A 57,671-nucleotide genomic window follows, 5' to 3' on the forward strand; every position below is an offset into this window, starting at 1 on the left:
ATGTATGATTCTTCACGGAGTAGAATGTATGATTCTTCACGGAGTAGAATGTATGATTCTTAGCGGAGTAGAATGTATGATTCTTCGCGGAGTAGAATGTATGATTCTTCACGGAGTAGAGTGTATGATTCTTCACGGAGTAGAATGTATGTTTCTTTACGAAGTAGAATGTATGGAAACAACGAAATGCGCCTGGAATTGATTCAGGTTACATCACTTCTTAATATTACTTTCAATATATTCGGATGCCTTGAGAAAATCGTCAAATTTCATACCATTAACTATTAGCGTTGTGACAAAAGAATTACTAAAAAATCGTAATGATTGCGATCGACTATACAGTATTCTTGTGATTCCATCGAACCGTATCCGTCATCTATGTAAACAGTTCCGCCACATATAGGGCAATTAGCATCCTTGAGAAATATGCTTTTATTAACCCGCTAATTTTCATTCTGAGAGCCCATGATATCATCTTCCTTTCCTAATTTATCTTTTATCCCTTGCGATACCTTCTTTATTTGTCCAGCAATACCCCTAATGCCATTCTGCTAATTCTTCGAACCAAGTGGATGGATCACCTGAAGGATAGGAGCGCTTGTGATAATCTCGGACTCCGTCAACTGAAACATTTCCACAACTGCAGGTATTGTGATCATGTTTTGTTGTAGAATCTATTATGTCATTACATGTTAAGCAGCGTATAGCATTGCGTATGATCTGGAGCTGCATGTGAGCATATCCCTTTCCATTAATAAATCAAACCATTTCACCTTCTAATCTCAAATATTCCTCTCGAAGCTCGAGCAGATCAAAAAGACTTAACTTTTCAATTTCATGCAGTTCCATTGGAGAATAAATTTCACTAACGATGCCTTTTGCATGCAGCTCACGGGAAACCAGATGTCTCCATTTTTCGAACATTGAAGCAACAATCTCTTGATCCCTACGGTCTGGACCGCCAATGATCATTCGATCCAGTGCATATCTCCCTAGAATGTCATCCAAAATGGTTCTCACTATTTTAAAAGCCAAATCGTCGGACGACTTACTGTTTTCCATCGTTTAGATCAACTCCTTTAATCAGATTACAAAATTAATAATTCCATATTAAAGCACTGCCCAATCATAAAGCATTAAGGAGTTTATTACGATATATATTAAAATTCTCATCATCGAAGCAGACAAAATAAACCTTCTCGATCCTTACTCGCTCGACATTCACAGAGTTTAAATAATCAAACACAGCCTCAAGTGCAGTTTCAGCTGCGAGTTGTTTGGGGAAACGGTAAATTCCCGTGCTAATATTCGGAAAAGCAATGCTCTTGGCTCTATATTCCGAAGCAAAGCTTAGAGAATTTCTGTAGCAGTTCTTGAGTTTTTCAATTTCGTTTTTGTTACCACCGTTCCATACAGGACCTACCGTATGTATAACATGAGAAGCGGGAAGGTTGCCTGCCGTAGTAATGACTGCCTCACCGACAGCGCAGCCTCCTTGTCGTTCTCTTATCTTTACGCATTCTTCGAGAATGCTTTTACCGCCTGCTTTATGAATTGCACCATCCACGCCACCGCCACCAAGTAAGCTTGTGTTCGCGGCATTAACAATCACGTCGGCCGTTACTTTCGTAATGTCTCCTTGAATCAACGTAATGATTGTTTGATTGACCTTAATACAGTCCTCCATATTACTCCTCCAACGGCAAATTTTATTACTACGAAGAAAGTTCCTCATCAGCCGCAATAACCCCGTAGCGTTCTAACGCCTTTGTTGATGATTCCAACATACGTCTTTTCAAATAATCGCCTTCAATCACCCGAACCCGCTTCCCCAGAAAACGGATCTTGGAAAGTAAATACTCCATTTCGTCCCCAAGCAGAGAAACATGGACTCGATAGGTATCGTTCTCCATATCGTACTCCCCACTTTTTTCGAAGCTGGAAAAGGCGTACAGGATACGAGACAACTCTGCGTTATAAACACGGACAATTTCAATGATCACTTCACTTTTACGTGATTCAAGAGTTTTGCCGATCCTCTTAAGAATGCTTTCCGCTGCCGACGGATCAATAAGTTCTGGCGTGATAGAATAGATCTTCTTCAGCCTAGTGCTCATGAAGGCGTGATGACGGACGTGATACCAGAGCAAATACCACTCTCTTTTGACCATGGAGTATTCCAGCTTGTACGGAAAGCCCGAATGATCTGTGTTCACAAGGCCACCCTTAATCTCATAGGTAATACGGATGCCCGTCTTATTCATGATGTGACGACGCAAAGGCCGCAGGAGCGGGTGATACACCTGCCTTTCCATCGTACGGGCTTTTTCAATCAAATGGTCGGATATATCCATCACCTGATCGGATTCGAGAGCTGAACGCAGCATGTCCAAAGTGTCCGCAGTGAAAGCATCTGCCGCCGCGGGATGCTCCAGCTTGCTCTTCAGCCATGCCCGTTCGTGTGAAGTGACCATGAAGGTACCGGAATCCTCCAACCTGGAGATGATCTGGTGATTAAATATTTTCTCAAACAGATTCATAGTAAGACTGAATCTCCTTCCATTCGGCAATCATTTCACGGCGGAGTCGAACAGGCTCCAGAATCTCGCAGCTGGAACCGAAACTCCGCAGCCACGGCTTGATTTCGGTAGTACCGTTGACAGTTATCTCGTACATAAATGAATGTTCGTCTTCATACACAATCTGTCCCCACTGTCCCTGCAGCATAACCCGCTCTTTGACGAAGTTAGGTTCAGAACTTTCCGGATTGTAAAATCTGGCGCGCACAGTCACCGGACGCCCGGTATCGATCAGCCAACTGTAGCGTATTTTCTCGGCAAGCTCGCTTTTCTTTTCCTCATACCAGGTCTCGTCCACGGTTTCATCTTCTTCGATTTGTGTGATTCCTTCCATTCGGTATTTCCGAATCCCCTCCCGACCATAGGAAAGGAGATACCATCTTCCATATTGATGATCATAGACAATCTTAAGCGGTAGCGTCTTTTCAGCTTTGCCCTCCGTATCCCGTTCAAACAGGGGATTAGTGTTTTTGGAGGCGTAGCTTTTTTCAGACTTTGGCGAGAAGTATAGAAAACGGACTTTGCGGCGGTGACGGATGGCATGTAAGAGCGTGAACAGATGTGCCTCATCCAGGATCCGCGAGTAGTAATGATATTTATATAAAAATGGCTCTACAGCATATTGCTCGACTTGATTGCGCAAAAGATGCTTCTTGAGCCCATCACGCAAAAGGTAACCTTGAACAGAAGGGACCTGAGTGTTCGCCATCACATCTACAAAATCGTACAAATCGAGAAGCTCTTCGTCCGATAAGCTGCGAATCAAGTTGTCTTGAATGCGATAACGGAAGGGGCGAGGCCCAGTCTCCCTCTTGATGACTCCGACCTCCTCCAAGTACTTGAGGTCCGACCGAATGGTTTTCTCGTCTGGCAAAGGTAGATCGGAAGGCAGACTGCTGCAGCATATGTCCAAGAGCTCCATCGCAGTCAAAGCCTGCTCATTCATCGCGGCTAAAAGCAGTGAGATTCTTTGGCTTTCGGATTCCTTGACGGATTTGGCACGAAACAGAAACAAGAGCAGCGGGTCAGCGGAGTCATAGTAGCTGAACCGAATGGTTTCAGAAAATTCTTTGCTCTGTTCCTGTGATAAGTTCTGGTGCATGGAGCTGACGACCTCTTTGAGCCGCCTGATCGTTTTATCAAAAGTGTGGACGGAAATGCCCAATCTTTCTGCGAATTGTTGCCTGCTGAAAGCACCACTTGTTAGCACCAACATACGCAGGAATTGAATTTCTTTATCAAAGCTTTCCTTGGCCAAAGGTATCCCCCGTTCAAATGAAACATCTTCTTCCATTGTAGCAGGGGAGGGAATTGGATGAAATGGAAAACTTTATGCCCAGTCGTAATACTTTCGCCATGTTCGTTGCTCCAAAAATAAGCGAATATAGATACAGAAGCCGATACGACAATGCGGCGGCTAAAAAAGATCATCGAGGCGCATGGAAGGGTTACTTCGACTTTTAATCGGCTTGTCGTTGGTTCGAGTCCAACTTTCTCCAATGGAGGAATAGCTCAGTTGGTAGAGCAGCATGTACCTTTCCGACCAACTTCCTCGATGATCATTAATAAAGGAATAGCGAAGCGAGGCGCCAGAAAGGGTTCCTTCGACTTATATGGGATAAGTATTGATGGTGTCTGTCTTGGCACTAACGGCCTTTTCAATCATTTCCTCGCTTCGTTAAGAAATAACTTAAGCAGCCGGTGAGGCGCTGGGATGGGTTACTTCGAGCTTAATCGACCAATGTTTAACCGTGCAATACGGCAGGTTCGACTCCTGCAGCAAACCTATCCCGCCTTTTCCTCACCATTGCTGCAAAGCGTATGCATACGTTTTCTTCGAAAACTTTGAGGAGGTCAATCCAGTATGAGTATGGCAAAAAAACTTTTCGGTTCGCTTAGACCGAATACATTTAATAAAGATCACTACCCAGCATTCGTAAGATCCCTCGAGGAGCAGTATTTACAGACGCTGCTGACCAATACCATGAGTAATACATTTTACGCAGATCAAAATGAACTGCTTTCCGATGCAGAACAGCTTCATCAAGAGATGGCGAACAGTAACCCGAATTTTATGGCTAAGGCAATTATATTTGCTCGGAACGAGGGCTTTATGAGACTGCAGCCGTTGTTTGGCTTGGCGGTTCTCTCGATTTATCGACCGGATTTGTTTGCAAAGATCTTCCTGCTCGTGGTTCGGATTCCTTCCGATTTATCCGACTTCCTAATGATATTGAAAGGTATGGGGCGTGGAGAGGGCGGCCGTGCTGTCAAGCGGCAGGTAAACCGTTTCTTGGCTGGAGTGTCCGAATATTGGGCTATAAAATATAACGGCCATGGACGCGGCTACAGTCTGGGTGATGCCATTGCAACCGCACATCCGAAGCCGGAAGACTTGAGGCAGCAAGCATTGTTCCGATATTTGCGTGGACTGGAGGCAAACCTTGCCTTGCTGCCTCAAGTCGAGGCTCTGGAAAATCTGAAGCTCGCCTCAACCGAGGAAGAGCTGATTGCGTGGATTGAACGTGGCAAGCTTCCTTATGAAACGGTTACGGGTGCAATCAAGCCGTCCAAAGCCGTTTGGGAAGCGCTGCTATACCAGATGCCCACATTTGCGCTGCTCCGGCATATGAATGCTTTGCAGCGGGCCGGGGTTTTGGAGGATAAACGTAACCTGGACTATGTCGTGAATCGCATAACCGATGAACAGGCACTGAAGAAGGCTAAAATCCTGCCATTCCGATTAGCGACGGCTTTCCGCCAGGTGGATCATCCGGAGCTTCGGGATGCTTTGCGAGAAGCAGCCGAGCTTACGTTCAACAACCTGCCTGAATTCGGAGAAAGGACGGCAATTTTCCTTGATATCTCCGGCTCGATGAACGGCCAGTACTTAGAGATCGGTTCGGTGTTTGCATTGGCACTGTATAAAAAGACTCAGGGCAGTTCGTTGTTCTGGCTGTTTGATACGGAGGTTGTGGATGCTCGGCCTTCCCGCAAAGACAGTATCTTAACCCAGGCGGCGCAAATCCATGCTCGTGGAGGAACCGATACAGGTGCGCCTGTTCGGAAGCTGATTCAAGAGCGGCGGAAGGTAGATCAAATCATCATCATCACGGATGAGCAGCAAAACAGCGGCAGTCCGTTTTATGAGCAGCTGAAACTATACCGTTCGAAAGTAAACCGGGACGTGAAGGCATTTATTGTGGATATTGCTCCGTACCGGCATGCAATGGTACCGGATCAAGATCCTCAGACCTTTTACATTTATGGTTGGAGTGATACTGTGCTTTCCTATATCGCGCAGTCAGTTAAAGGCTATTCTTCGCTGGTGGAGCGGGTAGAAGCGATTGAAGTAGGGTAGTTAAACGATGCGCTCTTTTTATTAGGTAAAAAATCAATTAAGGGGTAAAAACATGGCGAGAATTATTATGGATAAATATAATTATTACGCTTATATTGGGGTCTTTGACAAGAAAGATTACGGACATCTTTCGCTTATTATGGATACAAATACTGCCATAAATTTGGAGAAGTATTATTATAAACCCAAATCCTTAAATAACAATAGTTTAGAAGCCACTAGGGATTTTTTGTTGACTAATTTTACCTCAGACACCATATATGGATTTGCTTTGCAAGAAGCATGTTGGGATTACAATCTTGCTAGTATCAATGACTTACAGTTTCAGAAGATGTCGTTAGCGTTAGAGAATCAATATACCTGGAATAAAGAGAAAATAATTTCTCATGCACAATCGCCAGGCATAGCATTTAATGGCTCACCGTACAGAGAGAAGGTGACTTCTTTTACTTCAATTTTGGATCATCTGCAAAGTAATCCATTATTGGCCGGAAGTTATGCCAGTGTATTAAAAATAATGTTACTCCAAAAAAGGGCTAAATCTAACAAACTGAAGTTAATCGATGAGTATGTTCATTTTGTTAACTACGAACTAATGGCTGATTTAGCATTGGAAACACAAGTAGCGTTCTATTACCTTCTTGGTAACCCTAATATGCAAGAAATCGGTGATAGGATATTCAAATTTGACTCTAAAAAAGTTCCTGTACTTCTTAATGCATGGAACACAGCATGGGATTTTTTTTATTTGCGGTTATTACAGCGTAGTTTTTTTGAGAATAGCTTCTTAAATTCTATATCTCCAAAATTAGTAACTGCTGATAAAGGGATAATAGGTCTTGCAAGTTTATGTTCACTCGAAGGTGTGATAAGTACTATAGATGCTCCACTCCCTCTCATTAGTTTTAATTATGAGAACATAAGACCTGAATATATGGCGGAGGCAGAGCGAATAAATAAAGATTTATACTTTGGAAGTATACAGAGGGAATTAAGAAGAAGAGCAATTCCTAATTTAGATCTTCATGTAAAAACATTAATTAATAAGCTAGAGCAGGAATTGTTAAGTGTTTCGGAATTATAAGATTTTCCTAAAACTTACCGGCTAAGTTTTAGACTAGTCATGCTTTATTCAGCAATGGTTCGTGAATACAAGTATATTAGCAAAAATTATAATTAAGGAGATTAAAAAATGTGTGAAAAAGTGATAACTTGTTTTCACTGTGGAAATAAAACATCCATGAAACAAGTGGCCAACCATAAGATCAATGATAGAGAGGAAATTTGGGATTATTCTTATGATTTGTATAGCCCGATACATATTATAGGATTTTATAAGGAATGGAAGATGTTCCTATGTCCGGTTTGTAATGAGATAACTATTGAGAAGTCTTCTTCTAACACCGAAGAAACAGAACCGAATGGTAACCCGATTGTTTATGAAGAAATAATCTATCCACAATTTACTTCAAACAACAGCTTCATTCCTGCACCTGTAAATGATGCCTTTGAGGCAGCCTTAAAAGTAAGACATTTAGATGGTGCAGTCTGTATAATAGCTCTGCGTAGAACACTTGAAAAAATGTGTAAACATAAAGGTGCAGTCGGTAAGGATTTATTTTTAAAGTTAAAAGATCTACAGTCAAAAAATATTCTCCCTCCGATTATGGATGATATTTCTTACATCTTAAGAAAAGAAGGGAATTCAGCTGCACATGCTGACGATGTTGAGTTTAGTAAAGAAACAGTTGCTTTATTGATTGAATTCACAGAAGTAATCTTAGATTATGTTTATTCATTACCTGCCAAAATTGAAAAAGCACAAATTAGAATAAACAATACAAAAATGAATGGAATCGCTTTGAAAAGTGAAAAAGAGGAAAGCAGTACAAGTAACAAATAGAACAAACTGGCTGTGGGCTCTGATCCATGGCCCATTTTCGAAATTATAATCCTGAGAGGGGAGCCCACCATGTCAGAAGTTAAACAGCAAGTACTAAAGGAGCTAAGAAAAATAGAAAAGGAAGAGAACGTTCGAATCCTGTATGCTTGCGAATCGGGCAGCCGCGCATGGGGGTTCCCGTCCAAGGACAGCGACTACGACGTTAGATTTCTCTATGTTAGACCGATGGACTGGTATTTATCGATCTTCGAGAAGCGGGATGTCATCGAACGTCCGATCAGCGACATGCTGGACATCAATGGCTGGGATCTGCGAAAAGCATTGAACTTGTTCCGCAAATCCAATCCTCCACTGCTCGAGTGGCTTCAGTCTCCGATCGTCTATATGGAGAATCATTCGATAGCGGAGCAAATCCGAGGGATTTCTCATTTCACGTTTTCCCCAAAGTCCTGTATGTTTCACTATTTGCACATGGCAAAGGGGAACTACCGGGAGTATCTGCAAGGGGATCAGGTGAAAATCAAAAAGTATTTTACGTTCTCCGCCCGATTTTGGCATGCGAGTGGATCGAGAAGCACAATACCATGCCACCTATAGAATTTGATCGGCTGGTTGATGATGTTGTACCAAGGGGTATCGAGCTTAAAGCGATTATCGAGGGTTTGCTTGTCCGCAAAAAGGCGGGCGATGAAATGGATTACGAACCAAGAATCAACCCCATCAACGAGTATTTGGAAGCAAAAATCGAGTATTACGAACGGATGGCAGCGGGGATGCAAACCTCCAATGGAGGTCAGGATCAGAGGCTTGACGATTTGTTCCGATCGGTGTTGAAGGAAGTTTTGGGAGAGGTGAAGTGAACGATGGTTATTTTCTTCGATAGAGCTAAACGGCCACTTTGGGAGGGCAGGGCCTCCATTTATTCTTATATTCAGGGACAGGGGGAATCCGTGGACGGATCGCTGCCAGATGACGAAGAATTTTGGTCCGGCAGTAAAATCAGATGGGTAGCGGGCGGTATGGATGGAGCTTTCGGACATCATGCCGGACCTGCTAAGATGACGGATGAGGCACGAGAACTGGTTCACCTGCTAGCGAAGCAATCCAGAAAGCCTAAGAATTCAACAAGAAAGGAACTATATGCTAAGCTTGTGAAGACAGATATGGGCGGCATGATTGATGCCGTTTTAGATGAGGTACGCAAGCAGCCCGGAATACAGCCGGGTGCCTTATTCCTTGAGGCAAAATGGTTCGCGGAAAATGCGGCTCATCGAAATGTCGTCAAATTCGGAATTGCAACGCTGGGCCTTTTTCAGAACGAGCAAGTAAAGGAACTGCTTCTAACGCTGGGGAGACACGAGGAATTTACACTATATGCCGCGGTTGCGATTCATAATGGAATGGAAAATAGCAACCAAGTTCTATTTGAATTGGCTCAACGTGTTCATGGCTGGGGGAAAATACATATCGTCGAGAGACTTGAGCCGGCTACTCAGGAGATAAAAGATTGGCTGCTGCGGCAAGGGTGCCACAACAGCGTCATGAACGAATATTTAGCCTGTATTTGCGCGAGAAATGGTGGTTTGCAAGAGGCGCTCTCGGCTGATCGGGTAGATAGCGCATTGTTTGATGGGGCGACCGATATCATTAGGGTGGGGTAATTTTGTTAGATACAATTGATCCTAAGGTTATTAATATTGCTAGAGAATACTTTAAAGATATTCTTTATGTTGATGACGCAATCAAAAAACCGACTGATCTAAAAAATGTTATTGAATTAGCAAACAATGAATCTGCCGCGGCATCTGAGACGGTAAATTCCGTACAAGAACAACCAGTTACTAGAAGACCTGTAACATACTCTGTAGATACGCAAGTAAATCAAACTACCAGTGAACAACAAATGGAATCTAATCAAAGTGTACTGGAAGCTAACGAAATACTTGAAGATTATTTTGATGCTTTCGAAATTATTTATAATCTTAATAGTAATGGTAATAAGGTTAGTCCTTTTTTCTTTGAGGGTGACCATCAAGTTGAAACGGTTGTATCTTTAATTGAACAATCACATTTGACAATTTTAGATTGGGAACTTGACCAAACTGGTGGAGAAACGACATTAAACATTCTTGAATCTGTTTTTAGAAATACAGGTAGATTAAAGCTGCTAGTAGTCTATACAAAAAATCCGCTTCAAGCTTCAAAAATGATTCGAGATAAATTTACTTCAAAGATTGTCGATTATACTCAAATAAAAGTTGAAGAAAGTACAATAGACATATTTGATCTCCATGATGCTTTTGTTTTAGTTTGTAAAAAAAGAGAGCTGCCCAGTAATAGGCTGAAGGATACATTTATTGAACTACTAATTAGAAAGTTTGGTATGTTCCCATTTGCTTTTTTTGATTCAATAAATAAGATAGTTGGAGAAACGGCAACTGTACTTAAGCAATTTTCGCACCCATTCGAAAATACCATATTACTTCAACTTCAATCATCAGGGGTTAGTGCAACTGATTATGCTAAAGTCATTTCAAAGATGATAACTAACCATATTAATAAGGTGATTGATGTGGATTCGGTGATTTTCGATGAGATAACGGAACAATGGAAGAAAAATATTGGAATTATGTTAGCTTTGGATGATGAAAAATTGTTAGAGCTACTAAGCAGAAAACTAAATATTTTAGAACAAGCGCAAAATAATAGAACAAACGGAAAGAAGAACAGAAAATTTATTTCAAGTATAAAACAGATATCAGTGGAAAAATGGCGGGAAATATTTACTTTGATGTGTAGATTGAATCTAATTGACGCTGCTTCTTTAGATCCGGCAATTAATATCATTATTGAGCAAGTAATTATAATTTCGTCCGAAAGGGAGTTTGCAAAAAACACTGAATTAGTTAATTTATGTGGTGACAATCAAACGTTAAAAGAACAATGTATCGCATTGTACAGGACCAATGTAAAAAGAGATGTTACTGCATGGTTAAGACCTATATTACCGAGTATATTGTTAGCTTTAATAGCTGATCGTGGGACGACACATTTTTCTAAAACGATAGTCGATCTAGTTCATCTAATGAAAGTGATTGAATATAAAGAAAGACGTCTTGATAATATAGATACCATCATTGAGAATAACAATATTGTGAATTACTTTAATTCTGGGGATGTTTTAATAAATGGGGATAAGCTTCTTCTCTGCATATCACCTAGTTGTGATGTGTTTCGCCCTGAAAAAGTAGACAATATGCTTAAATTTGTAACCGGCAAGAGAATAGATAGCGATTCAGCTTTCTTACAACTAAAAACTTATGAGCACTTGACAATTCTGCCTAACCATGAAAATCCGGAAAAATTAATGTGTGCCCTTTGGAACTTTAGCGTAACTGAGGTACATAATATTGAGGAATTAGGTAATTATACAAGACCATACAGGTTAGAGCCTGGATATATTCAACAAATCATGAATAAGTATATTGCGTATCAATCAAGGACTGGAGTAGATGAACTCTTTGTTAAAGATACATCCAGTTTGAGAAACTTTTATGTTTTTAATTAGGAGGCTATATGGATAAATTCTCCCAAGAGAAAAGAAGGTCGATAATGGGGAGTATAAAATCTAAAAATACGACGCCGGAGCTTATTGTTCGGCGTCTTCTTCATAAATTAGGATATAGATTTCGCTTGCATAAAAAGGATCTTCCAGGCTCACCTGATATTGTTTTACCAAAACATAAAAAAGTTATTTTTGTAAACGGGTGTTTTTGGCATGGACATGAGAATTGTAAGAAATCACAATTACCAGAAACAAATCGAGAGTTTTGGCAAGATAAAATCAGCAAAAATATAAAACGTGATGCGGAGAATATAGCAAAACTTACTGAGTTGGAATGGGGAGTTCTTATTATTTGGGATTGCCAAACAAAAAAAAAGGATTTGGAAAATCTAGAAAAAATCCTTGATAATTTTATTAGAAGTAATAATCAAAGTTGTTGACGGTTATAAAATTTGTTCAAGGTGGTAACTTGAAAATGAGTATAAACACAATAATTGGCTCAGAGTTGTTTGAAACTTACAGCAAAATTTCTAACGCTGTTAAGACAATTCAAAAAGAAGATAAAACATTAGACGAAAAGAAAATTTTAATGACGGAATTGCGAAAACAAAATGAAGCTGTTCTTAAAAATTATAACGATGTGGCTGCAGAGTTTGCTCGTTCATTTATAAATAAGAATCAATTAAATGATGACCATATTATCGAAGCAAGAATCGGTAGTCCCACACCTTATGGTAACCAACCGAAGGATTATCTTTGGTCGGGAATCTCCATACACCCAGATAAATCCTTTAGTTTTCAATATTCATGGGTATTTCAAAAAGATCTTCTTGAAGTTACCTTTTGTTTTGGCTCAGGAGGTTCCTCAACAGGAAGAATTGATGCTTCTATTAAAGAAAAAAAGGAAGCACAAATGAGAGCACTCGAACAACGGTTCATTAACATACTTATGGAGGACAGACATAAGCCGATAGTCTTACGCTTATTAAAAGAAGAGGGGTTTGTTATAACCTCAGAATGGTTAAATTCGGGAGAAAAAATACAGGATATTGAGAGCTACATATCCTATATTCGGATGAAAACCGGTTCAAAGACTGGAATAACTAAGTTCTTTAAACCGGATGAGCTTCTGAATGAAGGGTTCGATCTGGAAGCTAAGTTATATCACTATTTTCGTTTGTTTCTTCCAATCTGGGAACAGCTACACTTAAAGGATAAAAAAACAAACATTGATGGTGAATCGACTGGTGTGGAAATATTTAACTACAAGCAAGACGACGATCAAATTTTTGGAGTTTTACAAAAAATGAAAAGATATATTAATCATCAAGGCTTCCAGTATCCCGACAAACTAATTGAGAACTTCTACCTTTCCTTAAAAACAAAGCCTTTCGTTATCTTGGCCGGTATTTCCGGCACCGGAAAAACGAAGCTCATCCAAAAATTCGCAGAAGCCCTTGGGGCAACAGAAGCGAATGGGCAGTTTATGCTTATTCCGGTTAGACCGGATTGGAATGACCCGTCCGATCTAATAGGTTACAAGGATCTGGGTGGAACATTCCGCCGCGGAAAATTAACTTACGTACTAGAAGCGGCATCTGAGCCGGAGAACCTGCAGAAACCCTACTTTGTTTGTTTAGATGAGATGAACCTAGCGAGAGTAGAGCACTATTTTAGCGATTTGCTCAGTATCTTAGAAACACAGCGTTGGCAAGATGGGCACATTGTGACCGATAAAATTGTTACTGAAGATCAAGTAGGTAGTAATTTTGGTATCCCTGAAAATGTGTTCTTCATAGGTACGGTGAACATGGATGAAACCACGCATCCTTTTAGCAAAAAGGTATTGGACCGAGCCAATACCATCGAATTCAATTATATCCAACTCGACAGTTTTCATGGATTAGAAGATATTGTAGGTATTACGGAAGAAGAATCAGAGGCTGTATACCCAGCGGCGAGTTTTTTGACCAGCGACTACTTACAGTTAAAGGACGCATACGCAAACAATAAAGATGTTGTCCAAAGAACTGTAGGTCAATTGGTAAGAATCAACACGATTCTTGAAAATATCCACGCGCACGTTGGTTTCCGTGTCAGGGATTCAATTTGTTTCTACTTGATATACAACGAACGGTTCTCTTTGATGACTACCGATGAGGCAATGGATATACAGATCATGCAGAAGATTCTACCCCGAATTCAGGGCAACAACTCAGCAGTGAAAAAGGTAATCATCGAGCTCTTATTGATCTGTATTATGGGTTCCACCGTTCAAAGCAAAGAATATTTGGATGGAGAAAGAGATGTTGAACAGCTGTGGATTAAGCATGTAACCGAGAATAATGTCAAATATCCTCAATCCAGTAGGAAGCTTATCTACATGCTACGGAGGCTTGATGATGACGGATTCACTTCATTTTGGGTCTCTTAAAAAGAGCGTGATTCTCCTGCACATTGAAACGAATCTGTTTGATCTCTACTTAGAGGGGAAACCGTACCATCCAACGGTAGATATGCTCCGGCTACATCGGACAGAAGAGAGAGTGTGGGAGCAGGCGAATCTTCACGTATCTATTCACTCCGATCAATTACAGGTTCTATCTATTGCTGTCTTTAATCCCAATCGTGGAGAGCTAGAGCCTTGGCAGAACGAACAAGCTTGCTTTCCGATCTTTTACGAGACGCAAACCTACAATTTATTGGTTGAGAAGAAAGCGGATATAGACTTATCTTTTTACCATGAAAATTATTCGTTGCGCGAGGCGGTATTGCCGAAGGGAAAGCGGGTTCTGTCAGGGAACTTGAATTTTCAGAATGAGATCGGATTTTCAGAGCTGGAATTGCGATCAAGTGCTTCATCTTTATTTAGGATTAGGTTGGAAGTTTTCCCTGTGAAGATGGATTACAAGAGGGATTATCAGGTCATTCTTCAAGATGTGAATCACCAGATTCATAACCTGACCTTCGATTTCCTGCGCAAAACATATCAGTTAACGGGCCTGAAAGAGACGAAGCACCAAAGTTTAACGGAATATTTTACGATATTACGCTATCTTTTTGACCAACTTATAAAAGCTGTCCAACGGATAGAAGGCTCCCCTCACACGCAAATGCATCAGAGTCAGCGCATTGTCCCGGCCGAGAGGGCAAAGAAAATCAATACCAAAACCTTACAATGCTTGAGTAAAAATCCGCAACAATTGGTCAAAGATCCCGCGAACGGAATGGTTCGAGTCAGAGGCGAAAAATATGTTCCAACACATGTGTTGGATACTCGAAGAGTCGTTAATTATGATACACAAGAAAATCGATTCGTTCGATGGGTGTTCCTCCGTATTGAGCAGAAGCTGAAAGACTTGTGGCAGTTACTAAAGGACCAGAAAAGACTAGAGGACCCTTTGTTGGCTCAGACGATGACCCGTATGCAGAAGGAAGTTCGAAGGGTGCTTCAGTTTGATTTTTTACAAGTGGGAACTATGAAGCAAATGTCGGTTTCCCTAGTGATGCAGATGGCTCCAGGGTATCGAGAAGTATACAAGTACTACCTCATGCTGCTCAAAGGCCTCATCCTCCAGGATGACTTATTCCGGTTGTCTTTGAAGGATTTAGCCACTCTTTATGAATACTGGTGCTTCCTCAAGATACATCAGTTGCTAAGTAACAAGTATGAGTTGGTCAGGCAAGACATCATAAAGTTAGATTATAGCGGGGTTTTCGTTAAGCTTAAGAAATCTGCCGCGTCGACGGTGACTTACCGCAACCCGAAAAACGGAGAAATATTTAAGCTGTTTTACAATCAAGCGCTTCGGGGACCGACGCTTACGCAGAAACCGGATAACGTACTTACTCTTCGAAAAATGGAGACGTCTACGGAGTATAAGTACGTGTTTGATGCGAAATATCGATTAAATCCTGCGGAGCCGGGGACGCCTTATTATGCGACCTATGACGGGCTTCCAGGGCCTGAAGAGGACGATGTCAACACGATGCATCGTTACCGAGACGCTATCGTTCATGCGGAGAAAGATTCGGAGCAGTTCGAGCGGACGATGTTTGGGGCGTATGTATTGTTCCCTTACCCAGATGAAAAGAAATATAAAGAGCATAGATTATACAAAAGCATAAAGGCTGTTAATGTCGGGGCATTTCCTTTTCTGCCGGGATCTACGAAGTTGTTGGAAGAGTTCTTGGATGAGATCATTCTGGATAGTCCGGAGAATGCATATGAGCGCGCTGTCCGGCCAAGAGGGTCGAAGGAGTATTACGATAACAAGTACACCGGTAAGAATGTATTGGTTGGCTGCATGAGTCGCGAGGAACAGTTGGAGATTGCGCTACGGAATAAATTTTACCATACACCACTTGAAAATATCACAAATCACAAGCTGCTGACACAATTGGAGTATGTGGCGCTCTATCAGTCAAAGAAGTTCTTCGGTAAGTCTAACGAAATTGTCGGCGTGAAGTACTATGGAAAAATAAAGGACTGGAAGATTGTGAAACGCGGTGAAATCACGGTAATTTCCTCAAAGCACAATCCCCCAGATAAGCTTTATGTGGTGTTCGAAATTGAGGAATGGGAAACTAGGAAAGAAATCATTCTGCCCGGTGGTCATGGGGTCCGGAGCATTGCTTTTACGTCTAAGTATATATTCGACCGCGCACAGGAAATAGCCGAATTGAAGCTGGAGAACGAGGAAGAGCTGCTTCTATGGCGTGAGGCACGCCGAAGAGGTCGCGTGGAAGTGAAGTTAGATCACGAGCATCTTGACTATGCAAAGAAGGTAATGAGCGTAAGCTTAAAGGGCCAATAACGGGAAATGGACACCAAGTGTTTATGTTGACGACTTGTTGACGAACCACGTCAACAAGCAATAAAACTCAAACAAAACGAACAATATCCCATGGATAAAACCCTTATAAATCAAGGGTTTTATCCAACTAACACAGAATCCAAACAACTCTCACATGTTCCCGCATACGGTGCATTGGAGTTGGTGGCTCTGCTTGTAAGAAAATGAAACAAATGATGAAAAGCTTTATTAATATTGGGTTTTGAAATTAGTGATAAGGCCAAGATTTTTGAAATATATCACCTGCTGCTACAATGGAAAAAGGATCTATTTTTCCATAGGGTACCTCACGCCCAATCAATACGAGCGTACATTCCAATACACGGCGTAATTCTCTCGATTTGTTGTGTCAAATTTATTGACAGAGTCCAGAACAACTACGAAATTTGGGTTGTTCTTTTTTATTTGAAAGAACCCGAACTATTGGATGGTATTCGTTCGGGTTTTTAAGCTTCCTTGCTTTTTCTAAAACCTAAAGAACCCACTGCTCAACCCTGACGAAGCGAACTTTATCGCCACCCAGTGACTATTATGCTAAAGGGAGCATTACTTTTTGAACAAACACTACACGATCCGACAAAAATGATAGAAAAATAGAGAATTTTAGATTTTTCCACTTTGCATAAAAGCTAGAATCTGTTAGGATATAAAGAAATACGATAGATTTAGTGTGAATTAAAAGGAGGCACCTTTTCGTGACAAAAACGACGCATATGGATCAACCTGATTCCATACATGAAATGACGCATTTGGATCAACTCGAGGCTGAAGCGATTTATATTATAAGAGAAGTAGCGGCGGAATGTGAGAATCCCGTGATGCTGTATTCGATCGGGAAGGATAGCTCCGTGATGCTGCATTTGGCGCTGAAAGCTTTTTATCCCGAGAAACCGCCATTTCCGTTCATGCATATTGATACAACATGGAAGTTTAAAGAAATGATCGAATTCCGCGATCGCAAAGCGAAAGAATTCGGGATTGAAATGATTGTACACTCGAATCAGGAGGGTATTAATCAAGGGATCAACCCAATGGATCATGGCGCCGCGTATACTGATATTATGAAAACCCAAGCGTTAAAACAGGGATTGGACAAATACGGATTTACGGCTGCGTTTGGCGGCGGAAGACGTGATGAAGAGAAGTCGCGTGCGAAAGAACGGATTTTCTCGTTCCGGAATAAGAATCATGCGTGGGATCCGAAAAACCAACGGCCGGAAATGTGGAAGCTTTTCAACACAAGAATTAATAAGGGAGAAAGCATTCGCGTTTTCCCCATATCCAATTGGACGGAAAAAGATATTTGGCAATACATTCGAAGAGAAAATATTGATATTGTGCCTCTCTATTTTGCAAAAGAAAGACCCGTCGTCAATCGCGATGGACATATGGTCATGGTGGATGATGATCGGTTGAAGCTCGAGCCTCATGAACAAGTTGAAATGAAAAAGATGCGGTTTCGCACATTAGGCTGCTATCCTCTTACTGGCGGCGTCGAGTCGGAGGCGGATACGCTGGATGCCATTATCGAAGAAACGCTTGGTGCGGTTTCATCTGAACGGACAAGCCGGGTGATTGACCAAGAAGCGGCTGGAAGTATGGAAAGACGGAAACGGGAGGGCTATTTCTAAAATGAAAAAAAGTCTGCTTAAATTTATTACATGTGGAAGCGTAGATGACGGAAAGTCTACATTAATTGGACATATGCTTTATGATGCGAAGCTCTTGTTCGCCGATCAAGAAAGAGCATTAGAGCTGGACAGCCGGCTTGGCAGCCGCGGCGGCAAAATTGACTATTCCCTACTTCTTGATGGGTTGCTGGCTGAACGTGAACAAGGGATCACGATTGATGTGGCCTATCGGTATTTTACGACGGACCACCGTTCCTTCATTGTAGCCGACACACCGGGACATGAAGAATATACACGGAACATGGCGGTTGGCGCCTCCTTTGCTGATCTCGCCGTTATTCTTGTGGATGCAACCAAAGGGGTCATTACCCAAACCAAGCGGCATGCCCGGATTTGCGCACTCATGGGAATTAAACATCTGGTACTAGCTGTGAACAAAATGGATTTAGTAGGCTTTGATCAAAAGATATTTGATGCGATCAAAGAAGATTTCTTCCAAAATACCAAGGAATTCCACCTTCAAAGCATACAGGTGATCCCTGTTTCTGCTACAGAAGGGGATAACATTACCAAAAAATCGCAGCACACCTCTTGGTATGAGGGCCCTGCTTTGTTAACCTATTTAGAAAATGTGGATGTTCATAATACGGATGAAGCAAAACCATTTATGATGCCCATTCAGCGTGTCTGTCGACCGGACCATACGTTTCGCGGGTTCCAAGGCCAGATTGAGGCTGGAAGTATTGCGGTGGGCGATGAGCTGACAACCCTGCCTAGTCACGAGAAAGCGAAGGTCAAACGGATCTTAGTGACAGACCAAGACAGGGATTCGGCTCACGCCGGACAGCCTGTAACGATTCAATTGGATCGTGAGGTCGATGTTTCGCGGGGCTGTGTATTCACCAAAGACAGTCAATTGAAAGAGGCGGATAGCTTTAGCGCCACGATTCTTTGGATGGATGATTCCGTGCTGACTCCCAGTAAAAATTATTTGGTCAAAGTAGGAACGAAGATCTTGCCCGGTACTGTGACGGCCATTAAGCACAAAATCGATATTAATACCGGAAACACGGTTCCAACAGATCGAATTACCAAAAATGAATTGGCCAAATGCGAATTTTCTTTATCGGACAACATCGTTTTTGATTCCTTTGAGCAATATAAAAGCATTGGCGGATTTATTCTAATCGATCGCGTAACCAATATGACCTCCGCTTGCGGAGTCATTGACCAAGCTCTTCAAAGCTCCGACGGATTGGTAAAGCTAGATACAGAAATCACCAGAGATGTTCGTGCTGAGCAAAAGGGACAGAAGCCATTAACCCTCTGGTTCACCGGTTCGGCTTCGGATCAATCAACCCTTGTGAAGGAAGTCGAGAAACGGTTGGTATCTAATGGCTACCATACCATGCTACTCGAGAATGGCCAGGGAGAATCGACGCTGCGAATGGCAGAAGTTGCGAAATTGATGAACGATGCGGGTCTTATTGCATTGGTATCGAATGATTCACTGCACGACAACGACCGTGAAACCGCGCGGGACATCATTGGAAAAGAATATATTGAGGTTTATGTAAAAGGACTTTCTGCAGGCGATACGCCTGGGAACCCGGAAATCGAAATCGATACAAGCGGGTATTCCATTGATGAAGCCGCGAATGATGTAGTGAAACGAGTTCTAAAAAATTTAATCAATCAATAGCTTAAACATATCGAAACAACAAATATTCTTTGAAAAATAGTATCCCTACATCATTGTGAATCATGATGTAGGGATATTTTTTGGAAAATCGAAACTGTCGCCGCGGCGCCGGAAAAATACTGCTCTAACAAGCAAGAATCATGTCACACCCCGCCACCCTCCCTCGTCTTATAGATATCTTAAGACGAGGGAGGCTTTTTACTATGAACCATTACGACACAGCGATCATCGGCGGGGGAGTCTCAGGGCTGCTGGCGGCCATCGAGGTGGCTCAAGCCGGGAAGCGGGTTATTGTATTGGAGAAATCATCGCATGTTGGTGGGCGGGGCATAACGGTTCGCAAGCAAGGGGCGCTGCTGAATCTGGGCGGGCACGCGGTCTATCGGGATGGGGCTGCCTATAAAGCGCTGCATAGGCTCGGCATCAAGCTGGAGGGCGGTCGACCCGGGAATGGAGGGAGCGTTATCTGGAAGAACAGGCTCATTCCGCTGCCGGGCGATCCGTTGAAGCTGCTGACGTCCCCATTGTTCTCCTTCGCTGGTAAAATGGAGCTGGGGCGCCTGATGACGCGCATCGGGAAAGTCGATACAACGGGCCTCGGTAACGTCAGTCTGCGAGTCTGGGCCGAGCGGCACATCCAGGATCCGATGGTGCGTCATATGTTCTATACGCTGTGCCGGACGGCGACGTACAGCCGCGATTTGGATTACCAGACGGCAGCCACCGTGCTGCATCAGGTGAGGGTATCCCTGAGCAGCGGCGTGCTGTATTTGGACGGCGGCTGGCAGCACATTGTCGACCAGCTGGAGCAGCTGGCCATTAGCCGCGGGGTGACGATTCGGACCGGCGCTGGCGTCCAGGCCATCAGCCATGCCGATGGAGCCGTTGAGGGCGTGAGGCTTGGAAGCGGGGAGCCGCTTCAGGTAAGCAGCGTGATCAGCACGCTGGCTCCTGCAGATAACGTGCGCCTCGTTTCCGGTGCGGAGCATACAGCGCTTCAGCGCTGGAAGGAGGATGCCCGCCCGATTACGGCGGCGTGTCTCGATCTGGCGCTGAAACGGCTGCCCGTTTCAGGGAGGGATTTCGTGCTGGGACTCGACCAGCCCGTTTATTTTTCCAATCATTCTAGGGCGGCTAAGCTGAGTGAGGACGGGATGGTGGTCGTCCACCTTATGAAATATAATGATGTACACGAGCAGTACGATCCCAAAACCGCGGAGCAGCTGCTCATGTCGACGATGAATCTGATTCATCCCGGCTGGCAGCAGGAGGTCGTGGCGAAGCAGTTTTTGCCGAACCTAACGGTCGTGCACGATTACCCGCATAAGGCCCGCAGGGACGATAAGCCCGGGCCGGTCGTGCCGGAAATTCGGCGGCTGTACGTCGCAGGCGATTGGGCGAGTCACGGCGAAATGCTCCTGGATGCTGCAGCGGCAAGTGCGGAGCGTGCAGCTATGCAGCTGATCCGGGATGCTGCTAAGGTGCAGGATGCTGTCACCGTGTGAGCCAAGCGCAGCAGGGGAGCGCGCTATTGTCAGTGGCAGTGGATATGACTGGGGTATAGTCCTACAGAAGTAATAACCACAAAGAGAAGTGGGGATTGACATGGAGAAAGTGCGGTTCACGGAAGATATATACGCCTCCTACAAAAATTTGTTATTTGCACTTGCCTACCGGATGATGGGGAGTGTCGTGGAGGCGGAGGACATTGTTCATGAAGCCTTTTTATCCCTTCAGGGAGCGGAGCCTGAGCGCATCACGCATCTGAAATCCTACCTGTGCAAAATCGTCACGAACCGCTGCATCGACCGGCTGCGTTCCGCACAGAAGCAGCGGGAGGTGTATATCGGGCCATGGCTGCCCGAGCCGCTTGTAACGGACCGGGCTGGCGGCGGTAGCGATCCTTACCAGGCGTATGCGCAGCACGAATCGCTCTCTACCGCGTATTTGCTGCTTCTCCAGCAGCTATCCTGGGTGGAGCGCGCGGTGTTCCTCCTGCGGGAAGTGCTGCAGTACGACTATGAGGAGATTGCCGCCATCGTCGGAAAAAGCAGCACCAACTGCCGCCAAATTTTCCACCGCGCAAAGCGGAGCATCCACACGGATGCCGGGCGGCAGACGGCGGCTTCTTCTGCTTCGCCGGATCATCAGCGGCTGGTAGAGCAGTTCGTATCGGCGCTTACGAGCGGCGATATGGGCAAGCTGATGAATATTTTAACACAGGATGCGACCCTATTCTCCGATGGAGGAGGCAAGGTCACGGCCGCTGTACGTCCGATTCTGGGTGCGGCGCGCATTACAAGCTTCCTGGAGGGAGTTAGGATGAAGATCGCCTCCGACTTTTCCTGCAAATTCGTGTTCGTCGGCGGGGAGCCCGGTCTGGTCACTTACTCAGGCGGAGCTGCCGGTAGCGTCCTTTCCTTCCGAATCGAACAGGGACGGATCGCAGGCATATATATTGTGGTGAACCCCGATAAGCTGACGCTTGTTCGTTAGCTATGCATATAGTGACCTGGCTACGGTTTATGGTAAAATAAAGAAACCGGCACACAAACACAGCGGTAGCTTGGAACTGTTAAGTTCATAGCTGCCGCTGTGATCCATTTTGGGAATGTGCAGGATGGAAGAGAAAGCTTAGGTCAATGCCTCTGCAACTTGTGGGTCTGCTAGCTTCGCCGTAAACCAGTTGGGATACAGCGGCTCAGGTCGTGTCAGTTGCTCTAAAGCTGCAAGCTCACCCGGTGTAAGCTCCAACTCGGCAGCCTTCAAATTATCGTGGAGCTGAGCTAATTTACTCGCTCCCAGCAGCACACTGCTCACATGCTTCTGTCCCATGAGCCAGGCGATGGACACTTGTGCAGCGGTTGCCCCGTGTTGTTGCGCAATGTCCTTTACCGTATCCAGAATCACAAATCCTTTTTCCTTATCATGCGGCAAAAAGTCAAACCCGCTCAACCGATTATTCGGATCATTCAGGTTATGGCGCGTATATTTGCCGCTTAAGAAACCGCCGGCGAGAGGGCCCCATACGGTCATTCCGACACCACTGCTTGTCATGAACGGTACGGTATCGTGCTCGACATCCCGGCCAATCAAAGAATAGTACATTTGTCCGTTAATAAAGGCTGCCCATCCCCGCTCGCGCTGCATCTGAACCGCTTGAGCAGCAAGCCATGCCGGCCAGTTGGAATAGCCGATATACCTGATTTTTCCTTGCCGTACAAGATCATTCAACGCTTCCAGCGTTTCTTCCAGCGGAGTAAACGGATCGCTCTTATGGACGATATACAAATCGATATAATCGGTGTTCAAGCGCGCCAGGCTGGCTTCACAGGCATCGAATAGATGCTTGCGGGATAGTCCGGTCTGGACAAGAGCCGATCCTACCCGCATACCGGCTTTAGTCGCGATAATGGTTTCATTCCGTTTGGAGCCCAACAATCGACCTAGCATGACTTCACTGTGTCCGTCAGCATAAGCGTCTGCCGTGTCAAAAAAGTTTATGCCCGCGTCCAAGGCATGATCGACCAGATTTTGCGCGAGCTCATGATCCACTTTATAGACGCTTGGAATGTTTCCGGATCCGAAAGTCATGGCCCCAAACCCCAGCCTCGATACGATTAATCCGGAATTGCCTAATTTTGAGTACTTCATTTGTGTTCAGCCTCCCTGCAGGATTGGTTTCCTTATTCTTGATTTAAGTATACTGGGCATGAGGAGGCTTTTCTTGAACGGGATGATCATCGAATTGTACAAAATACTCATTTCATTAAGCAAGCGGAGCCGATTTCAGAGCTAGAGCGAAAGCATGACCCCCGGGCGGTGCCCGAAACTTTGTTGATGAAAAGGGAGGCGGTTCGACTTGCCCAACGTTCCAATCATGACAGGAGGCGCTTTTGAAAAGGGGGAGCTAAAGATTTCGGGGTGGGAAGACGTTTCTCCTCAAGAAGCCTTCGAGCCGGCTTTGTCCGAACATCTGCTAGTCATCCATCTGACCCCGAAGCCGGTACGCGTGTTCGAACGGGCGGACGGGTACAGTGGAGACGGGGTGGCTCAGCGTGGACATATCAACTTGTTCTCTGCAGGCGATATGTCTTTTTGCAGGTGGGAAGAACATATTTCGTTTATTCGACTGGATTTGCCGCCGTCGTTAACCGACCAGGTGGCTGCTGAGATGGAGCTGCCGCAAGGGGGCAGCATCGATTTCGGCAGGCATATTCGTTTGCAAGACGAACGGGTCGTACACTTGGCTCAGTGGCTTTTGGCAGAGCGGAACAACGGGGAGCCAGGCGGGAAGCTGTATGCCGATTCACTCATACGGATGCTGTCGGTTCATCTGCTGCAGCGTTATGGTGCGGTAGTTACCGGACTGCAGCTCCCAGCACAGCAGCAGTTAGTCCGAAAGCAATTGAATGGGGCATTGGAATATATTCATGCGCATCTTTTTGAGGATATTTCCTTGAATGATCTGGCGGCAGCAGCTTATGTGAGTTCTTCGCATCTGGTGCGTCTGTTCAAGGAAGCCACCGGGCTGCCCCCGCATCAATATGTCATCCATGAACGAATACAAAGAGCACGGCAGCTGCTGCTTGGCGGCAGTACCGTGAAAGAAGCAGCTGCGGCGCTCGGCTTTAGTGACCAGAGCCACTTACACCGTCATTTCAAAAGAATCATCGGCATGACGCCGCGTGAATTTGTGCGTCAATCCCGTTGAACCTTAAGGAAGATGCCTGACGACCTTACAATCCTTAGGATCATCATGTATCCATACACCACCCTCCCCAAAATCCTCACGTTCAACACAAAAACCCGTAAGACGGTTGCTTTTTTCAAAGTGTCCATCTTGCGGGTTACATTTCATATACCAGGGAATTATTTTTTATGATTCAAACGGTTGATAGAGTAATCTAAAAATTCTTCAATTTGTTCTATACTAATTCCGGAATCGATAGCTTTTTTGATGAGATGATGCCAATCATTCTCGGTTTTTTCGTCGATATTCGAATTCTTCTGCAAAAAGACATCAACTGATATATGAAAAACGGACGCGATTTTCTCAAGAAATTCGATAGAAGGATTGTGTTGAATGTCTCTTTCAATACGACTTAGATAAGACTTGGCGACCCCGGCGCTTTCGGCTAACTCGGATAGAGATAAGCCTTTTTCTATTCGAAGCTGGCGTATGCGTTTTCCAATCATGGTTAGACACCTTTTTCCACTGAATTTCTGATCGTGTACTTACTAGGGGGGAACATAGGCACCCCGGAATCTGATTTCAACGATTCATGACAGGTGCAACTACAGACTCACTTCGGGTGCAATTTCCGGTAGTCATTACTCCTGTTAAATTTATTATAAGGGGTGTTTGTGTGTTAACACAATACTTCTCCTTGTAATTGTTCCATATTTTAACTTGTAAATAGGTGCCTTAATTGGCGTTTTTTTATTTTATTCCAAAATTCAGGAGGTAATTTTTATGGAAGGAGTATTGTTGGAGGCATGTCGAAAGGCCAAAAGGCGCATATTCTAGGCACACTGAACTACTATAAATTCGGAAACCCGACGTGTCATTCAAAAAACGTGCTAATGAGATTATATAGTTAATCTATTTGCAAAACAAGCAGAGCCTGCTCCTTAAGAATCAAATGTACCGGTTCAGTCCATCAAGATAAAAAATCAATTATATCCGCTAATGGAGAGAGTTATTCGGATAATGCAGCATGATAATCGACCGCCATTATTCGTTGTGTAATAGACCTGAAGTCATGATTTAGAGGCAGTGATTAAAGAGTTTCCTGAATCATTGAACGTTTTATCCTATGGAAGCAATTGGGTTATATGGACTATTTCAAATATCAAAGAGGCTGCCATATAATTGAAACAGAATCGTTCCCTAAAAGGAACAATGTAAAATAAGCTCGAATTTTTTCTCTTCATGGCGATAAGATAGGGCATTCCTGAGCCATTATCTTAACATTTTTATCACTAAATGGGAAATCAATCCTGAGGTTTGAACCGCATGCTGGTAGAACTCGCTCAAGAGGGAAAAGGGAGATGAGAAATGCAGCGATTTATTGCAAAACGCAAGTAACGCAAGTGACGCAAGTAAATAGATACAGGGAGAAGATCCGGAGGGAGAGGTTAAGTTTGATTGCCCACTTGTCTGTAGCAATCGGAATTATCTACGTTATTCTCACAATAATTTCAATCTGTTTGACATCTATACTTGTTCTTAAAGTAAGAAAGAAACGGATGGAAGAAAAAGCGAATGAGTGCCAAAACAAGCTTCAAGATTACTTTATATACTTGCAAACACATATCGATAGCGAGGAAAAATTAAAGCTGCCGCATTATCGGCTAAATCAACATGAACGGCATGCTGTGCAAAAAAAACTGATCGAGTTGATCGAATGTCTTAAGGGAACGCATCGCCGGAAATTAATTAAGCTGTGCGAAGACATGCAATTGGTTAGAGATGATTTAATACGTCTGCAAAGTCCGCTGCCATGGATAAGAATCGATGCCATCTATAATTTGGGGGGGATGAGGTCAGAGCAGGCCATCTTGGAGCTTATGAAAATGCTGGAGCGTAGCAAGTATAATCCAAGCGTTTTTATCACTGCCCGTTCCATTGCCAAATGTGCTGACAAATTAGAACACTTGAGGGAAATGGCGCAGCTTCTCGTGAGATATCGAAAAAGCTTCCACGAGCTGGTTGTTGATATCATTAAGGAATCGGAGATGGATTGTACCCCGTTGATAGTGGAGTTCCTTGATAATGAAGACCATGATTTAGTCAGCATAGCGCTGGTAGGACTTCCCCCTTACGTTATTCCAAGTCTGGCTCCTATACTATATCGTTTGACGGAATCCGGAAATAAGGAAATACGAATCAAAGCGGGGAAGCTATTATACAACGATAACTGTTATGCCATTGACCAGGAACATGAAATGAGAGGAGATGACAATCATCTGTCGGAGATAGACAGGCTGTTCCTTAACAATCGCCAACAGCATTTGAGCCCAAGATTATCTCGGAACGAGCACTACACCAAGGCCGTGTAACCTTAATTGAAGGGAGAAGTCATGAGAGATATCTTATTAGGTTATGGGATATTTGTTATCTACTACGTAGTATTCATTAATAGTCTTTATTTAACAATTTTGTTGTTCTCATTCAAGAAAATGTACTCGATTGTAAAAAACAGTGCTTATTCAAGGTTTAAGACATTATCCGGCTCAGAATATGTTCCGCCAATATCCATTCTTGTTCCGGCGTATAACGAAGAATTGACCATTATCGAGAATGTTCGTTCATTGCTTGCCCTCAATTACCCCAAGTATGAGGTTATCGTCATTAATGACGGATCGAAGGATGCCACAGTAGATATTCTGATTCATGAATTTGGGCTCAAGCCCTCCGATCGTAAATTGAGAAATAAGTATTTGGAAACTGCAGCCGTTAGAGCAATTTACCACAACCCTCACTACCCAAATCTCTACTTAATCGATAAGAATAATGGGGGTAAGGCTGATTCGCTGAATGCCGGCATTAATCTATCCCATTATCCATTAATTGCTTCGATTGATGCTGATTCTCTGTTAGAGAAAGACGCTCTCATTCGTATCGCTAAGGTATATATGGAAAATCCCGGTGAAACGGTAGCTATTGGTGGAATTGTTCGAATCGCCAATGGCTGCGAGATCGAAGACGGAATTGTTAAGAAGGTTCATTTGCCCGATAAAATGCTTCCGATGTTTCAAACTGTCGAGTATTTAAAGGCATTTTTGGGAGGGAGAATTGGCTGGAGCTCCATCAATGGATTAATTATTGTATCGGGAGCTTTTGGCGTATTCCGTAAGGATTATGTTATTAAAGCAGGCGGGTATCGTGGCGGATATCCCGGAGAAGATATGAACATTATTATTAAGCTTCATAAGTATATGCTGGAACGTAAATTGCCTTACCGTGTTGCCTATTGCCCTGATGCCGTTTGCTGGACGCAGGCCCCTGATTCACTGCGAATACTTGGCAGCCAACGAAAGCGTTGGGGACGGGGAAATCTGAAAAATATGATTGAGTACGGGATACATTTGGTTTTCCGTCCAAAGTATAAAATCATAGGGCTGTTAACGATTCCTTATAACATTATCTTTGAAACGTTGAATCCGTATTTCAGGTTTACCGGGTTTTTGGCCTTGGTCGGTTACGTCTTATTAGATTTAGCCAATTGGCATGTCCTGGTGATCTTTAGTTTATTGAACCTTCTCTATGGAGTACTTCTTGGAGTCGGGTCCTTGCTGCTGGAAGAGATAGCGTTTAGACGTTATCCGAGAATTAGAGATGTGTTCAAGATGATTTTCTTTATTGTATTTATGTTCTTAGGGTATCAACAACTGGGGGTGATCTGGAGATTCTTAGGGCACATTGAGTTTTTCAGAAACAATAATACTTGGGGAACGATGACGAGAACCAGCTTTAGCAATGATAAAAAAACGACTGCATAGGGAGGAAGCTATATTAATACCATCGATACTATCGATAAAAAGCAGTCTCAAAAGTTGCAGGATGCGTTTGAGCTGTTTCTCACCTACTATAAGGTGAATCAATTATCTTGCGGGATCATTCTTGCCGGATCCAAGGAGATCAATGACAATCACTTGCAGGAAATGAAGGCTTACTTTGGAAAGGGGGGATCGCAGTTAGTTTCACAATATTATTACGATCATGAAACTGGAGTTTTGGCAATTTTATTGGCCGATCGAAATCTAAGCTTTACTCATTATCAGTCTCTTATTGTTAAAGACTATCTGCAGGAACGCAATCTTTTGGATGGACAAATCTTAATCGCCAGCTTCCCCGAAAACGGAAATTCGGCTGTACAGATATTAAAAGAGATGCAGGATAAGATGAGTAAAGATAAAGGAAAATCAGGCGAAATTCGTATCAGCAATTTTGAAGCTCAGGCCTCAAAGGAACAGAATCATATATTGGTGGTAAGTGATGATGAAACGGTGAATGAGTTTTTAGGGATTTATTTGTACCAAAAAGGCTACACCGTTCATTTCGCCAGCAACGGCAGGGATGGAATACAAAAATACATGGAGCTTAAGCCGGACTTGGTTATTTCGGAGTTAAGTTTACCGATCGTAGACGGGTATCACCTTATTCATACGATCAAACAGAGTGAACACAATAAAAGCAGTAAAATGATGGTGCTAACGGATAAACGATTGGAAGACGACATCAAAAGATCGTTTGAAATGGGCGTCTCTGATTATATGACAAAACCTTTTTCTCCTATTGAGTTGGAAGCTCGCCTTAAAAGATTGTTTCAAACAAACTAATATATAAAGGAGAAATGTAATTATGAAAAATTATTCTAATTTGAAACAACTCATTGTATCGAAAACAGCAAAAGTCGGGGTAATCGGACTTGGGTATGTGGGTCTTCCGCTTGCTATGGAGATGGTGAAAAGCGGCTTTACCGTGGTAGGCATTGATTTGGATGTCCGCAAAATCGAAACCTTGAAAGCAGCCAAGTCCTATATTCAGGATGTACCGGATGAAGTGATTCAATCGAGCATTGAATCAGAACGGTTTTTTCCGACAGCAGATTATGCGGCACTTGAGGATCTGCATGCAATCAGTATTTGTGTACCGACACCGCTCAGTGAAAATCAGGATCCGGATACTTCTTATATTACCAGCGTCGTAAGTATGATCAAAAAGCACATGAAAAAAAGTATGCTGATTACACTGGAGAGCACGACTTATCCCGGTACAACGGAAGAGCTGATTCAATGGGAATTTGAAAAGGTCGGTTTAAAGGTTGGAGAAGACTTCTTCCTCTGCTTTTCTCCCGAGCGTGTCGATCCGGGGAATCGTTCCTTTAATACATACAATACACCTAAAGTCATCGGTGGCACGACGCCGAAGTGCGCGGAGCTGGGCTCGCTTTTATACGGAAATACGGTAAAAACCGTAGTTACCGTCTCTTCCCCCAAAGTAGCTGAAATGTCTAAACTGCTTGAAAACACATTCCGGAGCGTTAACATTGCGTTCATCAATGAAATGGCCATGATGTGCGATAAGATGGGGATTAATATTTGGGAGGTTATCAAAGCCGCTTCTACGAAACCGTTTGGGTATATGCCATTTTCTCCTGGACCGGGTATTGGCGGACACTGCATCCCTCTGGATCCGATGTATTTATCCTGGAAAGCCAAAGGCTTTCGCTTTCATAGTCAATTTATCGAGCTGGCTCAGTCGATTAATGACAATATGCCGGATTACGTCATCAGCAAAACGTCTCAGGTTCTTAATATATATGCCAAATCGATCAGAAGATCAAACATACTCATTCTAGGTATGGCCTACAAATCGGATATTGATGATTTGCGTGAGTCCCCGGGCTTGCACATCTACGAGTTGTTTAAAGAAAGAGGAGCGCGTGTCGATTACTTTGATCCGCATGCACAAAGCTTTGTTGATAAATACGGGAATACGGTTCAATCCATTGCGTATGATTTGGAGAAGATGCGGAGCTATGATTGCTTTGTGCTCGTGACGGGTCACAAAAGCTTTGATTATCAGGAATTTGCCGATTTAGGCGTAGCCATTGTTGATACCCGAAATGCCTTCGAAGGCATTGATGCACCTCATATCTACCAGCTTGGGACATCCGTCATATTGCCGGAAGAACAAGAATTGCTTCTTTTGGCATAACTGCGGATGGGCAGCTTATTCAAATTTACTTCATGGGGGAGAGAGTTCGATGTGCGGAATAGTAGGGTATATTGGAAAAGGTCAAGCTCAACAGGTTTTAACTAATGGCTTGAAGAAGCTTGAATACCGTGGTTATGATTCCGCTGGAATCGCGGTTTATGACGGAGAGAAGGTCCAGGTGTCCAAGTCTAAAGGGCGCATTGCTGTTCTGGAGGAGCGGTTGGAGCAATCGCCGGTGCTTGGCTCTTTAGGCATTGGTCATACACGCTGGGCAACACATGGACGCCCCTCTGACGTTAATTCACATCCTCATACGGATGAAACAGGGAAATTTTCCGTAGTACATAACGGAATTATTGAGAATTATCTCGATCTTAAGCAAGAGCTTCAGGAGGAAGGAGTCACCTTTGTCTCGGAAACGGACACGGAGGTCATCGTTCACTTGCTTTCCTCTTTATATGATGGCGATATTGTTTCTACGATTCAGAAAGCTGCGTCAAAAATGCGCGGAGCTTATGCTCTCGGAGTGATTACAGAGTATGAACCGGACAGGCTGGTTGCCGTTCGTTATGCGAGTCCGCTCATTATCGGACTTGGAGAAGAAGAAAACTTCATCGGCTCGGACATTTCTGCTGTGCTCGAATATACTCGTGATATTTATATCTTAGAGGATGGAGAGCTAGCGGTCATTACAAAAAACGATGTGACTTTGATGAAGATTGAAACACTGGAAACGGTCCAGCGCAATATTTTTCGGGTAGATTGGGATATGGAGCAAACGGAAAAAGACGGCTTCGAGCATTTTATGCTGAAGGAAATTTATGAGCAGCCGAATGCTTTTCGCAAAACGATATTGAACCGTATTGACAGCGCCGGTAAAAATATTGTTTTTGAAGGCTTGCAATTGAGTTCAGAACAAATCCATAGGCTGGACAAAATCTTCATTATTGCATGCGGTACCGCATACCATGCCGGATTGGTCGGAAAGCATGTGATCGAAGAGCTGACCCGGATTCCGGTGGAAGTGGATGTCGCTTCTGAGTTTAGATACCGCCGTCCGATCGTGACGGATAAAACTTTGGTTATCGTGGTTAGTCAGTCCGGTGAAACGGCGGATACTCTGGCAGCTTTGCGGGAGAGCCAACGTCTTGGCGCTAAGGTCTTAGCCATTACCAATGTGCCGGGAAGCTCCATCGCCCGCGATGCTGATGAAGTCATTGCAACCGTAGCGGGGCCGGAAATTGCCGTTGCCTCTACCAAAGCCTATACATCCCAGTTAATTGCCTTCTATTTATTCGGAATTTACCTCGCTCAAGTAAAAGAAACGATCCCGGAGGAAGAGCGCAAGGTAATGATTGAGGCACTCTGCAAATTGCCTGAACAAACGGAAGTCGTGCTCCAGCATGCTAACGATATTCGGATGTATGCTGAGGCGATCAAGGGTCATTCCAGCTTGTTCTTTATCGGACGTGGCATTGATTACGCCGTTGCGCTGGAGGGCTCGCTAAAGCTGAAGGAAATTTCTTATATTCACTCCGAAGCCTATGCAGCGGGCGAATTAAAGCATGGAACCCTTGCTTTGATTGAAGAAGGAACGCCTGTCATTGCATTAGCCACCCAAACGGAGCTGTATGAGAAAATGGCCAGCAATATTAAAGAAGTAAAGGCCCGTGGCGCTCATGTACTGGGGGTTACATTGGAAGAAAATATTGAATTGCACAGAAACGTTGATGATGTATGCTTAATTCCCAGCGCGATGGCTTTGTTCACACCTGTTTTATCCGTCATTCCTTTACAGCTCATTTCCTATTACACATCACTAGCCCTTGGCAATGATGTTGATAAGCCACGCAACCTTGCCAAAAGCGTCACGGTAGAGTAAGTAATCGTTAGGGTCAAGAATTCCGTTCAGCAGATGGTTAATGCAGCGGAATTCTTGACGAATTTTTATTTAGGAGAGGGAATTCTCTATGATAAAATCTGCCGGGAATTGTTTAGATCAAAAAATAATGTTGGATATATTGCTGGAAGCTTGCGAGAGGGCACAAACGATTAAAACCTTGGGAATGAAAGAGATTATTCAAGGTATTGCGGCTAGGTTAAAGCCCTATTATCCGGAATATGGAGGAAGTATGAGGCAGCGTTACGCGATTGTGTTGGCAGCGGGAAAAGGAACCCGAATGAAATCGAAACAGCATAAGATATTACATGCGGTTTGCGGTAAACCGATGGTTCAGCATGTTATCGATAGCTTGAAAGGCCTCGTTACCGGCGAGATTGTTGTTATAGTAGGGCACGACGCCGAGAGTGTGAAGGAACAGCTGGGAACATCGGTCCAATATGCCTTGCAGGAGGAACAATTGGGAACCGCTCACGCTGTTTTGATGAGCAGGGACATATTACAGGATAAAACGGGCACAACGATCATAATCAGTGGAGATACTCCGCTGGTAAGAGAGGAAACACTTGAAAAGCTAATGGAACAGCAGGAAAAAAGCCAAGCAGCAGCAATAGTATTGACTGCGGTATTAGCTGATCCTACGGGATACGGAAGAATTATCCGTCATTCCGATGGTTTTGTAGAACGTATTGTGGAGCATAAAGATGCAACCGAGGCGGAGAAAGAAGTTTCAGAGATTAGCACGGGAATTTTTTGCTTTGACAACAAAGCCTTATTTCAAGCTCTAAGTCAAGTGAAGAATGACAATGCACAAGGAGAGTATTATTTGCCAGATGTCATCGAAATGATGAGAAAAGAAGGCCTTTCCGTTTTCGCTTATCCGACCCCTGCTGTGGAAGAAGGAATGGGAGTAAACGATAGGATGCAGCTAGCGACAGTTGAAAAGCTTCTCCGTGCCAGAATCAATGAAAAACATATGAGAAACGGGGTTACCATTATCGACCCTGAGTCGACCTATATTGATGCGGATGTTGTCATTGGAGCGGACACCGTGATTCACCCTGGAACGTTCCTTCGAGGGAACACTTGCATTGGTGAAGGCTGTGTGGTTGGACCCGCTGCCGATCTGCTGGATTGTCAAGTGGAGAGTAAAGTGACGATTCAATATACCCGTAGTATGAGGAGCACTATTCGTCAATCGGACATGGTTATGGGTAACCAATTGGAGGGTCTCTTATCTATACGTTAAATTCGACAACACGAAGGAACACATTCAATAGAAGAAAGGTTGCAATTGTCGCATTGCTTCTGGTTGCAGTAGCCGTCTTGTTATTTGTTTATAAGTTAAGGACGGTACCTGCGTATAAAGCAACCTGGATATGGAATGCTGAACGGATTGCCAAAGAAAAAGACGACATCATTTCCTTCACGAAACAAAACGGAATAAACCTTATTTATTTGCATATCGATCAAAAAACGGTTAAACGGGAAGCGTATAGCTCGTTTATTAAGGAAGCAAATGCTGCCGGCATCCAAGTGGATGCGCTTGCCGGTGATCCTCTGTGGTCGCTAGCCGAAAATCAAAATAGTATCAAGGATTATGTGAGCTGGGTGCATGACTATAACCAATCGGTAAAGGAAGAGGAACGGTTCCATGGAATTCATGCGGATATCGAGTTTTATGCCTTAGCGGATTGGAACGATAATAAAGACAAGATCATCAAGCAGTGGATGACGAATATGGAGCTTTTTGTTTCGGAATCCAGGAAGGATCGAAAGCTCAAGGTTAGCGGGGATGTTCCGTTCTGGATTCATGATATTACGATTCCGGGATCGTCGGAAAGCCTTAACGATTGGATTATCAACAGACTGGATCATGTAACGTTGATGTCTTACCGGGATAAAGCTGAAGGAACGAATTCCATATTGGAGATCATTCAACCTATTTTCAACGATGCCCGTGCGAAAGGGAAGAAAGTTGTAGTAGGCGTTAACCTGCTAAAAAGCTCGGAAGGGGTCGGAACAACCTTCCAAGAAGAAGGGCTTGACGAAATGAAGCGTCAGCTTTCCATTCTGCAGGATAAGTTGGGGACGAATTCGCTTTTTGCGGGAATTGCCATCCACGATTACGAAAGTTGGCGGGAATTGGCCCAATATGATATTCCGTCTTCGTTGTCAAACCAACCGGCCAAAGCTATGCCCATTTTTGAAGCCAATGGGATCAAAGAAATCGTCAAGGTAAACGGCGAGCATCTTGACCTTTATGATGGGACGTCATGGAAGTCGACGTTTTGGCCGGGCATCAACCTAGGGGCCACAACGCCAGGACACTTTCCGGGTGAGCTTTCCCCTTCCCGTATGGATTATCTGAGATGGTTTTCACAGATGCAGGAAATGAATATCAAAGTGATTCGCATCTATACGATCCTGCCGCCTGTTTTTTACGAAACTCTAAATAGGTTTAATCAGAGCACGGATAAACCCTTGTACATTTTGCAAGGAATATGGGCTCCGGACGAGGCAATGGCTGGGGATGATCAATTGGGAAGAGATGCCTATACACCTGAAATTACTAACGAATTTACAAGTGAGATCCAAGATGCCGTTCGAGTCATTCATGGAGATGCGAATCTTCCTGAACGAACCGGTCATGCGAGCGGTGAATACCGCACCGATGTTTCACAATATGTGTTAGGATGGACCATGGGGACGGAGTGGTATCCTGATGCTGTACAGGTTACCAATTTGGAGCATAAGACAATGCCGCCATATGACGGGGAATATATCTCGGCCAAGGAAAATGCTTCTCCATTTGAAAGCTGGCTTGCCTCCATGCTGGATGTTTTAGCGCAGGAGGAAATGAAGTATGGCTGGCAGCATCCTGTGTCGTTTACGAATTGGTTAACTACGGATCCGCTATCGCACCCGAATGAGCCGCTTAAACGAGAAGATATGGTATCCGTGGATCCGATGAATTTAAGAGCAACATCGGCTTGGACCGCAGGATATTTCGCATCCTATCATGTTTACCCTTATTATCCTGATTTTATGAGATATGAAGATAAATACCAATCTTATCATGACCGTAGTGGAAAAATAAACCCGTATGCGGGTTATTTGCACGATTTGCGCGCTCATCATAAGGGCATGCCGATTTTTGTAGCAGAGTTTGGCGTTCCAAGCTCGCGCGGAATTACCCATTATGGCGCAAACGGTATGAATCAGGGGATGCATACCGAATCGGAACAAGGTCAAATGGATGCAGACATGCTTCGAAGCATCTATGATGAAGGGTACGATGGGGCTATTCTGTTTGCTTGGCAGGATGAATGGTTCAAATATACATGGAACACGTTGGACCTTGAGCTGCCTTGGGAACGTCGGGCCATGTGGCGGAATCGGTTAACCAATGAAGAGAACTTTGGAGTCATTGCCGTTGAAGCGGGGAATTCCGACAAAGACACAATTAAATTAGACGGGAATACTATCGATTGGGAGAAGAGACAGCCCAAGGTCAAACAATCGTATGCTAACTTTGATCTCACGGTGTCTCACGATGAAGCCTATCTGTATATGATGCTAAGGAAGCGGGAAGGGGATTGGGATTTAGCACAAGATAACATTGAAATCGGCTTGGATACCTTGAAAGGGGGAAGTCAGATCGCGGATCGGGCGCCGGGAATGACGTTCTCCAACGGAATTGAGTTTTTATTGAGTATGCGGGGGGCAAACAATACCCATCTCTTTGTGAACAGCGCCTACGATCAGCATACATGGCTGTATGGGCATATTAAGAACATGCTGCCGTGGGATACTCGATATGATCAAGATACCTTAGGTCTTTTTTTACCCTGGAAGCTTGCACTGAACAAAGAACAGTATTTACCGGTAAGCAAGAAAACGGCCCATTTCGAGGAATATGAGGTTGGGGCTATGAAACAGGGGATAACAGATCCGGAGAGCCCAGCTTTTAATTCGTTAGCCGATTGGTATGCTTCCGGTAAAGTTATGGAAATCCGCATTCCTTGGATGCTCTTAGGCTTCACGGACCCGAGCAGTCACCAGGTTTGGAGCTATCCTTATGCTGCTCATGGATTGGTCCCTACGACCAGTGAAGGTGTGAGAATAGAACCATTCGTCGAATCGAACGGGCAGCCTTCTAACGCGCCATCGGAATCGTTTTTTTACCAATGGGAGCCATGGGACCTACCTGCATACCATGAACGTAAAAAGCAAAGCTACGAGATTCTTCGTAAAGCTTACGAAGGATACTACAATATCGAACCGAAATAACAGTAAGCCCTTGATTCCGCAGAATCGAGGGCTTGCTGCTGTCAGACTTCCATTTATTGCTCCGTATTGAGGCAATAAGTGGAAGCCGCGGCGCGAGATAAGCTTCGTCTTGGATTAAGCGCTATCTGCTCGGCCCCCGTGATTTCTTTCCAGTCAGGTGATGGCTTTAAGAATGAAGCACGTCTGGATGGAATAAACATAAAGGAGAAGCAGGCATGATAGCGCTTTATATCTGATTCCTACATCCTATCTTACGAGGTGATTCCATCATGACGACGGAAAAAAACAAGCTGACGACCAGCTGGGGGGCCCCTGTCGGGGACAACCAGAACTCGATGACAGCCGGAGCGCGCGGCCCGACGCTGATTCAAGATGTGCATCTGTTAGAAAAGCTGGCGCATTTCAACCGGGAACGTGTTCCCGAGCGCGTGGTGCATGCCAAAGGGGCGGGGGCACATGGGTATTTTGAAGTGACGAACGATGTGACGCCGTATACGAAGGCAGCTTTCCTGTCCGAGGTCGGTAAGCGAACCCCTTTATTCGTCCGCTTCTCGACGGTAGCGGGGGAGAATGGTTCGGCGGATACAGTGCGCGATCCCCGGGGATTTGCCGTGAAATTTTATACAGAAGAAGGCAACTATGACCTGGTAGGAAACAATACGCCGGTGTTCTTCATTCGGGATGCAATCAAGTTCCCCGACTTTATACATACGCAGAAGCGTCATCCGCAGACGCACCTGAAAAACCCGAACGCGGTATGGGATTTCTGGTCCTTATCTCCCGAATCGCTTCATCAAGTGACGATCCTGATGTCGGATCGGGGCATTCCGGCGACACTCCGGCACATGCACGGATTCGGCAGTCATACGTTCAAATGGGTGAATGCGGCGGGAGACGGCGTATGGGTGAAATACCATTTCAAAACAGAGCAGGGCATTCAAAATCTGGCACCGGACGTGGCGGCACAAATCGCCGGAGATAACCCGGACTACCATACTGAGGATTTATTCAACGCCATTCAGTCGGGCAATTATCCGTCGTGGAAGCTCTGCGTGCAGATCATGCCGTTGGAGGATGCCAACACGTACCGGTTCGATCCGTTCGATGTGACCAAGGTATGGTCGCAAAAGGATTATCCGTTAATTGAAGTCGGCCGGATGGTGCTGGACCGCAACCCGGAAAACTATTTTGCCGAGGTGGAGCAGGCGACGTTCTCCCCCGGCACGCTGGTCCCAGGCATCGACGTCTCTCCGGATAAAATGCTGCAAGGCCGCTTGTTCGCCTACCATGACGCACACCGCTACCGTGTAGGCGCGAACCACCAGGCGCTTCCGATTAACCGTGCGCGCAGCGAGGTGAACCATTACCAGCGGGATGGACAGATGAGGTTCGATAACAACGGCGGGGGATCCGTCTACTATGAACCGAACAGCTTCGGAGGGCCGGCGGAGACGCCCGAGAACAAACCTGCGGCGTATGAGGTGTCAGGGCAAGCGGACAGCGTAGCTTATGATCGCGATGATCATTACACGCAGGCGGGCGACTTGTACCGTTTGCTAAGCGAGGAGGAGCGCAGCCGCCTCGTTCAAACGATCGTCGGTGCGATGCAGCCGGTCGAGAAGGATGAGATCAAGCTGAGACAAATCGGGCATTTCTACAAAGCCGATCCCGAATACGGACGGCGCATTGCAGAGGGGCTGGGCTTGCCGGTTCCAGAGCAATAAGAACAGCCGTTTATTTTACCATTTGCAAAAGCAAAAGGCAGCTACCTTGTACCAAGTAAAGGATGGCTGCCTTGTTTTTTAGTTAGGAAATAGGCGATTTCCGGGTGCTGACCGCAGCGTCGGCCTCATATAATAGTATGATTTGAAAGCGTTAACAAATCCGGTGATTGGTCCGTCTCGACAAACTGAACAACGAGGTGACTGCCATGAGGACCCGATTATTATCCGAACAGCTCATCAAGAAGCGTTTTCCCCATTTACGATACGTCCGAGTCCATACGAACGGTGCGAATAAAGCGACCATCTATGCCTGGAATGAAGACCTGCAATTACCGGAGCAAGAAATCCGCAGCCTGCAGCATTTTGCATCGGACTATTTGCATCCTTACGCCTGCTTCCAGGTCAAATCGTATCATATGATTCAACCGGATCAGGTGCCGCAGGTCGAACGGCTGCCGGATTCCATCCTTAAGGCCGCCATGAATAAAGGGCTGGACCCGTCGATGATCATGGATTCCATCCATCAGCTGTTTCCCTATGGCCGGATGAGCTTCAACCAGTACGATGCGGCGACAGCAACGATCCATTTTGACTTCCACTCTATTACTTGGGTACACCCGTCAGACAAGGAACGGATATCACATTACTTGAGGGAGCTGATCCCGCTCGGCTCGAGCTGCGAAGTGACGTACTATTGATATGAGCATGAAAAAATAAGGGATACCGGAACGCTCGCTCCGATATCCCTTTTATCGTGTTAGCCCTCACGCCGAACCGGCTGCAATCTCAGCAAGACGCTCTTGGATCCGTTCCGTGACGACTCCGCCGTGATACGTAATGACCGTCTCGATGTCCAGCTGCTGCAGCTTGCGGACGGACTCAAGCGCAGCGGGCATGTCCGGTGTGAAGTCAGGGTTCGGCGGCATCAGCACGCCTTCGTTGGAGGTCAAGGCATCCCCCGAGATGAGAGTCTTGCTCGGTTGGTGATACAGGCTAATATGATCCGGGGTATGGCCCGGAGTGAAAATCACTTGAATGCCGCCGCAGAAAGGAAGGGTGTCGCCATCCTGTAGGGTGACGTCGACTTTGGAGGGAGGAACGACAATGCCTCTTTTCATAATAGGCTTCTCACCCAAAATGTAAGGCTTGGTCAGTTCATGGGCAAGCACTTCGACCTTGCCTTCGGCTGCTGCAGCCAGATCCGGCAGGCCACCAATGTGATCCAGATCCTGATGGGTGATGATGATCTTCGTCAGCTTGTCCCATACGCCCTCTTGCTCCAGGGAGATGCGGATCAGCTCAAGCTGGCCGGGAATCCCGGTGTCAACGAGAATGACATCCTTATCGTCCCTTAGCACTGTCGGATGCAGGACAAAGATACGTTCTCCTGTAGGAATTTCCCAGCGTAAAGCTTTAATTTCTGCGTTTGTGCTCATGTGTTCGCGTTCCCTCCATTCTCAAATGAAAGACAAAGTTCTCTTACTTATTGTAAGTCTTGCTGAGGACAAGTTCAAATCCTGCGCCCTCAGCCGGTCATAACGGCAAGTCTCTTTTCTCTTCATCCTTCATAAGCTATACTGGGGGGATAACTATATTTTTTGTTTTTGTTGGCCTATGGAGGATTCATATTATGACTTTAATCAAAATGTTGACGAACCAGGATGAGTTTGTAGGTTTTTATTTGTTAAAAGAACTGGAGCTGAAGCAGACGAACGGCTCCCCGCCCAAAGATTATTTCGATATCGTCCTGTGCGACGCCAGTGGGCAAATGTCCGCAAAATACTGGGATGTCAGCCCGACGGACAAAGAAACCTTTTTCCCGATGGGACTGGTCAAAGTGCGGGGACTCGTTCATACGTACCGCGAGAAGCTGCAGATCAAAATAAACCGGATTCGTAAGGCGACGCCGGAGGACGGTGTATCCTTGACCGACTTTATCCGCTCCGCTCCGATTCGCCCGGTGGATTTGATATTTACGATCAAGCAAGTAATGGACAGCATTGAGGATCAGGACATCCGCAAGATCGTCGCTTTTTGCGTAACGAAGGTGGAAGAGAAGCTGATGCATTACCCCGCTGCCAAGACGCACCATCATGCGTACTATGCCGGACTGGCCTATCATATTGTGCGGATGCTGGAGATAGGCGAATTTATTTGCAAGCAGCGGCCGTTTCTGAATGCGGATCTGATCAAAGCAGGGATCATACTTCACGATATCGCGAAGCCGGAGGAAATGATTGCCCAGCTGGGCATCGTGTCCGATTACAGCGTCAAGGGCAAGCTGCTCGGCCACATTTCGCTCGCCTCCAACTGGATTACGGAAGCGGCGCTCTCCTACGGCATGGACCTTGATTCCGACCGGGTCATCGGACTGCAGCATTTGGTGCTATCCCATCATAACCTGGGAGAATGGGGAAGTCCGGTTCAGCCGCAGACCGCAGAGGCCGTGGCGCTGCACCATATCGATTCACTGGATGCGAAGCTGCAAATGGTCGAGGATGCGCTCGATACAACACCGGAGACGGAGCCTTGGACGCCTCTGATCCGGGGGCTGGAGAATAAACCGATTTACCGGACGAAGCTGTAGCAGGGCCGACTTGAACTTATTTATTGTTTATTTACAAAAGACGCTCTCATCGCCGTGTCTGGCGGGGGAGCGTTTTTTTTATTGAACTAATGGGCAGGATTGCTTCATCGATTCTCAAATCCTCTCGTTTGTGGATATTTTTATTAACGTGGGCGGGTGCAGGGAATGGAAGTTAAGATACGTTGTTTTCTTATGGAACAAACACTGAAAATTATGCAAAAGCAGCGGGATATGTAGCGGGATGAAGCGAACCGATGCCCATGCTTTCTATGAGCATAAATGGCTATGACAAAGATTCATACTGCTTTGATAAAATTATTAAACTTGGCTAATGAGTAACCAGTTTTCATTACGCTAGCGGGTACAAGAGTTCAATAACACAACATGACGAGGCTGCCGGTGGATCGGTCAGCGGCCTCGTTCCGCTAATGGGCAGATTTTTTTCATAGGAGTGTAGTCCACCATCAAATACTACTCGTATGGAAAAGAATCTAGATAAATAATATACTAGCTATAACTGTTTTTTGTTGAGGTGAATCTAATGGATGAAATCAATGAATCAAAAGAAATTGTATTACAAATCGGTGTTGCCTTGAAAAAGTTCAGAAAAGAAAAAAGCATGAGCTTAGACGACTTATCGGAACTAACGGGCGTAAGCAAACTTACTTTGGGGAATATCGAACGTGGCGAGACAAATCCAACTTTGGGGATTATATGGAAAATTTCAAAAGGTATATCTTTACCGATATTGGCTTTGTTCAAATCAGAAGACTCTGCTAGTTTGTATCGAGCAGGTGAAGGACTGCGGTTTTCTAATGATCAAAAAAATTGGATCATTGAACCAGTCTTTAAAAGTAACGATATTGAAATGTGTCGGGCTTACTTACAGCCAAATAGCACGTATCAGCCTGAAGGTCACCATGTCAATACAACTGAAATTGCGACAGTCATGACTGGTTCCATTGAAATTCAAGTCAATGGAGAGGTTTTTACATTGAATCAATATGATACGATCAGTTTTCGTGCAGATTGTCCTCATTCTTATACCAATCATACGGATAGCGAAACAGTGCTCCATATATCCTTAAAGTACGATTTCTAAAGTCGAAAATTCCACTTATAAAAACAACTCTGAATTCCATGATGGGAATTTCAGAGTTGTTTTTTGTTTTTAGATAAATAAAAGTATATTATAAAATACTTATTGATTAAAATTATATACTATAATATACTTTATTTATTCGCGCGGATGTACCGTTTTTTTTCAATCAGCAGGAATCAAATAATACGTAAGAATTCAGGAAGGAGAAATTAAGAATGCCGAACAAACAAAATAATAAAGCCGTACCATCCTCTATAGGGCTGATCATTCTCGGCATTATTGTTATTGCAGCTAATTTACGTACTCCCTTAACATCAGTCAGTCCTTTAGTGAGTCTAATAAGGGATGACGTTAATATTTCAAATACATTAGCAGGCCTGATCACAACGGTACCCTTGCTTACCTTTGCTTTATTATCGCCTTTAGTACCAAAATTAGGACAAAGGTATGGGGTTGAACGTATTATAATGATTGCCTTAATCTTTCTGACTTTGGGTATTGTAATACGTTCTTTATCTGGCGTAGCTAATCTGTTTATTGGGACAGCAATTCTTGGATTCGCAATTGCCGTATGTAATGTATTATTGCCAAGTATAATCAAAAGGGATTTCCCAAATAAAATTGGCTCCATGACAGGTGTTTACTCTATTTCAATGAGTTTATGTGGAGCAATCGCATCGGGAATCAGTGTGCCTCTAGCCGTGAACGCAGGTCTAAAATGGCAGGGAGCATTGGGAGTATGGGGGATTCTTAGCTTTGTATCGATCCTCTGTTGGTTACCCCAATTAAGAAATCAAACGAAGCAAACAACCACGGCGAGTCAAGTAAAGGCCAGCAACGATGTGAATGTTTGGCAATCCCCTATTGCTTGGCAAGTAACCTTGTTTATGGGTATACAGTCCATGGTTTTCTATGTGTTGATCGCATGGTTGCCTGAAATTTTAAAGCAGCAAGGAATTGATCCAAACCAATCAGGGTGGTACCTCTCGATCATGCAGTTAGTTATGCTTCCATTTGCCTTTATTGTCCCCGTTATTGCTGGGCGCATGTCTAGCCAACGGTTGTTAGTGGTCATTACAACCATTTTGCTTTTGACGGGAACGATTGGACTTCTTTACGGAAGCTCCAATATGATTCTGTTGTGGATCATCATGCTCGGAATTGGTGGAGGCTTCGCCTTTAGTTTATCCATGATGTTTTTCGGGTTACGTACTGAAAATGCACATCAAGCAGCGAAACTGTCTGGCATGGCGCAATCGATCGGATATCTTTTTGCCGCAGTCGGTCCTGCTCTTATAGGATATCTGCATGATGCGACAAATAGTTGGAACCTGCCACTGTTCATTCTGCTTGGCGCTGCGGTCTTACTCTTTTTAGTCGGTATAGGAGCAGCAAGAAACCGTTTTGTAGGTAGCCGAAATAGTTACGAGCTGCTACGGAAAGGATGATAAATATGTTTGACAAAATTATGGTGACCATTGATAAAGCTGAAATAACGAACAATCTCCTCGATGCAACCATTGAAATAGCCCGAAACAAACAAACTCAAGTTACCTTGGTTAATGTCAGCCACAAGGTTTCACAGTTATCAAGTTGCCCAGTCCTCATTGTGCATTAACTCTTTCGGGGACTGCAGAGATGATGCATTGTTATACTAAAGGGTACGTTATGATTGGCATGTCGTATTATCCTTATTGGGATGGCGTCGATTATACGCAAAATATTGCGGCATTCAGCAGCAATTTGAATGATATGGGATCTCGCTACGGTAAAGAAGTTATGGTTTGTGAAGTAGGCGGGCTTGAGAACGATCCTACAAACACCTACAACATGCTAGTAGCGGTTCAAAATGCAGTCAAAGCCGTTCCGAACGGCAAAGGACTCGGCGTATTTTATTGGGAACCGGAGGGCAACGCCGCTGTTCTTCCTGATGCATACCAGTTAGGGGCAACGGCTGTCGTATCTTCTAACGTTTTGAAATTCACCGACGCCCTTCATGCCTTCGGCACCTTCCCGTATGCTTCAGGCACGTATGAGCTCGTGAATCGCAACAGCGGGAAAGCCTTGAATGTCACAGGTGGAGCTTCAACGGACGGAGCCAACATCGAGCAGTGGGGTTACAACGCATGGTCTACCCAGAAATGGCAGTTCATCGATATCGGCAGCGGGTATTACGAAATCAAGAATGTCGGTACGGGCAAAGCCTTGAATGTATCCGGGGGGTCACTTACCGACGGAGCGAATATTCAGCAATGGACTTACAACGCGTGGAGCAGTCAGAAGTGGCAGTTGATTACTGCAGGCAACGGATATTATCAGCTTAAAAATGTCGGCAGCTGCAAGCTCATGGACGTGTCCGCATCTTCAACGGCCGACAGCGCCCAGATTGTTCAATGGGCGAGCAACGGCGGCTGGAACCAGCTGTGGAGCATTATAAAAGTAAATTGATCCCGGTTCCTTGGATCAATCCCGTCATTATGGCCTATTCCTTCTAGCGGAATAGGCCTTTTTTCTTGATGCTGCGGCTGCAGGCTCAGCCTGTGAATTCCCCGTTCGCCCTGCGGTATTCACTCGGCGACAAGCCCGACCAGCGCTTGAACTGGCGGCTGAAGTGGGCGATGTCCCTGTAGCCGAGAATAGACGCAATATGCTGCACCGACAGCCGGGGGTTGGCAAGCAGCAGCTTGGCTTCATGCAGCACCAGCTCGGATAAATAGACGCGCGGCGATAGGCCGAACACGTGCCGGAACACGCGGTTGCAGTGGGAGGTGCTGATCCCGAGCTTGGAGGCGATGTCGTCGATGCCGTAATGCTGCTCGACGGCAACGCCCTGCTTGAATTGCTGGGTGACGAGAGCCTGCAGCTGCGTTTGGATCTGATGCGCCAGCTCCATTTTCTCATAGGCTGGGGACGCGATCAGCTCGGCTTCATTGGAGATAGCTTCCCAGAGGTGGCCGAACAGCTCGAATATGGCCGATTGCAGCCGCATTCGCTGGGCCATCGTCTTGTTATCAGGCTGTCCTGCAATTTCGATCAGCTTGGACATGACCGGCTGCACCCGACGGGTGACCGGGCTGGCGTTTGCAAACAGCACTTGCTGCATCCGGCTCAACAGGGAGAGGAAGATTTTATCGTCAATGTCGAAATGAATGCAGAAATAGGTGAAAGGCTCGCCGTTGCCGCTTCGGCTGGAGTGGACGTCACCTGGCCGGAGCAGCATTAAATCCCCGGCTTGCTGTGTGTAACCACGGCCGTTGACGGTCATGAGCTGCTCGCCTTCGAGCAAATAATTGATTTCATATTGGGGATGCTCGTGAACCGGATAATCCCAGCTGCCGTCCACGCGGCGAAGATGCATGCCGAACAGATTCACGGTTGTTTTCACGTCCGGCAGCATGATCTCGTTCAAGCTTTGCCCCAGCGCGGGAGGGATGAAGGATGCGGACACAGTACATGCTCCTCTGCTCAAAATAATACGTTCGAATCCAGTATACCGGATTCAGCCCGATTTGGGTAAATTTTTGATCGATTTGACAATGGTCAACCGTAAGCAGTGCATGCTAGGATGAACATGAGCTAGGGGTCGTACAACGGACAACCGTGAAGGAAGGGGTAATTACATGACGAAACGTCATCTTTTTTTCAATGCACAGCACTCGCCTATCGGGGCATTTGCCAGCTTTACACTAGGGTTTCGCGGAAAAAACGGCGGTTTGGGTCTGGAGCTCGGCAAACCGGCTGATCAAAATATGTATATCGGCTTTCAATCCCGGGATGGCAGCTTTTACGAAGCTCTGCCATTTTTTGAAACGGTCGAGGATGAAAGCGCTAGATACGATGTGGAGAAACAGGAAGAAAAGGATAAAGGTACTTCAGGAGCCATGCCTACCTCCCGAACGGAGGAGGACGGCTCTGCGCTTCCGAAGCTTATTCCTTTCCGCAGTGAAGCGATCTCCCGTACCTTCAAGACGGGAACGGATACGTGGCAGGCGGGAGATTTGACCTTCCGCCTGTATTCGCCCGTCCGCCCGGTCCCCGAGCCGGGGCAGGCGGATGCGGAAGCGCTGAAGGCGGCGCTCGTCCCGGCGGTGTTCGCCGAGCTGACGCTGGACAATACGCTGGGGACTTCGGCACGGCGGGCTTTTTTCGGCTACCAGGGGAACGATCCGTACAGCGCGATGCGCCGGTTGCAGGATACGAGCGACGGTCAGCTGATTGGCGTCGGGCAAGGCCGCATGACCGCTATTGTCACCAAGGATGAGGGAACGACGTCGGCGCTTGGATTTACGATAGAGAAGCTTCTCGGCGAAAAGCTGCCGCACAACCTGGCCTTCGGTCTCGGAGGCACGGGCGCTATTCTGATGGACGTTCCGGCTGGGGAGACGCGGACCTATCGGTTTGCAGTTTGCTTCTACCGTGGAGGAATCGTGACGGCAGGCATGGATGCATCGTATTACTACACCCGTTTTTTCAATAATATAGAGGAAACAGCCCATTATGCGTTGGACCATTTCACGGAGCTGACAGAGTCCTGCCTGGCTGCAGACCAGTGGATCGATAATGCCAACCTGTCGGAGGATCAGAGGTTTATGCTGGCTCATGCGATTCACAGCTACTACGGCAGCACGCAGCTGCTGGAGACAGACGGCGAGCCGCTCTGGATCGTTAATGAGGGCGAATACCGGATGATGAACACGCTCGATCTGACGGCGGATCAGTTGTATTATGAGCTGATGATGAATCCATGGACCGTCCGCAACGAGCTGGAGCTGTTCGTGAACCGGTACAGCTATGAGGATAAGGTGCGCTTTCCGGGAGAGGACACGGAATACCCGGGGGGGATTTCGTTCACCCATGATGTGGGTGTTGCGAATGTGTTTTCACGCCCGCAGTACTCGGCTTACGAGCTGGCGGGAATTGACGATTGTTTCTCGTATATGAGCCACGAGGAGCTGGTGAACTGGCTGTGCTGCGCGCTCGTCTACATCGAACAGACGAAGGATCAGCCGTTTAAACAGCGGATGCTGCCTGTTATTCAGGCTTGCTTTGAAAGCATGCTGAACCGGGATCATCCGGAAGCGGACAAACGCAATGGCTTGATGGGACTCGACAGCAGCCGTACACAGGGCGGCGCGGAGATTACGACGTATGACAGTCTGGATGTATCGCTCGGCCAATCGCGCAACAACATTTATCTCGCAGGCAAGTGCTGGGCGGTCTACGTTGCATTGGAGCGGCTGTTCCAGCTGGAGGGGCTTCCGCAGCTGTCCGGGCAGGCAGGCTCACAGGCGGACAAATGCGCTGCATCGGTGGCGGCCCAGCTGACCGAGCAAGGCTACATTCCGGCAGTCATCGGGGAAAATAACGATTCGCGGATAATTCCGGCGATTGAGGGCCTGGTGTTCCCGTATTTTACAGGCTGCCAGGAGGCATTGAACCCGAATGGACGGTTCGCTTCTTATTTGCAGGCGCTGCAAACCCATCTGAACACGGTGCTGGTAAAAGGCATCTGCTTATTTGAAGACGGAGCGTGGAAGCTGTCCTCTACGAGTAAAAATTCGTGGCTTAGCAAAATTTATTTATCACAATTTATCGCCCGGGAAATGATGGGCTTGCCTTGGGATGAGCAGGGTGCAGCTGCGGATGCCGCCCATGTGAATTGGCTCCTGCATCCGGAATTGTCGTACTGGTGCTGGAGCGATCAAATACTGGACGGCTTGATTATCGGCAGTAAATATTATCCGCGCGGCGTATCCGCGATCCTGTGGCTGCTGGAAGGAAGAGAAGATAAGCGGCTTGTGCAGCAATAGCAATAAGCGGGGGCTCACAGCACAGTGTTGTGAGCAGCAAGAGCTTTGCATGGCGGCGGTCGGCCACGGCAACAGGTAGAAGGAACAACCGGATATCCTGCGGTGGCCGATTGCGCCAGGCCAACTACGCCATCCTGGCAGGGAGCTGGTGTTTTACACGGGGGGAGCCCGCTGACTGGACATACAAGGAGGACGTAAACATGAGTAACCGTGTGAACACGGTGCCGGGCGATCCTATACAAGCAGGATATAAAGCCTGGCTGAACTATAAAAGGATAGAGCCCGGCGAAAGCAATGAGTCGCCGGCAGCATGGTGCAGCCGGATTGCTGTAAACGACAAAAGCTCGAGTGTGGTGATGGATTCGGCCGTGTCAGAGCTGATCCGGGGGATCGAAGCGATGCTGGGCCGCAAGCCGGTAATCGTTAGCCTCGAAGAGGCGGCAGCCGGTGAAGGCGGGTACCTCATCATCGGCACGTGGGACGAAGGCGGTGCGCTTCTCGACCGGACGTTCGACGGGCAGGCCCACCAAGCTATAGGGCCGGAAGGCTATGCGATCCGGACGAACCGGGCGGAGAGGTGCATCGCTATTGGCGCGCAGACGGACGCGGGTGTGCTGTATGGCGTATTCGCCTTCCTGCGCCTGTTTGGAACGGGAAGCGCAATGGACTCGTTGGACCTGACGGATCATCCGGTCAACAGTCTGCGCATGATGAACCAATGGGACAACATCGACGGCAGTATTGAGCGGGGCTATGCCGGGAAATCGATTTTTTATGCAGATCATGAGATTACGACGGATCATGAGCGTGTACGTGATTATGCGAGGCTGCTGGCCTCGACAGGCATCAATGCCATTGCGATTAACAATGTGAACGTCCATCAATTTGAGACGATGTTTTTGACCGACCGGTATTTGCCGGCTATTGCCGGGCTCGCAGCGATTTTCCGGGCCTACGGGATCAAGCTGTTCCTGAGCATCAACTATGCAAGCCCGATCGAGATCGGCGGCTTGACGACAGCCGACCCTCTGGACGCTGATGTTCGTCAATGGTGGAAAGAGAAGGCGGCTGAGGTGTACGCCGCGATTCCGGACTTCGGGGGCTTTCTGGTGAAGGCCGATTCGGAGAACCGTCCGGGGCCCTTCAGCTATGGCCGGGACCATGCCGATGGCTCCAATATGCTGGCCGAAGCGCTGCTGCCATACGGAGGGATCGTCATCTGGCGCTGCTTCGTGTATAACTGCAAGCAGGATTGGCGCGATCGCGCGACGGATCGGGCGCGGGCGGCGTATGATCATTTCAAGCCGTTGGACGGGCGGTTTATGGACAATGTGATTTTACAGGTGAAGAACGGGCCGATGGACTTTCAAGTTCGGGAAGGCGTTTCACCGCTGTTCGGTGCCATGGAGAAAACGAACCTGATGATCGAGTTCCAGATCACGCAGGAATATACGGGCCAGCAGCGCCACCTCTGCTACCTCGTTCCGCAGTGGAAGGAAGTGCTCGACTTCGAAACGTATGCCCAAGGCGAAGGCTCGACCGTGAAGCGCGTGGTGGACGGCTCCTTATACGGGAACCGGCACAGCGGCTTTGCAGCGGTGTCCAATATCGGCAGCGACGCCAATTGGACAGGGCATTTGCTGGCTCAGGCGAACCTGTACGGGTATGGCCGCTTGGCCTGGAATCCTGAGCTGCCGGCGGAGCAAATCGCTGAGGAATGGATTCAGCAGGTATTCGGTGCCTGCAACAAGAAGCTGGTGCAGACGATCCTCGGCATGCTGATGGCTTCGTGGAGCATTTATGAATCGTACACGTCTCCGCTTGGCGTCGGTTGGATGGTTAACCCGGATCACCATTATGGGCCGAATGTGGACGGCTATGAGTATTCGAAGTGGGGAACGTACCATTTTGCGGACCTGCATGGTATCGGGGTCGATCGGACGATGAAGACGGGGACGGGCTATACCGGCCAATACCAGGGGCCCAATGTGGAGCTGTATGAATCCGTCGCCACCTGTCCGGATGAGCTGCTGCTGTTCTTCCACCATGTGCCGTACACGCACGTGCTTCATTCCGGTAAAACCGTAATTCAGCATATTTACGACACCCATTTCGAGGGGGTGGAGCGGGCGGAGCAGCTGAAGGAAGCCTGGGCCTCCCTGAATGAAGGGATGGACCCGTCCTTGTTCGCGCAGGTGGCTGACCGGCTGGCCGAGCAGGCGGTTCATGCCAGGGAGTGGCGCGATATCGTCAACACGTACTTTTACCGCAAGAGCGGTATCCCGGACGCCCGCGGCCGGACAATTTATTAAATATCCAGAGAAGCTGGCCCTTTGAGGCGGCTTCTTTTTCTTTTTTCGTAATATTTTAAAAGAATTCGAGGATTCCTCTCATTTAGCCCTCGTCTGCCAGCTTATATAATGAAATTACAGAAGACGAGATTAACTTATGAGGTGATTGTATGAACCGTACCGCTGCAGCCTCCCTTCCGGAGTCCCAGGCTGCCCCCAAGCGCCGCTCCTCTCTCAAACGATGGGACGCGCCGATCGCAGGCTATTTATTTATTATGCCGTGGCTGCTTGGCTTTATTGGCCTGACCGCTTATCCTATGGTGCTATCGCTATATTACTCTTTCACGGATTATACGTTAATGGAGCCGATCCAATGGGTCGGACTGCGGAATTATGCGAAAATTTTTACGGCCGACGATAAATTCATTACATCGGTCAAGGTGACGTTCCTGTATGTGCTGGCCTCCGTGCCGTTGAAGCTTATCGCTGCGCTGCTTGTGGCCATTCTATTGAACAAAGCGGTGAGAGGCATCTCAGCCTACCGCTCGGCCATCTATTTCCCTTCTCTTATCGGGGGCAGCATCGCCGTATCGCTGCTGTGGAGCAACATGTTCGGGGTCGACGGGTTTTTCAATAAAATCCTCGGCGTGTTCGGGATTCAGGGAAAAGGCTGGATTACGGACCCGCATACAGCGCTCTGGTCGCTCATTCTGCTTACCGTGTGGCAGTTCGGCTCGTCGATGGTCATCTTCCTAGCGGGCCTGAAGCAAATTCCGAACGACCTGTATGAGGCGTCAGGGGTCGACGGGGCGGGCAAGCTGGTTCAATTTTTCAAAATTACGCTGCCGATGCTGTCGCCGACGATTTATTTTAACCTCATTATGGGGGTTATCAATGCATTCCAAATGTTCACATCGGCCTATGTCATAACGAACGGCGGACCGATGAACTCGACCTTCGTCTATGCTATGTATTTGTACGAGCGGGCGTTTAGCCGCTATCAGCTGGGTTATGCCTCGGCACTGGCCTGGATTATGCTGCTGATGATCGTGGTTGTGGCGGCGGTCATTGCGGGAACGTCAAAATACTGGGTGTTTTATGAGGCAGAGACAGGGGGGCGCAAACGGAAATGAACACGAAAGCACAAAAGAAGGTACATCACATCGTATTGACTTTATTCAGTCTGCTTATGATCTATCCGGTTATCTGGTGGATTGGCGCCTCCTTGAAGTCGAACAGCGAGCTGAGCTCACCGGGCCTATTTCCTTCCGTCCCCCAATGGAGCAACTTTACGGACGGCTGGAAGGCGATTCCGGGGCATACGTTTACGGACTTTTATATCAATACGTTCGGGCTTGAGCTTGCCGTCATGATCACGACGCTCATTTCTTGTACGCTGGTGGCTTTCGGCTTCGGCCGGTTGGATTTTCCTCTCAAGAAGTTTTGGTTCTCCTTGCTGATGGTTACCCTGATGCTGCCGGGACAGGTGTTGATTATTCCGCAGTATGCGATGTTTCATCAGCTGGGGTGGGTCAATACGTACCTGCCGTTTATCGTTCCCCATCTGCTGGCAAGCGGCGCCGGCGGCACGTTCTTCGTGTTCCTGCTCATTCAGTTTGTGCGCGGCATTCCTCCCGAGCTGGACGAGTCGGCCAAAATGGACGGCTGCTCCTGGTTCGGCATTTATTGGCGGATTGTGATGCCTCTGACGATCCCTGCTATCGTGACGGTCATGATCTTCTGCTTCCTGTGGAACTGGGATGATTTCCTCGGGCATCTGCTCTATATTAACTCGGTGGACAAATATACCGTTGGCCTGGCGCTCCGAATGATTAACGATTCCCAAGCAGGGCAGCAGTGGGGGCAGCTTCTGGCAATGTCCCTCGTGTCGATCATACCGGCCACATTAGTGTTCTTGTTCGCACAAAAGTACTTTGTCGAAGGAATTGCGAAGTCCGGGATAAAAGGATAAAATAAGGCGGAGAAAGCGACGAATCCATTCGTTGCTTTTTCCTCTTTGCGGGTGCATATATAATAAGGACAGCGGAGGAGGGAAGCCGCATGAACAATCCGTTCAAGAAATATAAAATCGACAATCTCTTCTTTCGTGGCTTTGCCGGGCTTATGATCGTGGTACTGGGCTGCACGGTATGGGCGAGCTACGGTATTTCTTCCAAGGAGCTGGTGAAATCCACGTCCTATTACCAGCAGCAGCTGCTGGATGAATTGAACAGCGAAATTTCGGCACGTCTCCTTACGATTGAGCAAATCTCGCTGTCTACGTCTCGTGACGATGAGGTCATCACTTTATTGACGGGCAAAAAGGACGATTTCGACCGATACCGCCGATCACGAAGCGTGGAGCAGACATTGGCGAATTTAACGTACTCCATTCCGCTTATTCAGGGAATTGATCTTTATATGGACCGCCCGGTTCAGGGCGATTCGAAGAACTATATCCAGCTCCGCGACCGGAGCGATGCGGCAGGGCAGGTGTGGTATCCGCTGCTGCAGAACAGCGATTTTGCCTGGTCGCGAGAGCACCCTGTCCCAAGCGTTCAGGGGGATGTGCCTGTTCTAAGCTTTATCCGCAAAATCATGTTTGACGATAAATATTTAGGCATTCTGGTCATTCACGTGAAGGCTGACAGCATCAAATCGATTCTGGCCGGGCATTCCTCGGCGGCTGACCGGATCATGATCGATGCGCAGGGACAGCAGCTTCTGGGCATCGGTGAGCTGCCGAAGCAGCCGGAGCTTTTCCAGTGGATGGACGAGCTGAACGGCCAATCCGGCTCTACACGGACGCATGGCAAGTACAACATGAGCGACTCGTTGCTCGTCTATTCCAAGCTCGCCGATTCGAACTGGACGCTGGTGGAGATGACCCCCTGGAAGCAAATTACGGCAGGAAGCCTTAGATTGGCGGAGGTCATCGGCGTGATCGGCATTGCTGCCATCTTGCTGACGCTGCTGCTCACGCATTGGCTGAGCCGTCAATTTACGAAGCCTATCAAGCAGTTAGTCGGTGCGATGAGCTCCTACACCGTGGGAGGCAGTAATACGGAGCTTCCCGCAGACTATACGAATGAGTTCGGCTATTTATTCTCCGGCTATCGGAAGCAGAACGAACGCATCGAAGAGCTGTATTTGTCGCTGCAGCGGCGGCATGAGCAGCAGCGCAAGGCCGAGATGGAAGCGCTGCAGGCAAACATTAATCCTCATTTCCTGTACAACACGCTGGATCAGCTGAATTGGATGGCCATTGCCAAGGGACAGGATGAAATGAGCCGCATTCTGGAGCTGATGGGCCGCATGTTCCGAATCGGGCTGTCCAACGGGGAAAGCTTCATTACGCTGGAAGAGGAGGTACAGCATGTCAGGTGCTACCTCGAAATTCAGCAGCTTCGCTGGGGGACGGGATTGGAGTATGCCGTACACAGCTCAGTGCCGATGCAGCAGCTGTATTTGCCCAAGCTGACGCTGCAGCCTTTTGTCGAGAATGCAATTGTCCATGGCTTCAATACCCGGAGCGAGGGGCGGATCGACCTTTATTTTAGAGAAGAGCAAGACCGGATTATGATCACGATTGAGGACAATGGCGTCGGGCTGCAGAAGGAGCCTGCGACTGCGGCGGCCTCTGCCAAGCGGCGTACCGGAGGCTACGGCATACGCAACGTAAAGGAACGCATCGCGGCCTATTTCGGCGCAAGCTACGGAGTGAAGATCGAAGAGAGGACGGAGGGGGGAACGCGGGTTACGGTTACGCTGCCCAGGCTGCAGGAGCGGCCCGCGCAGACACACGGCGAGCAGCAGGCTGCGGTATCCAATAGTTCGGATAATATTATAACAAATTGAGCATCTTTCATATATAAACGGCCTGGAGGAGTTGCTACTATAGAAGTAAGGAAAGCATCTTTACCTACAGGGGGATTGAATGTACATGAGCAATTGGAAACGTTCTCTTACAGTCTTGGTCACTGCTGCCGCATTGACTGCTTCGTTGGCGGCTTGCGGTAATAAGGGCGATGCCGGGACCAAAAGCACGGAAACCTCAAGCAATAGTGGGACAGCGAAGCTGCGAATCATGTGGTGGGGTTCACAAGACCGGCATGAAGCAACACTGGCCGCGATTGAATTGTATAAAAAAAGCCATCCGAACGTCACCTTCGAGCCGGAATATTCCGGAATGGACGGCTATTTGGACAAGCTGTCGACCCAAGCGGCAGCGGGCAATGCGCCGGATATTTTTCAATTGGATCCAGGCTGGGTGTCCGATTGGGCGGGCCGTAACCAGCTGGCTGATTTATCAAGCCTGAACACGTCCAAAATCGATCCGAAGCTTTTATCTTCGGGCCAAAGCAAGGGCAAACAAGTAGCCCTCCCGCTTGGATTCGTAGCGCAGGGTATGATCTATGACAAGGCTGCTCTGACGAAGCTTGGCATTGCGGCACCGAAGAACGGCTGGACATGGGACGATTTCTTCCAGATGGCCAAGGAATCGAAAGGCAAGCTGCCGCAGGGCCAGTACTTTACGAAGGACTTTGCGGGCGACTATTTTGCTTACAGCGGCTTCCAATATGCCAAAGGCAAGGGCCAGGTTGTCACGAATGACGGTAAATTCAATATCGACAAGGATACGTTCCTCGAGTGGACGAAGAAGTTTGAGGAATTACGCAAGGAAGGGATTGTGCCTCCGGCGGATGTGAATGCCTCGGACAAAGAGTTCGATCCGAAGATGGACCTGATGGTGTCCGGTAAAATCATGTTCCGTCTCAGCTTTTCCAACAATTACGCATCCTGGAATAGCTTGAAGGAAGGCGCATACGCGCTCGTTACGATGCCTCGCGGCAAAGAGGCGGGCGGCTGGCTGAAGCCGTCGATGTTCTTTGGGGTGTCTCCGGTATCCAAAAATGCGGAAGAAGCCAAGAAGTTCGTCGACTGGTTCTTGAACGATCCGGAGGCAGCCAAAATATTGGTGACCAAGCGAGGTATGCCGGTGAACAGCGATATCGTCACGGCTCTGACTCCGGGCTTAAGCGATGTGGACAAGGCTGGTGTGGAGCTACTAGAAGCAACCAAGAAGGACGGACAGACGTTCAGTCCAGGCGCCAAAGGCTGGACGAACTTTATCGATAAAGATTGGAAGCTTGTGCGCGATGAGCTCAGCTTTGGCAAAACAACGCCGGAAGCAGCGTTCGACAAGCTGAAATCAGCGGCGCAGGAATACGAAAAATAATTGGCAAGCGGCAAGCCAAGCCCGGACATCTGAAGGTCCAGGGCCTGGCTGCTTTGCCGTTTCCACCGGCATCGGCCAAGGATGGAGGAGGGAGTAAGGGCATGTGGAGGATCGCTATTATCGATGATGACCGTCAGGTACTACAGGGAATGAAGCTTTCCATCCCATGGGAAGAATTGAATGCGGAATGGGCGGGCGAGGCGTTAAACGGCTCCGACGGCCTCGCGATGATTCGGCAAACGCAGCCGGATGTTGTCATCACGGACATTTACATGCCGGGGATGAATGGGCTTGAAATGATCGAGCAGCTGCGCGAGCAGGAATACGGCGGCAAAATCATCATTTTAAGCGGGTACTCGGATTTCGAATATGCCCGCCAGGCGCTGCGGCTTCATGTGAGCGATTATTTGTCCAAGCCGATTAGCATGCCTACTTTGAAATCCATTCTGGAGAAAGCGCTCCGCGATCTGGAGGAAGAGGAGGAAAGGCGGGTCAAGCAGGACGAGCTGGAGCAGAAGCTGATGATGTACGAGCCTTTCGTTGAGAAGGAATGGGTCAAATCGGCCGTAGCCGGTACGCTGGCCGACTCCTACCGTACGGGTAACCTGCTGCCCGCCCCATACCGCTATTGGTCTGAGACGCATCATGTGGTGATGGGCATCGACATCGTCCGGGACGTTCGCGTAAGCCAACTATCGTTATCCGATTGGAATTTGTTCCGGTTCGCCGTCAGCAATATTGTGAATGAAGTTGCGCATGAGGCTTTTGCGTTCGTAGACTACACGGAGCTGCACAGCACTCGAACGGCGCTCGTCATTCATCTACAGCCCGACCTGTCAGAACGGCAGCTTCAGGAACAGCTTATTCAACTGGGCGTCCGGCTGATCGACTGCATCCGCAGCTATCTGAAGCTGGTCATTCGCATCGGCATCGGCCGGGTCCAAGAGGAGTGGAAGGACATTCCGGATTCGACAGAGGAGGCGTTCCGGGCGGTGGAAATGAAGGAAAACCGGGCCGCTGAGGGGTATGATCTGTTCGCATCGGGCAGCGAGGCGAGGATTGGTCAAGGAAACGGCGTCCTGCGACCGGTGAAATTTTACTTGGAGCTGGCGGCAGCAATCAAGACGTCCCAGGAGTGGCAGGCGGAGCGCATCATTTCCGAATTTATCGAACGGCTGGAGAAGCAGGAGGGCATTACGCCCGATTATTTACAGATGCTGGCCGGCGAGCTGTGGGGCATTTTTGCCTATTGCTTATATGAGGTCGGTATGGTGCTTGACGATCTGTACCCGAATGAGCATATTACGAAGGAGATCGCAGGTCTGGCGCAGCCTAAGCAGCTGGAGGTCTGGCTGACGGATAAAATTGCGGCTATCAGCTCCAGCAGGCAGTGGAGAGGCAATAGCAAGCACCGGCAGGCCGTCGATTTCATGATTCAGTACATTCATGATCATTTTGCGAAGGATATTACGCTCGGGGATCTTGCCGACAAGGTGTATATATCACGCAATTATTTGTCGATCATTTTCAAGAATATGACAGGGGAAAGCTTCAATAATTACTTGACGCGTGTGAGGATTGAGAAAGCGAAGGAGCTGCTGCTGGAGAAGCGCATGCTGGTGTACGAGGTAGCGGAGAAGGTCGGCTACAAGAACGTGCCTTATTTCAGTACGTTGTTCAAGAAGTTCACGGGCATCAATCCGACGGATGTCATAAAGTAATGGATTGCCACGAAAGGAGAAGCTGATGGATGACAGTGACGGTTCGGCAAGTATTGGATTACCTTATGGAGCCCGTAGGCCGTCTGGAATCGACCGTCGACAGGCTGAGCTTTGGAAGACTGGAGTCTGAGGTGAAGGGGATCGCCACAGTGTTCATCGCCACACATGAGGTAATCGAGCAGGCCATTGCCCTGGGCGTTAACCTGATCATAACCCATGAAGGAACATTTTACAGTCATTTGGACCGAACGGATGGGCTGGAGCAGGACCCGGTTTACCAAGGCAAACGACAGTTGATCGAGGCTTCGGGGATTGCGATCTTTCGCTTTCATGATTATTTCCATCGCTATCGGCCGGATGGGATTATGGCAGGGCTTCTTGAAGCTCTAGGCTGGACTTCGTTCGTACAGGACCATCAGCCTGCAGCCTCGATTCTGGCGATTCCGCCCATGTCGGTAAGACAGGTGGCGGAGCATATGAAACAAGCGCTGCACATTCCTTTCGTGCGGATGGCGGGAGAGGAGGAGCTGCTCTGCACCCGTATTGGCGTACTGGCTGGATACAGGGGCGGAGGCTCGACGGCCCTCCCCCTTTTTGAGAAGGAAGGGCTGGATCTTGTCATTGCAGGGGAAGGACCGGAGTGGGAGACCCCGGAATATGTCAAGGATGCGGTGCATC

General features: G+C 46.8%; 43 protein-coding genes and 1 pseudogene (1 of these 44 running past the window's edge). 35 read left to right on the top strand and 9 right to left on the bottom strand.

Features of this window, described 5'->3' with window-relative positions; all coding sequences use genetic code 11:
• Positions 1-537 precede the first annotated feature (537 nt).
• The 5 genes from CF651_RS33365 to CF651_RS10990 all read right to left on the bottom strand — a co-directional run bounded on the left by CF651_RS33365 (position 538) and on the right by CF651_RS10990 (position 3,837).
• On the bottom strand, positions 538-732 hold the full coding sequence (locus tag CF651_RS33365; protein WP_094014904.1) for a DUF7695 domain-containing protein: 195 nt from the start codon (positions 730-732) through the stop codon (positions 538-540).
• A gap of 27 nt (positions 733-759) precedes the next feature.
• Complete coding sequence (locus tag CF651_RS10975) at positions 760-1,062, bottom strand: hypothetical protein (RefSeq protein ID WP_094014905.1); 303 nt, start codon at positions 1,060-1,062, stop codon at positions 760-762.
• Positions 1,063-1,126: 64 nt separating this feature from the next.
• A complete protein-coding gene (locus tag CF651_RS10980) occupies positions 1,127-1,687 on the bottom strand; it encodes an O-acetyl-ADP-ribose deacetylase (RefSeq protein ID WP_094014906.1) in 561 nt (186 codons plus the stop codon).
• 28 nt (positions 1,688-1,715) lie between these two features.
• Positions 1,716-2,540 (bottom strand): WYL domain-containing protein, encoded by an 825-nt coding sequence (locus tag CF651_RS10985; protein ID WP_094014907.1) that lies wholly within the window; start codon positions 2,538-2,540, stop codon positions 1,716-1,718.
• Complete coding sequence (locus CF651_RS10990; protein ID WP_094014908.1) at positions 2,527-3,837, bottom strand: helix-turn-helix transcriptional regulator; 1,311 nt, start codon at positions 3,835-3,837, stop codon at positions 2,527-2,529. Before CF651_RS10990 ends, CF651_RS10985 begins: the two co-directional genes overlap by 14 nt.
• Before the next feature lie 606 nt (positions 3,838-4,443).
• Here CF651_RS10990 and CF651_RS10995 point away from each other — a divergent pair.
• The 13 genes and pseudogenes from CF651_RS10995 (at position 4,444) to CF651_RS11055 (ending at position 22,093) form a co-directional block, all read left to right on the top strand.
• On the top strand, positions 4,444-5,940 hold the full coding sequence (locus tag CF651_RS10995; protein WP_094014909.1) for a TROVE domain-containing protein: 1,497 nt from the start codon (positions 4,444-4,446) through the stop codon (positions 5,938-5,940).
• Positions 5,941-5,992: 52 nt separating this feature from the next.
• Complete coding sequence (locus CF651_RS11000; protein WP_094014910.1) at positions 5,993-7,024, top strand: hypothetical protein; 1,032 nt, start codon at positions 5,993-5,995, stop codon at positions 7,022-7,024.
• 108 nt (positions 7,025-7,132) lie between these two features.
• On the top strand, positions 7,133-7,843 hold the full coding sequence (locus tag CF651_RS11005; RefSeq protein WP_094014911.1) for a DUF4145 domain-containing protein: 711 nt from the start codon (positions 7,133-7,135) through the stop codon (positions 7,841-7,843).
• A 69-nt stretch (positions 7,844-7,912) separates the two neighbouring features.
• Positions 7,913-8,703, top strand: a pseudogene (locus CF651_RS11010) (nucleotidyltransferase domain-containing protein).
• Positions 8,704-8,706: 3 nt separating this feature from the next.
• Positions 8,707-9,504: a hypothetical protein gene (locus CF651_RS11015; RefSeq protein WP_179232771.1), complete on the top strand. Its 798-nt coding sequence runs from the start codon at positions 8,707-8,709 to the stop codon at positions 9,502-9,504.
• 2 nt (positions 9,505-9,506) lie between these two features.
• On the top strand, positions 9,507-11,411 hold the full coding sequence (locus CF651_RS11020; protein ID WP_094014912.1) for a response regulator receiver domain: 1,905 nt from the start codon (positions 9,507-9,509) through the stop codon (positions 11,409-11,411).
• Positions 11,412-11,419: 8 nt separating this feature from the next.
• Positions 11,420-11,848, top strand: coding sequence for a very short patch repair endonuclease (locus CF651_RS11025; RefSeq protein WP_094014913.1), 429 nt, complete (start codon positions 11,420-11,422; stop codon positions 11,846-11,848).
• A 35-nt stretch (positions 11,849-11,883) separates the two neighbouring features.
• Positions 11,884-13,842: an McrB family protein gene (locus CF651_RS11030; RefSeq protein WP_218827841.1), complete on the top strand. Its 1,959-nt coding sequence runs from the start codon at positions 11,884-11,886 to the stop codon at positions 13,840-13,842.
• Positions 13,808-16,225 (top strand): DUF2357 domain-containing protein, encoded by a 2,418-nt coding sequence (locus CF651_RS11035; RefSeq protein WP_342746571.1) that lies wholly within the window; start codon positions 13,808-13,810, stop codon positions 16,223-16,225. The genes CF651_RS11030 and CF651_RS11035 overlap by 35 nt, the downstream gene beginning before the upstream one ends.
• A gap of 752 nt (positions 16,226-16,977) precedes the next feature.
• On the top strand, positions 16,978-17,895 hold the full coding sequence (gene cysD, locus CF651_RS11040; RefSeq protein WP_094014945.1) for a sulfate adenylyltransferase subunit CysD: 918 nt from the start codon (positions 16,978-16,980) through the stop codon (positions 17,893-17,895).
• Position 17,896: 1 nt separating this feature from the next.
• On the top strand, positions 17,897-19,597 hold the full coding sequence (locus CF651_RS11045; protein ID WP_094014915.1) for a GTP-binding protein: 1,701 nt from the start codon (positions 17,897-17,899) through the stop codon (positions 19,595-19,597).
• A 203-nt stretch (positions 19,598-19,800) separates the two neighbouring features.
• The gene (locus CF651_RS11050; protein WP_094014916.1) at positions 19,801-21,102 is read left to right on the top strand and encodes a phytoene desaturase family protein; all 1,302 of its coding nucleotides are present in this window, start codon (positions 19,801-19,803) and stop codon (positions 21,100-21,102) included.
• A gap of 100 nt (positions 21,103-21,202) precedes the next feature.
• Positions 21,203-22,093: an RNA polymerase sigma-70 factor gene (locus CF651_RS11055; protein WP_094014917.1), complete on the top strand. Its 891-nt coding sequence runs from the start codon at positions 21,203-21,205 to the stop codon at positions 22,091-22,093.
• Positions 22,094-22,231: 138 nt separating this feature from the next.
• Here CF651_RS11055 and CF651_RS11060 read toward each other — a convergent pair whose 3' ends face one another.
• The gene (locus CF651_RS11060) at positions 22,232-23,251 is read right to left on the bottom strand and encodes an aldo/keto reductase (protein ID WP_094014918.1); all 1,020 of its coding nucleotides are present in this window, start codon (positions 23,249-23,251) and stop codon (positions 22,232-22,234) included.
• A gap of 208 nt (positions 23,252-23,459) precedes the next feature.
• On the opposite strand from CF651_RS11060, the gene CF651_RS11065 reads away from it, so the two are divergent.
• Positions 23,460-24,311, top strand: coding sequence for a helix-turn-helix transcriptional regulator (locus CF651_RS11065; RefSeq protein WP_094014919.1), 852 nt, complete (start codon positions 23,460-23,462; stop codon positions 24,309-24,311).
• 158 nt (positions 24,312-24,469) lie between these two features.
• Here the strand turns inward: CF651_RS11065 and CF651_RS11070 are convergent, their stop codons facing one another.
• Positions 24,470-24,796: a helix-turn-helix domain-containing protein gene (locus CF651_RS11070; protein ID WP_094014920.1), complete on the bottom strand. Its 327-nt coding sequence runs from the start codon at positions 24,794-24,796 to the stop codon at positions 24,470-24,472.
• An 855-nt stretch (positions 24,797-25,651) separates the two neighbouring features.
• On the opposite strand from CF651_RS11070, the gene CF651_RS11075 reads away from it, so the two are divergent.
• The 9 genes from CF651_RS11075 to CF651_RS11115 all read left to right on the top strand — a co-directional run bounded on the left by CF651_RS11075 (position 25,652) and on the right by CF651_RS11115 (position 38,941).
• The gene (locus CF651_RS11075; protein ID WP_094014921.1) at positions 25,652-26,662 is read left to right on the top strand and encodes a hypothetical protein; all 1,011 of its coding nucleotides are present in this window, start codon (positions 25,652-25,654) and stop codon (positions 26,660-26,662) included.
• Between the two features lie 21 nt (positions 26,663-26,683).
• Positions 26,684-28,105, top strand: a complete 1,422-nt coding sequence (locus tag CF651_RS11080) for a glycosyltransferase family 2 protein (protein WP_094014922.1) — start codon at positions 26,684-26,686, stop codon at positions 28,103-28,105.
• A 54-nt stretch (positions 28,106-28,159) separates the two neighbouring features.
• Complete coding sequence (locus CF651_RS11085) at positions 28,160-28,945, top strand: response regulator transcription factor (protein WP_245855836.1); 786 nt, start codon at positions 28,160-28,162, stop codon at positions 28,943-28,945.
• A 22-nt stretch (positions 28,946-28,967) separates the two neighbouring features.
• Positions 28,968-30,326: a nucleotide sugar dehydrogenase gene (locus CF651_RS11090; protein ID WP_094014923.1), complete on the top strand. Its 1,359-nt coding sequence runs from the start codon at positions 28,968-28,970 to the stop codon at positions 30,324-30,326.
• Positions 30,327-30,375: 49 nt separating this feature from the next.
• Positions 30,376-32,208 (top strand): glutamine--fructose-6-phosphate transaminase (isomerizing), encoded by a 1,833-nt coding sequence (glmS, locus tag CF651_RS11095; protein WP_094014924.1) that lies wholly within the window; start codon positions 30,376-30,378, stop codon positions 32,206-32,208.
• An 88-nt stretch (positions 32,209-32,296) separates the two neighbouring features.
• Positions 32,297-33,475 carry a bifunctional UDP-N-acetylglucosamine diphosphorylase/glucosamine-1-phosphate N-acetyltransferase GlmU gene (glmU, locus tag CF651_RS11100; protein WP_245855838.1) on the top strand — a complete coding sequence of 393 codons (1,179 nt, stop codon included), beginning with the start codon at positions 32,297-32,299 and terminating at the stop codon, positions 33,473-33,475.
• A 53-nt stretch (positions 33,476-33,528) separates the two neighbouring features.
• Positions 33,529-36,519, top strand: coding sequence for a hypothetical protein (locus CF651_RS11105; RefSeq protein ID WP_094014925.1), 2,991 nt, complete (start codon positions 33,529-33,531; stop codon positions 36,517-36,519).
• A 269-nt stretch (positions 36,520-36,788) separates the two neighbouring features.
• Entirely contained in the window at positions 36,789-38,243 is a 1,455-nt protein-coding gene (gene katA, locus CF651_RS11110) for a catalase KatA (protein ID WP_094014926.1), read from the top strand.
• Between the two features lie 206 nt (positions 38,244-38,449).
• On the top strand, positions 38,450-38,941 hold the full coding sequence (locus CF651_RS11115; protein WP_094014927.1) for a hypothetical protein: 492 nt from the start codon (positions 38,450-38,452) through the stop codon (positions 38,939-38,941).
• A 66-nt stretch (positions 38,942-39,007) separates the two neighbouring features.
• Here CF651_RS11115 and CF651_RS11120 read toward each other — a convergent pair whose 3' ends face one another.
• The gene (locus CF651_RS11120) at positions 39,008-39,679 is read right to left on the bottom strand and encodes an MBL fold metallo-hydrolase (protein WP_094014928.1); all 672 of its coding nucleotides are present in this window, start codon (positions 39,677-39,679) and stop codon (positions 39,008-39,010) included.
• Positions 39,680-39,873: 194 nt separating this feature from the next.
• Here CF651_RS11120 and CF651_RS11125 point away from each other — a divergent pair, with 194 nt between their 5' ends.
• The 4 genes from CF651_RS11125 to CF651_RS32245 all read left to right on the top strand — a co-directional run bounded on the left by CF651_RS11125 (position 39,874) and on the right by CF651_RS32245 (position 44,380).
• Entirely contained in the window at positions 39,874-40,830 is a 957-nt protein-coding gene (locus CF651_RS11125) for a 3'-5' exoribonuclease YhaM family protein (RefSeq protein ID WP_094014929.1), read from the top strand.
• Positions 40,831-41,371: 541 nt separating this feature from the next.
• On the top strand, positions 41,372-41,932 hold the full coding sequence (locus CF651_RS11130; protein WP_094014930.1) for a helix-turn-helix domain-containing protein: 561 nt from the start codon (positions 41,372-41,374) through the stop codon (positions 41,930-41,932).
• A 215-nt stretch (positions 41,933-42,147) separates the two neighbouring features.
• The gene (locus tag CF651_RS11135) at positions 42,148-43,380 is read left to right on the top strand and encodes a CynX/NimT family MFS transporter (protein ID WP_094014931.1); all 1,233 of its coding nucleotides are present in this window, start codon (positions 42,148-42,150) and stop codon (positions 43,378-43,380) included.
• A 190-nt stretch (positions 43,381-43,570) separates the two neighbouring features.
• Complete coding sequence (locus CF651_RS32245) at positions 43,571-44,380, top strand: RICIN domain-containing protein (RefSeq protein WP_179232772.1); 810 nt, start codon at positions 43,571-43,573, stop codon at positions 44,378-44,380.
• An 85-nt stretch (positions 44,381-44,465) separates the two neighbouring features.
• Here CF651_RS32245 and CF651_RS11150 read toward each other — a convergent pair whose 3' ends face one another.
• Complete coding sequence (locus CF651_RS11150; RefSeq protein ID WP_094014932.1) at positions 44,466-45,380, bottom strand: AraC family transcriptional regulator; 915 nt, start codon at positions 45,378-45,380, stop codon at positions 44,466-44,468.
• A 172-nt stretch (positions 45,381-45,552) separates the two neighbouring features.
• Between CF651_RS11150 and CF651_RS11155 the strand changes: the two genes are divergently transcribed.
• The 8 genes from CF651_RS11155 to CF651_RS11190 form a co-directional block, all read left to right on the top strand.
• The gene (locus CF651_RS11155) at positions 45,553-47,742 is read left to right on the top strand and encodes a glycoside hydrolase family 52 protein (RefSeq protein ID WP_094014933.1); all 2,190 of its coding nucleotides are present in this window, start codon (positions 45,553-45,555) and stop codon (positions 47,740-47,742) included.
• A 200-nt stretch (positions 47,743-47,942) separates the two neighbouring features.
• On the top strand, positions 47,943-50,054 hold the full coding sequence (locus CF651_RS11160; RefSeq protein ID WP_094014934.1) for an alpha-glucuronidase family glycosyl hydrolase: 2,112 nt from the start codon (positions 47,943-47,945) through the stop codon (positions 50,052-50,054).
• Positions 50,055-50,203: 149 nt separating this feature from the next.
• A complete protein-coding gene (locus CF651_RS11165; protein ID WP_094014935.1) occupies positions 50,204-51,166 on the top strand; it encodes a carbohydrate ABC transporter permease in 963 nt (320 codons plus the stop codon).
• On the top strand, positions 51,163-52,005 hold the full coding sequence (locus CF651_RS11170; protein WP_094014936.1) for a carbohydrate ABC transporter permease: 843 nt from the start codon (positions 51,163-51,165) through the stop codon (positions 52,003-52,005). The genes CF651_RS11165 and CF651_RS11170 overlap by 4 nt, the downstream gene beginning before the upstream one ends.
• Positions 52,006-52,094: 89 nt before the next feature.
• Positions 52,095-53,891: a cache domain-containing sensor histidine kinase gene (locus CF651_RS11175; RefSeq protein WP_094014937.1), complete on the top strand. Its 1,797-nt coding sequence runs from the start codon at positions 52,095-52,097 to the stop codon at positions 53,889-53,891.
• Between the two features lie 85 nt (positions 53,892-53,976).
• A complete protein-coding gene (locus CF651_RS11180) occupies positions 53,977-55,272 on the top strand; it encodes an ABC transporter substrate-binding protein (RefSeq protein ID WP_094014938.1) in 1,296 nt (431 codons plus the stop codon).
• A gap of 101 nt (positions 55,273-55,373) precedes the next feature.
• Entirely contained in the window at positions 55,374-56,993 is a 1,620-nt protein-coding gene (locus tag CF651_RS11185; RefSeq protein ID WP_094014939.1) for a response regulator transcription factor, read from the top strand.
• 29 nt (positions 56,994-57,022) lie between these two features.
• On the top strand, positions 57,023-57,671 hold the 5' portion of the coding sequence (locus tag CF651_RS11190; RefSeq protein ID WP_094014940.1) for a Nif3-like dinuclear metal center hexameric protein. It continues 146 nt past the right edge of the window; 649 of the gene's 795 nt are visible here — the first part of the coding sequence; the start codon lies at positions 57,023-57,025; its stop codon lies beyond the right edge, outside the window.

Origin of the sequence: Paenibacillus rigui, from assembly GCF_002234615.1 — a bacterium.
Taxonomy (GTDB): Bacteria; Bacillota; Bacilli; order Paenibacillales; family NBRC-103111; genus Paenibacillus_S; species Paenibacillus_S rigui.

Excerpts from the sequence above, each read along its gene's own strand:
- CF651_RS33365 (WP_094014904.1), bottom strand. The coding sequence starts at position 732 with ATGCAGCTCCAGATCATACGCAATGCTATACGCTGCTTAACATGTAAT.
- CF651_RS10975 (WP_094014905.1), bottom strand. The coding sequence starts at position 1,062 with ATGGAAAACAGTAAGTCGTCCGACGATTTGGCTTTTAAAATAGTGAGA.
- CF651_RS10980 (WP_094014906.1), bottom strand. The coding sequence starts at position 1,687 with ATGGAGGACTGTATTAAGGTCAATCAAACAATCATTACGTTGATTCAA.
- CF651_RS10985 (WP_094014907.1), bottom strand. The coding sequence starts at position 2,540 with ATGAATCTGTTTGAGAAAATATTTAATCACCAGATCATCTCCAGGTTG.
- CF651_RS10995 (WP_094014909.1), top strand. The coding sequence starts at position 4,444 with ATGAGTATGGCAAAAAAACTTTTCGGTTCGCTTAGACCGAATACATTT.
- CF651_RS11000 (WP_094014910.1), top strand. The coding sequence starts at position 5,993 with ATGGCGAGAATTATTATGGATAAATATAATTATTACGCTTATATTGGG.
- CF651_RS11005 (WP_094014911.1), top strand. The coding sequence starts at position 7,133 with ATGTGTGAAAAAGTGATAACTTGTTTTCACTGTGGAAATAAAACATCC.
- CF651_RS11015 (WP_179232771.1), top strand. The coding sequence starts at position 8,707 with ATGGTTATTTTCTTCGATAGAGCTAAACGGCCACTTTGGGAGGGCAGG.
- CF651_RS11025 (WP_094014913.1), top strand. The coding sequence starts at position 11,420 with ATGGATAAATTCTCCCAAGAGAAAAGAAGGTCGATAATGGGGAGTATA.
- CF651_RS11030 (WP_218827841.1), top strand. The coding sequence starts at position 11,884 with ATGAGTATAAACACAATAATTGGCTCAGAGTTGTTTGAAACTTACAGC.
- CF651_RS11035 (WP_342746571.1), top strand. The coding sequence starts at position 13,808 with ATGATGACGGATTCACTTCATTTTGGGTCTCTTAAAAAGAGCGTGATT.
- cysD (WP_094014945.1), top strand. The coding sequence starts at position 16,978 with ATGGATCAACCTGATTCCATACATGAAATGACGCATTTGGATCAACTC.
- CF651_RS11045 (WP_094014915.1), top strand. The coding sequence starts at position 17,897 with ATGAAAAAAAGTCTGCTTAAATTTATTACATGTGGAAGCGTAGATGAC.
- CF651_RS11050 (WP_094014916.1), top strand. The coding sequence starts at position 19,801 with ATGAACCATTACGACACAGCGATCATCGGCGGGGGAGTCTCAGGGCTG.
- CF651_RS11055 (WP_094014917.1), top strand. The coding sequence starts at position 21,203 with ATGGAGAAAGTGCGGTTCACGGAAGATATATACGCCTCCTACAAAAAT.
- CF651_RS11060 (WP_094014918.1), bottom strand. The coding sequence starts at position 23,251 with ATGAAGTACTCAAAATTAGGCAATTCCGGATTAATCGTATCGAGGCTG.
- CF651_RS11070 (WP_094014920.1), bottom strand. The coding sequence starts at position 24,796 with ATGATTGGAAAACGCATACGCCAGCTTCGAATAGAAAAAGGCTTATCT.
- CF651_RS11075 (WP_094014921.1), top strand. The coding sequence starts at position 25,652 with ATGAGAAATGCAGCGATTTATTGCAAAACGCAAGTAACGCAAGTGACG.
- CF651_RS11080 (WP_094014922.1), top strand. The coding sequence starts at position 26,684 with ATGAGAGATATCTTATTAGGTTATGGGATATTTGTTATCTACTACGTA.
- CF651_RS11090 (WP_094014923.1), top strand. The coding sequence starts at position 28,968 with ATGAAAAATTATTCTAATTTGAAACAACTCATTGTATCGAAAACAGCA.
- glmS (WP_094014924.1), top strand. The coding sequence starts at position 30,376 with ATGTGCGGAATAGTAGGGTATATTGGAAAAGGTCAAGCTCAACAGGTT.
- glmU (WP_245855838.1), top strand. The coding sequence starts at position 32,297 with ATGATAAAATCTGCCGGGAATTGTTTAGATCAAAAAATAATGTTGGAT.
- katA (WP_094014926.1), top strand. The coding sequence starts at position 36,789 with ATGACGACGGAAAAAAACAAGCTGACGACCAGCTGGGGGGCCCCTGTC.
- CF651_RS11115 (WP_094014927.1), top strand. The coding sequence starts at position 38,450 with ATGAGGACCCGATTATTATCCGAACAGCTCATCAAGAAGCGTTTTCCC.
- CF651_RS11120 (WP_094014928.1), bottom strand. The coding sequence starts at position 39,679 with ATGAGCACAAACGCAGAAATTAAAGCTTTACGCTGGGAAATTCCTACA.
- CF651_RS11125 (WP_094014929.1), top strand. The coding sequence starts at position 39,874 with ATGACTTTAATCAAAATGTTGACGAACCAGGATGAGTTTGTAGGTTTT.
- CF651_RS11130 (WP_094014930.1), top strand. The coding sequence starts at position 41,372 with ATGGATGAAATCAATGAATCAAAAGAAATTGTATTACAAATCGGTGTT.
- CF651_RS11135 (WP_094014931.1), top strand. The coding sequence starts at position 42,148 with ATGCCGAACAAACAAAATAATAAAGCCGTACCATCCTCTATAGGGCTG.
- CF651_RS32245 (WP_179232772.1), top strand. The coding sequence starts at position 43,571 with ATGATGCATTGTTATACTAAAGGGTACGTTATGATTGGCATGTCGTAT.
- CF651_RS11155 (WP_094014933.1), top strand. The coding sequence starts at position 45,553 with ATGACGAAACGTCATCTTTTTTTCAATGCACAGCACTCGCCTATCGGG.
- CF651_RS11160 (WP_094014934.1), top strand. The coding sequence starts at position 47,943 with ATGAGTAACCGTGTGAACACGGTGCCGGGCGATCCTATACAAGCAGGA.
- CF651_RS11165 (WP_094014935.1), top strand. The coding sequence starts at position 50,204 with ATGAACCGTACCGCTGCAGCCTCCCTTCCGGAGTCCCAGGCTGCCCCC.
- CF651_RS11170 (WP_094014936.1), top strand. The coding sequence starts at position 51,163 with ATGAACACGAAAGCACAAAAGAAGGTACATCACATCGTATTGACTTTA.
- CF651_RS11175 (WP_094014937.1), top strand. The coding sequence starts at position 52,095 with ATGAACAATCCGTTCAAGAAATATAAAATCGACAATCTCTTCTTTCGT.
- CF651_RS11180 (WP_094014938.1), top strand. The coding sequence starts at position 53,977 with ATGAGCAATTGGAAACGTTCTCTTACAGTCTTGGTCACTGCTGCCGCA.
- CF651_RS11185 (WP_094014939.1), top strand. The coding sequence starts at position 55,374 with ATGTGGAGGATCGCTATTATCGATGATGACCGTCAGGTACTACAGGGA.